This is a genomic window from Microseira wollei NIES-4236, from assembly GCF_020521235.1.
In the GTDB taxonomy this organism is placed as follows: domain Bacteria; phylum Cyanobacteriota; class Cyanobacteriia; order Cyanobacteriales; family Aerosakkonemataceae; genus Microseira; species Microseira wollei.
In genome coordinates, this window is the sequence record NZ_BLAY01000022.1 from 1 (window position 1) to 57,671 (window position 57,671).

The window sequence follows — 57,671 nt, forward strand, 5'->3', positions numbered from 1 at the left end:
ACCGAGATATTTAGGTTGCCCTGCCCCTACAGATCCGATCCCCCCTAACCCCCCTTGCTAAGGGGGGAACCGGAGAAGTTAAAGTCCCCCGCTGTGTTGGGGGATTTAGGGGTATCTGTGACAGATTGAAAGGAAAACCGTATAACTAGGAATCAGAAACAATTCTCAGACCCACAGTGCGATCGCCGATATCATCGAGTAGTAGCACAGCATGATTAACGTTATGAGAATAACCGAGATATCCCAGTTGCCGTGCCCCTACAGATCGCTGTGACATGCTCGAGGCGCTGACCAGTTGTAGTAGCACAGCACGATTAACGTTATCAGAATAACCGAGATATTTAGGTTGCCCTGCCCCTACAGATCCGATCCCCCCTAACCCCCCTTGCTAAGGGGGGAACCGGAGAAGTTAAAGTCCCCCGCTGTGTTGGGGGATTTAGGGGTATCTGTGACAGATTCAAAGGAAAACGGTATAACTATGAATCAGAAAGAATTCGCAAACGAATCGTGCGATCGCCCATATCATCGAGGGGTACTTCTATTACCTCACCAGAGAGGCGTTCGATGCAAGTAATCAGCGATCGCAAGCTAGGCGTACTCGCCCCCGTATCCACGTATAACCGATCTGCCAAACTGCCCAAACGCTTCCAAGTTGTATAAAGTTTGGCGATACTTTGTTCCAACTGTGCGGCTTGTTTTACTAAGTCGGAAGCCGTATTTAAACAGCCCAAACGCATCGCTTCAGATAGCGCCATTTCCACATCGACGGAAGATTGATTAATCGCTTGCACTTGCGCCGCAGCATCGAGATATTTAGCTAGATTGCGCGCATCTGTAGTTGCTTGTTTAAGAGTATCTACAGTGGGATTTGTTGCCACATCCACTTGCAAGGCGCTGACGTGAGAGTCGGGTAATTTTTCTAACTCTTTTACCAGGGGGGCGAGGTAGCGAGAGGGAATAGAACGATCTGCGGCTTTTTCTTTAACTTCATCGGGGAGTAACTCGGAAGACATCGCCGTCCATTCATCGGTCAATTGCTTTACTTCTCGCCTCGTAATGCGATCGCCTTTTTGCGCCGCATCCGCTACCAGTTGTTGAATTTCCGGAGAAGATTTAGCCGTTTCGACAAATGCGCGCTTGCTGAAATTTTTGATTGCCGTCGGATCTAAATGTCCCTCTTTCAACAAAGTATCGGCACTATTGGCGAGTTCGATTAAAGAATAAGCCTGACTTTTGCCAATTTCGCGGTTTTTCAGCCAATTAAGAAAGCCCGTGCCTCTACCGTCGCCGGTTTTTTTCTCGCGATCGCGCACCGCCCGTAATATTTTCCCGCGCCAGATATCCGTTTGCAAGTCGAAGCGATCGCACACCAGCCAAGCATTTTCCACCTGCTGCTGAAACAGATCGTCCGAAATTTGATCGTCTTCCGGATCGGGTAGTTGAAACGTAATATCGCCTAGCCCTTCGAGGGCAGATGCAAAACCGTTGCCAGACTTGGGAGATTGAACCATAGCCGCAGGGGGAACAGTAACACGCTACCCGTAGTATAGGGTATGGGATGTCCGCCCTATTTATAGAGTTTGTTTAGATTGTGATTATCGCATGTTTTGGGAATGGGGGGAAGACTTCGCGAACTCTCTGGGAAGGCGAATCGTTGTCTCAAGCCTCGATCTTTAGGTAAATTAGGCAGGAAACGACAGTTTCTATGACTTCTGTGGTGAAAAAGAGAAGAGGAAAAATGCTGCAATATAAACTCATACCCCCAGCAGGCAGATACGTACAAGTTTCTATTTGTTTGAACCGCGTTCACCTAGATGGACTGACTCCCGATGCGGCGATCGCTAAACTAATTGAGATGGGATATACCCCGGAAATTCGCTACCAGTTAAATCCCCAGCGTCAGGAATTCGATTTGTATGCAGTTATCCACGAAAAACACATCACTGAGTCCGAAATGACTGTAGAAGCGTGCCAGCGTCTTTGGAGTGTTTTTAGCAATAATTCATTGCTCTATGTGATCGGATGCGAAGCGGATCGCGATCGGGATTGGATTGCTTTGTGGGATTTGGAAAAAGAAATTTCTCCTCCAGTCAAACCCGTTGCAGTTTAATACCAAGCGATCGCACTTGCCAAAAGCTGAGCGATCGCCAGCAAAGTTAAAATAAACAATCGATTAACAGGAGTTTCTGCGAACTTTAATTAATTTTATTCATTTTTAGGCTCACGTCGCAGTTGTTCCTCAAGCTAATCCCAAAATACCCGTATCCCGCAGAAACTCAAGAATTTCTGCATTCACCGCCTCTGGACTCCCCGCCGCTGCATCGTGACCGCAATTTGAGATAATCTTTAATCTGGAACTGGGTAAGCAGGCGTGCAATTTCTCGCCATTTTTAACGGAAAACCATTTATCTTGTTCTCCCCACAAAATCAGCGTTGGACAATTAATATTCGGTAAGTTAATTTGAATTCTACTAATCATATTTGGTTCATTTTTAAGCAAGCGCTCAATTTCCTTTGCTGATTGTTGTAACTCTTCAGCCAATTTAGTAACTCCATTGGGAAATTCAAGATACGGGTAAGTTATCCAGTAAACTTCTTCAAATGTCATTTCATCCGGATTGGCTAAAACTTCACGACGCTCGATTGCTACTGCTGTCCAAACTAAGGGAGTAAATAATTTTGCCAGTCGTAAGTTATCAACAATCCGTACTAAATCTAGCGATAAATTAGACAACAAACGCATCCAGCGATTCGGTAATCGTTCTGGAAAAATCGGGACGTTGATGACAATTAATCGCTCAAATAATTCTGGATATTCTGCTGCAACTCCCAGGGATACCAATGCCCCCAGAGATTGGGAAACAACGATAGCAGGTTCGTTGCATAAAGATTCAATAATGCGCTTGGTTTCGATAATTTGATGACCAATCTCTTCTGAATATTCGGGTTTATCAGAAAAGCCGTGTCCTTTGGCATCAAAACAAATCACGCGGAAATGTTGCGATAGCGAGTCGATACTGTAACGCCAACCATAACTCCAACTACCGATGCCGTGCATTAAAATCAAGGGCTTTCCCGTTCCTTTTTCGCCGTAAGCAATTTGAACGGGATAGCCGCTAGCGTCGGTAATGGTTAATGTTTGACGACCATTGGGGAATGTGCTTTGCCACCAATCTTTCATCATTGGTAATAGGTAATTGGGTGTTAGGTGCCTGTGACAAGTTTGAACAATTGGGTGAGGATAAAGACGCCGGTAAAGGATATAGCGATCGCCACCAATACTACTCCACCTAAAAGCAGATAGACAAGCCAGATGTCTGTCTTTTGACGATTGTAGGGAGAACGCATATGCGCTTCCAACAAAGCCATATTTTTGCTGTTAGCTTTCCAGGCGACATCGACTAAATCTCCCAACAGGGGTATCGTTCCTACGAGGGAGTCTAACAGAATATTCCAGACCATTCGTACCAAAGTTGGTCGCGGTACGCCTAACTGCGCGGCTTGCAGTACGATGTAAGCTGAAAGAATCGCTCCCAGGGTATCTCCTCCGCCTGGAAGCAATCCCAAAAGCGGATCGATACCAACGCGATAGTTTGTACCCGGAATCGCAACGGCATTATCCAGTAAATCGCTAAACTGGCGCAGGCGTCTTAAAACAATGGCTTTGGATTGATCGCCGGGATTGGACATGTTTTGCTTGTTCTCTAATTTGCCATCAGAAACTCGGTTTCTAGATTAGTTTACCCGTTTGGGTTGGCGCTGTACATCTATCAACAGGCAAAGACTTATTCTATGCCTTTAGGATTGGTGTTGCGTTGACCTAGTCTAACCAACATACTGATATGGAATCCCTTTTTTTAACCGCCAAGACGCCAAGGACGCCAAGAAGAATTGTAGAGAGTGAAACCCACTATGTGAAGGATTACTACTTAGTTCTAACTTTTCTGCCGCATGGATTCGCCGACGGTAACGTTCAACTGACCGCCAAATAACATTACCAACGAACTTAAATTTAGCCACAGCATTAAGACAATAAAGGTTCCTACAGCGCCGTAGGCGGCGTTGTAATTACCGAAATTTGTGACGTAAAGCCGAAACAAACTCGATAAGATCGCCCAAGATATTGCTGCTAAAATCGCTCCTGGTAGAATCGGGGTTCCTTTCTGCCAGCGACTGGGGCCGTAGCGGTAAACAAAGGCGAAGGCAGAAGCGATGATAGCTAAACCCGCAGGCCAAGTCAAGAGTTGCCAAATTTTCAACAGTTGCGATTCTAGATTACCGCTTTGACTCGCTACCGCCTGCACGATTAGGTCGCTGATAAACATTAAAAAGGCAGCTACGATTAATAGTAAAATTGTGCCAATCGTCAGGCCAATCGAAACTAACTTGGCTTTCCAAAAAGGTCGCCGCTGTTGCAGGGGGATTTGATGAATTTCATCAAGGGCAGCCATTGCTGCACTCTGCGCCCCCGATGCCGTCCACAGGGCGACGATAAAGCTGAGAGAAAATAATCCTTGGTTTTGGCTTTTGCTGACGGTTTGGACAAAACCTTGAATTAAGAATAGCGCTTCGTGGGGAGCAACCTGACTGACTTGATAGGCGATGTCTCTTACAGTAAATCGTAACGAGGCAAACAATCCAATTGCGGTCAGGAGCGCCAAAATTGTCGGAAATAACGATAACATGGCGTTGTATGCCATCTCAGCAGCCAGACCTGGTAACCGCTGTTCGCCCGCCCTTTGGAAGGCTAGCTTCAGCGTTGCCCAGTTTAGGTGGCGAAAAAAACGGATAAAACGGGGAAATCCCATAGTTTTGATATAGCGAGTCAACTTAACCACTAACAACTAGAGAGATGAGTTACGACATCCAGCAGTGGATACTTGAAATTAAGTCGCTGCAACAGCAATTGGCAGATATGCAGCGCGATCGCGACGCCGCGCTTGACAGTGCAGCCAACTGGCGTCAACTCTACAATACCGAAGCGCAGCAGCGTCGCGATGAAGCTGTGCGAAGTCAGCAAACTATAGAAGCGCTAAAAGCCGAAATCCAGCAACTGCAAGCGGAAGTCAAAGGAGTCGAGAGGTTATCCGATCCAGGTGCGATTTCCGCCTCTGTGGAACAGATAGAGAATGTTCAAGAATTACAAGCTAAATTAATAGAAGTTTTAATAGAACGCGATCGCACAGCCCAAGCTTTAAAAGACGAACGTCTCGCCCACGATCAAACGCGGGAAAAATTAACCACCGCCTTGGGGGATGCGGTGGATGTCCTCACCAGCGTTCAGCGGCGCGGTCATACCCATACTGAGGAGGAGTCCATCGAGCAGAATCCTCCTGCCTCTACGGCGCTTCCAGGTGCCAGTCAACCCGTTCCTGGGTTAGCCAACACCCCCAAACCCGTTGCCGATTTACCCGCCTTCGTTAAAACCCCATCGCTGAAGCTACCGCCGACAAGACCGGCTCCACCCCGGTTTTAAACTGATTTTGGCAGTGTTTAATCGCCGTATCTGGGTCTTTCAGTCCATTTCCGGTGAGGACGCAAACGACTGTCGCCCCCGTGGGAACTTGGTCTTTGACTTTTAACAACCCCGCGACGGAAGCAGCAGAAGCAGGTTCGCAGAAAATGCCTTCCTGAGATGCTAGCAGGCGATAAGCGTCTAAAATTTCTTCATCGGTAACGGCATTAAACGCGCCCTGACTCGCTTGTTGGGCGGCTACTGCTTTTTCCCAACTCGCCGGGTTACCGATGCGAATTGCCGTTGCCAGGGTTTCCGGGTGCGCGACGGGGGTTCCGGTGACCAAGGGAGACGCCCCCGCTGCTTGAAATCCCATCATTCGGGGCAAGCGATCGCATTTTCCCGCTTGATGGTATTGACAAAACCCCATCCAATATGCTGTGATATTTCCGGCATTACCTACGGGGATGCACAGCCAGTCCGGGGCGTTGCCTAAAGCATCTACCACTTCAAATGCCCCGGTTTTTTGGCCTTCGAGTCGATAGGGATTGACTGAATTGACCAGGGTGATGGGATAACTTTCTGCCATTTCCCGGACGATTTCCAGCGCTTGGTCGAAATTTCCCTTAATTGCCAGGACTTCTGCCCCGTAAAGTAAAGCTTGGGCTAACTTACCCAGCGCTACGTAGCCATCGGGAATTAAGACAAACACCCGCATTCCACCGCGTCGCGCATAGGCAGCTGCGGACGCCGAAGTGTTGCCAGTACTGGCGCAGATGACTGCTTTTGCCCCTGCTTCCTTGGCTTTGGAAATTGCCATCGTCATCCCCCGGTCTTTGAAGCTGCCGGTGGGGTTAAGACCGTCGAATTTGACGAAAACGCGCACGGATCTGCCGATAATAGATGCGATCGCTTCAACCGGAATCAGGGGAGTATTGCCTTCCAGGAGCGTTACAACGGGCGTATTGGGCGTCACCGGCAGATAAGGCCGATACGCCTCAATCAGTCCAGGCCAAGCTTGTAGATTTGAGTCAGCAGGGGACAAACTAACAGTCACAGATAAATCGCTGGGTTAAAAAAATACGTGGGAATACCTTAGATTATCGTCTATACCCAAGTCAAATGGAGCAGGTGGGCTGCTTGTGCGGGTGAGCGGGTGTGCTTCAGGGGCAATTACCAATTAGCAATTAGCATAGGACTTACGCACGACGATCCTAGAAACCGGGTTTATTCGTCGATCTCTGGTTCCCAAACCAGGTGTGCTTCAGGGGCAATTACCAATTAGCAATTAGCAATGAGCCATTAGCAATGAGCCTATATAGCCCCTGGGAAAATTGAGCGAAATAACTTAATCGAGCTTTACATTCAGGGTACAATTACCAGGTGGTGTAACTAGAAAGTAATGACCAGACGAAGATTGCCCTGCAATCGTTGCTCTAAGTCTCTCTAGTGTCTTTGTGTCCAGTTATTGTCCTCCAAAGGAGTGAAACTCTATGTCAGTGGCATCAACTAATCAAACACGCCTAACGGAGTCGATGAAAAACCTTTACCAGGCAGATCAGCAAGTCAAATTCTTACACCTGCAAGCCGAAGTTGAAACCCTCCTAGTCCAGCTACAAGCGCTGAAACAGCAGCGTTTGACCGCCGCTGGAGTGCGAGAAGATAACTAAAACCAAGTTAACTAAAAACGCTTTGAAGTCCCCTACCATGCCTGTACCCATACCCGAAGCCAACCCGAAGGGTAGGGTCAGTGCAGGGTACGGCACCCCCCAAAGAGCTTGACTAAATAGCCAAATACTTTACTCTAGTTACTCATAGTTATTTATGGCGATAGTCTTGACTAGGGTGGAATTTTCTGCTATGTTTCTCAAAATGCCGAAAACCAAGGCTTAAAATTCTTTGGTTTGTAAACCACAGCCGCTGCAAAACTAACCAGCCTGTAAAAAAATCGAACGTTTGACTACGATTCGCTATTTTTTATTGGCAAAAAAAAGGTTGGACAATGGCTCCGGGGCAGGTTTTACCGACAGAAACCGGGTTTGTGTGCAAAATTGTGCAGCCAGGAAAGAGATCGTGGTCGAAACCCGGTTGCTGAAGCAACCGGGTTTCTGTGCAAAAAAATGGTCGAAACCCGGTTTCTGGTATCGTAAAACCCGCCCCTACCGATCTTAAAATAGGGTGTTGCTCACCCGAATCTACGCCTCTTGACTGTTGTCGCCGACTCCCTTGGTGGAAGCTCTAAGCAGACCCAAGAGAAATTACTTCTAATTGAATGGTGAAGCACAAGATAAGTTTAGCCAAGTTTTGTATAGCACATCGTAACAAAAGTTAGCGCGCTTTGGCGGGCGCGACCATTGGGGGTATGCCTACAATCGATAGGTAGATGTGCGATTCGTTTTGTGAGAAATGACTAAGTATTTTATAAAGGTCAAAGTCACAAGCTTGGAAGAAGAGGCGCAAGCCATCTGAACCACGATAACTAAATAGCCATGTGGGTGCAAAACCCACCCTCCAGGTGCAGGAGTGAAAGCATCACCCCCAGGTTCGCGATTAGTCATCAACACCTGAAGCGGGGTGAAAAGGTGGCAACACTAGAAGCCCAATCCGGTGACCATCGAGCAATCTATCCATGAGTAAAAGCTTCGGCTTGAAAACACGTTTGAATCGTCGTTAATCGAAACCAGCCGAATCAGGCTTACAGGCTGGAACCAAAAGGTCAAGGCTAGGGAATTGGCGACTCTCTATTCGACCAATAAGCACTTCCCATAAACCAGGCGAAGAGTGTTGCTCTAAAGATACACAATAACGAAGTAACCTCCCGTTGTTCTCCCGGAGGTCGAATACCGAGAGTAGGTGCTAACCATATACAGCGGCGAGGAGAGATTGGGAAAGAAGCGAAGGCCAGGGGTAATGCCCTGGATATGCAGACATTCCCACGGAGATTTAGAGATAGGGTCACAAGTAAGGGTATATATGTCCAATACGAGTTTAAAGACTACGGTGGAATGGCATTTGATTAACTGGCGCAAGCTAGAGCGTCAAGTGTATAAGCTCCAAAAGCGAATCTATCGAGCCTCTCAACGTGGCAACATAAAGCAACTTCGTAGACTTCAGAAGATGCTGATGAAATCTTGGTCAGCAAGAGCATTAGCGGTTCGCAGAGTTACCCAGGATAATACTGGGAAGAAGACGGCTGGTGTGGATGGCGTTAAATCGCTAACCTCAAAGCAACGTCCTGACCTGGTAAACAAACTGCGCCTGGGTTCCAAGGCAAGCCCGACCCGGAGAGTATGGATTCCAAAACCGGGAACGGAAGAGAAGCGACCCTTGGGTATACCTACAATGAAAGACCGCGCCTTGCAAGCGTTAATCAAACTGGCTTTAGAGCCGGAATGGGAAGCGCGATTTGAACCTAATTCATACGGCTTGGGACCTGGACGCTCATGTCACGACGCGGTTGCAGCTATCTTTGATGCAATCAGGTATAAAGCCAAATATGTGCTAGATGCCGACATAACAAAATGCTTCGACCGCATCGACCAGAGGAAACTGCTTGTAAAACTAAATACATTCCCAACCATGCGACGACAAATCAAGTCCTGGTTAAAATCGGGGGTGATGGATGGCAAAGAGCTGTTTCCCACATCTGAGGGTACACCGCAGGGTGGCGTCATTTCGCCACTACTTGCTAATATTGCCCTCCACGGGATGGAAAATCAGATAAAGCAATACGTTGGTTCTCTGAAATATCTTGACAAAAACAAGAAAAATAGGATGGACAGCGTTAGCCTAATTAGATACGCCGACGACTTTGTGATTCTCCACAAAGACATAACCATCGTCCAAAGATGTCAGACAATTATTTCTGAATGGTTAAAAGACATGGGTTTGGACTTGAAGCCCAGCAAGACCAGATTGGCTCACACTCTTAATCAAGTGGAAAATGAAAAGCCGGGGTTTAATTTTCTCGGCTTTAATATTCGCCAATTCTCTGTAGGAAAATACCACTCCGGTAAAAATACACAGGGACAAAAACTTGGCTTTAAGACCATCATCACCCCAAGTAAAGAAAAGGTCAAGGTACATTACGACAAAATCGACGATGTAATTAGCCGACATAAGGCAGCGCCCCAATCGGCGCTAATTGAACATCTCAATCCAATTATCAGGGGTTGGGCTAATTACTACTCAACTGTGGTAAGCAAGGTAACTTACACAGAATTAGATAACCTCATGTACCAGAAACTTCGAGCTTGGGCAAACCGCCGCCATCACAATAAAAGTAGGGGTTACATCAGTAGAAAATACTGGCAACCCATTGGCGGTAAGAACTGGGTATTCGCAACCAGGAAGGGCAAAAATCCCCTTCGGTTACTGTCACACGCTGACACACCAATAGTGCGACATGTGAAGGTCAAAGGCGAATCGTCTCCATACGACGGCAACCTGGTTTACTGGAGTACAAGAATGGGTAATAACCCGGAAATGCCCACAAGAGTGGCAACACTCCTGAAGAGGCAGAAAGGGAAATGCGCCCATTGCAAATTACACTTCCGCGAGGAAGATGTGTTGGAGATTGACCATATTCTTCCGAAATCGAAAGGTGGAAAGGATAGATACGATAACTGGCAACTCCTTCACAGACATTGCCACGACACAAAGACTGCCAGTGATGGTAGTCCTGGCAACAAATCTGGCTGTAACAGTGCCAAGCCTAAGCCGCGAGTTGAACCAGACTGGGTCTAGGAAAACGACATGCTGGCTACGAGGTGTGTGTGACAAACACTAAATCTACTGAGGAGCCGTGTGAAGCGAAAGTCTCAAGCACGGTTTTGGAGAGCAGCGGCTCTCGTGAGGGAGTCGCTGACTTTAATCCTTTGGTCTAGCAACTTCAGTTTTGAAGTTTTCTCAAAAATAAAGATTGGGATGAAACAGCTATCTAAGCGATCGCTATCGACCGCACCCGAAAGTCAACTCAGCTACTCTGGCACTTACACCTGTCCCGTCTGTCGTCACGGCGAAATCTCGGCAATGACCCTGACAGAAGCGTTTGCGTGTAACTTTTGCCACCATATTTTCACCGCCAACCTGCAAAAGCAGTTGATTCAGGTGGCAGATAGTTCTCAACCCATGACTTGGCGATGGACTGGACGCACCTGGAAGCCAACCCATCAGAGCGATACGGAACTCACGTTTATACTGTGGTTGGTAGCGATCGCTTTAATCGCCCTCCCGCCTTTTTTAGTTTGGCTTTCTGCGCACACCTTCCCACCTGAACCAGGTAGCACCGCCTCTTGGATTCCCCTGGTTTGGATCGGGTTAACTTTCCTATTCCACCTCGTTTTAGTCGGGTGGCTAATTGCAGAAGTTTATCAATTCCCCATTTATGCGGTTGTCAAAGTCAAGCTGCGGCAATGGCTGAGGCGTTAAGTGTAGATAATAATGTAAATTGTGGCAGTGGTAATTGGTAATTGTCAATATGCAGTTGCATTTTAATCCAATTACAAATTAGCCTAGTTTCCACGGAGCTGCCTGGGAATGCCATTACCACCGCCACATAAAAATAACCCAAAAGGCCGCGACAATTGCGTGGGTTCATATGACAATAATTAATTCAGACAAAGAGCCAATTGTTCTTGTCTTGGCTGCTGACAACAATTATGCAATGGCACTGGCGGCAACAGCCCGCTCAGTCATTGCTAATCTAAACCATAATAAAAATATTGAGATAGTCATAATTGATGGAGGGATTAAAGAATATAACAAAAAAAAGATTATTAAATCTATTAAAGAAAACAATGTAGAAATTAAATGGGTGAAGGCAGCTCCGGAAATTTTCAAAAACATGAAAGTTTACAAGCATTTTAGTAAGGCTACATACTATCGACTTTTACTCCCTAAAATCTTGCCGCTGGAGATTACAAAGGCAATCTATTTAGATACAGATATAATAGTAAAAGAAAATTTAGAAAACTTATGGAATATCGATATAGGGAATAACTATGTCTTGGCAGTAGAAGACATGTCAGTGCGTTATGTATCAGCTCCTAATGGATTGAAAAACTATGAAGAATTAGGCATAAAATCAGATGCAAAATATTTTAATGCAGGGGTTTTAGTCATTAATATTGAAAAGTGGCGCACTGACAAGAGCGGCGAAAAGGTTATTGAATATCTAGAAAAGTATCAAGAGCAGTGGCTGTGGTTGGATCAGGATGGATTAAACGCTGCTTTCGCAGGTCAATGGGGAGAACTAGATCCAAAATGGAACCAACAACCTAGAATCTATAAGTATGCGTCGTGGAAAGAGAGTCCCTACCAAGAAGATGTCTATCAAGATTTGAGGGATAATCCTTACATCATTCACTATTCCACATCGGGTAAACCCTGGAGTTTGGGGTGTAAACATCCAAAAAAAGATTTATTCTTCGAATATCTTGACAAGACAGCTTGGTCGGGATGGCGCCTTCATTTCTGGAGGCGTGTATGGCTAAAAGTGAAAATAGAAACATACCCCTACTGGAAGCATTTTTACCAAGCTTAGCGACAGTTTTGCAGCAAAACTTGCTCGTAGCGTTGACCAATTCGTTCCCAGGTGTATTCTGTTTCTACGAGCGATCGCCCATGGCGCGACAACTCGTCGCGCAGTTGGGGATTTTCCCATAACCGACTGATGGCTTCTACATATTCTTCCACGCGATTGGCGCGTAAAGCACGCAAAGGTACCCCATCCCCATCGACTGATAGTCCTTCTAAACCGCGATCGCTCGATACCACTGGCGTCCCAGCTGCCATTGCTTCTAAGGTTTTGTTCTTAATTCCATAACCTACCCGCAGGGGAATCACGCAAACGCTGCTATTATGCAGGTATTCTGCCATGGAGGGAACGCGACCCGTAACCATGACGCCGCGCCGTTCCGCGAGTGCCAATACCTCCGCCGCAGGACGGGTACCGACTATAGTGAAGGTGGCATCGGGGTAGCGCTTTTGCAGTTCGGGCAAAACTTCTAAGCTAAAAAAGCGCACAGCATCGATGTTGTGCGAGGCGTCCATGGCGCCGACAAATACCAAATTGTATCCACCTGGATCTTTGGGACGATAGGGAAACAACTCCAAATCTACCCCGTTGGGAATGACTTCGATCTGGGCATCCGGACGGAATTTGAGGAATTGCTGCCGGTCATCCTCGGTGGTGACGACAATACTGGAGAACTTGGTGCAGTAGCGTTTTTCGTAGCGCTCTAATAGTAAGGTGAGATAGACGCGATCGCGCAGAGCATTTGGCGATGCTCCCATTTCCAAGTGGTTGCGAGTCCAACCATAAACCGAACTATGGACGTTAACCACTGTCGCCACCGATTGGCGAAATTCAGGTCGGATGTAAATTTCATTCACGCTATGCTCGCAGGTGATGGCGTCACACTTTCCCTCCTGGACATAGGCATCCACCCAAGCCTGAATTTCTGGTGAATAACGATACAACACGTTGGGTGGCGTTGCTTTGATCGCTGACTCGGTAAAGCGTCCCACCTTACCCAACAAACTCGCAACGCCGCTTTTGGGTTTGGGTTCTGGCGGTAACGGAAAAATCACCAGGTTGCTGACCCAGTTTTGCAGTTCTTTGACTTCGGCATCTGAGACTCCCCCTTGGTCTTGAGTCACGAGGGTGACTTCATGACCCTGCTGCAAGTATTTCAGCAAATTAAAGGTTCTGATCTCAGTTCCTCCGCGACTCGGCGGATAGGGAAACGTAGAGGAGAGCATCAGAATATTCATATGTTGGGTCGGTGGTAATTTTAACAGCTAACAATTTCCGCGATTTAACTAAGAGCTAACTTTCCTCGCTTCTACCATCATTCGCACGACCTCTTTCATTTTATACTGCGCTTGCCATCCCAACTTTTCTTTTGCTTTAGCAGGGTTTCCCCGACTAATTGCCAGATCCGTAGGTCGCAATAAGCTGGCATCGGTTACTACATGCTCTTGCCAGTTTAAACCGAGACAGGCAAAAGTTTCTGCCACGAAATCTTCTAATTTGCAGCTAAACCCGGTGGCGATCGCATAATCATCCGGTTCGGGATGCTGTAATATTAAATACATCGCTTCCACATATTCTGGTGCCCAGCCCCAATCGCGCTCAATTGAAACATTGCCCAGATATAGCTTTTCTTCACTACCAGAGGCGATGCGACAAGCGGCGGCGACAATTTTTTGGGTGACGAACCTTTCTGGTCTTAACGGAGATTCGTGGTTAAAAAGAATACCAGAACACGCAAACAACCCGTAAGCTTCGCGGTAGTTGGCGACTTCCCAAAACGCCGCTGCTTTAGCGACAGCATAGGGACTTCTGGGGCGAAATGGGGTAGTTTCGTCGGCGGTATTATCGCCGATATCGCCGAAGCATTCGCTCGATCCGGCGTTGTAAAATTTGATTGGTTTGCCAGTAAAGCGAATTGCTTCTAGAAGGTTTAAAGTGCCTACGGTGATACTTTCAAGAGTTTCTACAGGTTGTTCAAAGGAAAGACCTACCGAACTTTGTCCAGCGAGGTTATAAATTTCATCGGGTTCGACTTTTTTGAGGACTTGCAGGACGCTGCGAAAGTCGGTGAGGACAACCGATTCTAATTTTAAGCGCTCGCGGATGCCCAAACGCACTAAATTCCCGAACGAGGACATTTGTGCATCCCGCGAAGTGCCGCAGACATCATAAGCTTGATTCAGGAGTAACTGCGCCAGATAAGCTCCATCTTGTCCTGATACGCCGCAAATTAGTGCTTTTTTCATCAGCTTTGGTAATTGGTAATTGGTAATTGGTAATTGGTAGATGTTTTATTTGTCTGATTTTTCTGGTAGGAGCATCGCTTTAATCGCTGCACTCAAATAACCGATCTGACAATAGCTATAGACTAAATTGTCAAAACGTAACGCTGGATCGCCCATATATTTTAAGGATTTATATAACCCTCGGATTAATCGATCGCCGCCGCTGACTAATTGTTTCACACCTGTTCTACCAGCGATGCGATCGCGGTAACATTCGCTAATACCTTGCCACCAACCTCGATTTAAAAACCAAGAGCGATCCATTCTTTCGGGGGCGACGTTGTGGGCTACAAGTGCATCGGGAAGATAGGCGACTTGCCAACCATTTTGCAGTGCTAATTCTGTCATGTACAATTCTTCATTAGAAAGCAAAGATTTGCCAATCCGTCCCAAGTTTGGATCGAACCCGCCAATTTGTGCTAAAAATTTTCGCCGGATGGAATAATTTAAACCTCTGGGAGTCAAACCGGGTTGGTTGATATAAACAACAGTATCCCCCAGATTGTAGAGTCCCAAATTGCCAGCCAATCCATCGGATAACCAAGGGGGCGGGGTTTTGCCATCGGGCCATAAAAGAGTAACTTTACCACCAGCAATGGCGAGTTTTTCGTTAGTTTCATAAGCTTTATAAAGCGCGCTCAGCCAACCGGGACTAGCAACGGCATCATCGTCAAGATAGGCGAGGATTTCGGCATTGGTAGCCTTAGCGCCGGTATTGCGCGCAGTGGATAGTCCCAAGACGGATTCGTAGATGTATTTAACTTGGGGGCGCGCGGCGACGATTTCGCGCGTGCGATCGCCAGAAGCATTATCCACCACGATTACTTCATAATCCGGAAAATCCTGCACGAGTAAGCTATCAATCGCAGCACCTAGATATTGCTCTCGATTGTGGGTACAGATAATCGCACAAATTCTATGGTTTGACATAAACCGATGTTCTAGTAATCGATCTTCAACGCTAGTCTTTAGACGCGGAAACTGTCAACTGATTTGAGATTTTAGATTTTAGATTTTAGATTTATTTTGCCTAAGAAGCGCTTTGAAAATCTGCAATCTGCAATTCTTTTATCTAAAATTCCCTATTGTAGCCATTCGATTGTCCTTGCTGGTTCGGGAAGTTTGGCTTCTCGCTGTCCCGCCGAGCGATTGATGGCACAATAGAGGTTAATCGGACTGGCGATCGCATCGACCCAGGGAGCTTTTCCGGCGATCGCAGCCGCCCCCGCGACGGGCAGTTCTTTTACCAACCAACGACTCAAGCGATAAACGCTTTCTTTCCAGGTGAAGTCTCGCATCAATTCCACCCCGTAAAGTTCGTGCAGGTAGCGGTTAGAACGCCCGTAGCGTCGCCACTGGCTTTTCAATTCTGCTATGGTAGCGCGGTGACGGTGCTGTACAAGTGCCATTTCGGCAAAATAAAGTTTCCAAGACGTTTCTCGTCCAATTCGCCAGCACATGTCCGCATCGCCGCCTGTCGTCATGTAGGGACGGAATAATCCGATCTCTTCAAACACTTGGCGTCTGATGCCCAAATTAGCAGTTTGACCGTATGGGCAAAAAGGATGGGCTAAAGTATCTTTTTGAGTAAGAATACTCTGGCGTTCGGCGTATTTTTCTAGTAAGGTTTCCCCCGGTAAAGCGGTAATTTCACCCACCACTAAACCGACGGCAGGATCGGCAAAGGGTTGTACGAGTTGGGAGATCCACTGGGGTAGGGGGCGACAGTCGGCGTCGGTGAAGGCGAGAATTTCGCCCGTAGATGCTCTAATACCCTTATTTCTGGCAGCGTAGGAGCTTTGGATTTTATTTTCCGTTAGGTGGCGAATCGTCAGTCCTTGGGACTCGGCTTCCTTTTGGGCAGCTTGGAGGATACTGGGAGTGCGATCGCTGCTGTTATTATCCACCAGCAAATATTCTACCTTGGAAGCTGGGTAAGTTTGCGCCTTGAGGCATTCAATTAATCCCGGCAAGTCTGCCTCGCCGTTATAAATTGGCACGATCGCCGAAACCATAGGTAAAAAAGATGGGGTTTGGGGGCTATCTGCTGCTTGATTTAGAGTCATAATACGCGATTATATGGGGCAGCCTTCTAGAGCCATGTTATTACTCTTCTCAGTGGAGTGGCGAGTCTCGATGTATAAAAGACACTCCCTCCCCTAATCGAACATCGGCGGGCAATTGGTAATTTAGCATGGGGAATAGGGTAATCTACCCTCATTCCTGTTTCCCCAAGGACTGGGCGGATAGGACAGCGGGGCGCAAGGATTAAAATATGTAGGGGCGGGTAATACTTTCGGGGCGGGTAATACCTGCCCATTCTGTGGAACCACGAGATATTTCGTTAAACCCGCGCTGACTGGAACCAAGAAATATTTCGTTAAAGCGGCGCTTACAGGAACCACGAGATATTGCGCTTGCACCAGAGTCGTTCACGCGGGGGATGTAGCGCTTGCCGGGACGTTTAAGTTTAGTCAAGGCGCAACTGTGCTAGAATACTTTTCGTCATTACAAGAAGTTAAAACCTACCGACCGACTGGGGGAAAGTTTACGACCGAGGATCCCGTTGCGAGACTAGGATTTTGCCCGCCTTTGGGTAAAAGTATTGCCCTAAGGGTTCCTGAGTTATCAGGATATTAAGACCGCAATGTCTTAAGAATCCCCGTAGCTTTAGGTCAGGGAGTGTCAAAACCATGAACGACCAACCCATTTTTTTATCGATTGTTACCTAAAGTAGTACGGGAGCATGAAAGCCGCCGCGATTTATCCGGTGGATGAAATGCGACACGGCGAATTTATTCGCCGTCAAGATTTCAGAATATTAACTTTTGTGCTTAGGGAATTGCACCAATAATAAACAATTGTACAATTAACTCAGGTCGATAAAGAGAACGCCATGATTACATATGAATTCAAAATCAGAGGAAAGATTGAGCAATACCGAAGGATAGACGAAGCCATTCGGACATGCCAATTTATCCGCAATAAAGCAATTAGATTTTGGATGGATAATCGTGGCGTTAAACTGTTTGAACTGAGCAAATTAAGTGCAGTCTTAGCGTCGGAGTTTGAATTTGCGAGCAAGCTTAACTCTCAAGCCGAGACTTGCCAGCGACAGAGAGAGCATCCTTCTCAATTAAACGGTTTTATGATAACTGTAAATCGGGAAAGCCAGGTAAAAAAGGCTATCCAAGGTTTCAAAAAAACAACCGTTCTGTTGAATATAAAACTACGGGATGGAAGTTATCCAAAGACCGCAAACACATCGAATTCACCGACAAAAACGCTATCGGCGCTCTCAAGCTCGTTGGCAATCACGATCTACACTATTATCAAATCAACCAGATTAAGCGGGTCAGGATAATTCGGCGCAGCGATGGATACTACGTTCAATTTGCAATTGAAGCCTCGCGTAATATCGACATAAAACCAACTGGCAAAACCATTGGTTTGGACGTTGGATTATCTGCTTTTTACACCGATTCCCAGGGAAAAAAGGTAGAGAATCCTCGTCATCTACGTAGCTCGGAGAAGGCTTTAAAGCGATTACAGCGACGAGTTTCCAGAAAGAAAAAGGGTTCTGGCAATCGTAAAAAGGCGATTAATCGATTAGGACGCAAACATTTAAAAGTTTCCCGCCAGCGTAAAGACTTTGCTGTTAAGACGGCATTGTGCGCGATCAAATCTAACGATTTTGTGGCGTTTGAGAAACTGCAAGTGAAGAACATGGTGAAGAATCATCATTTAGCCAAGTCCATTAGTGATGCTGCTTGGTCGCAATTCACCGAATGGTTGGAATATTTGGGCAAGGTTTATGGTCGGATTGTGGTGGCAGTGCCGCCGCAATATACGAGCCAGGATTGCTCTAATTGTGGTCAAAAAGTGAAAAAGTCGCTGTCTGTTCGTACCCATGTTTGTCGATGTGGATGCGTTTTAGACCGCGACTATAATTTGGCGGCAATCAATATTTTGGATAAGGCATTGAAACAAACTGGTTATCAGTTATCAAATACCGTGGGACACACGGGAATTAACGCTTCGGGAGAGACGATCCTCTACGCAGACTTGGCAACAAGCCTGAGCAAGATCGCTCGGTGAACGAAGAATCCGCCGTCTTTTAAGCGGCGGAGTGTCAAGGCTACCAAAGGCAGTTTTTCCGATTATTGGCTGCAACAGTTATTAAAAGTTAAAGGAAACGTTCAATTTATTTTAGTTTATCCTCCCGACACTCCAATTAAGCCGATAGACGACAAGCGAATAAAAGTTATCGTCAGCCCCTACAAAGGCGAAGTCATGCAAAGGTTTACCGGCTTGCTCAACGTCACTAGCGACTACCTGATGGCTTTAGATGACGATGACTTTGTTCATCCCGACATTTTAGAATGTACAGCCGCTTATTTCCAGCGGTTTCCTGAAAGTTGGGTCTTGCGATTAAAAATAGAAAATATAGATTATAAAAATGAAGATCGCATTCAGCAAGATTGGCAGCCGATTCCCGATATTTCTCAACTAGAAATATGCAAAAAGACTCCCGAAAATCCCTTTCCTTTCCAAAGGGGAAACTACAAAGGGTTACTCGAAGTTCCCATTGCGCCTTTGGATAAAAATTTTGACATCCGTCACGCGATCATTCCCTGGAAGCACAGGACAGATATGGAGGGGATTCATTTTGAAAATTTCACTAATCGAGTTTGGAGAAATGCCATCGTTCAACGAGCATTAGCTGAATTTTCAAAAGCGATGCGAATAGTGGGTGCTTTAACTTGGGTTCCTTTATGGAATTTGGATAGATCTTTAGGCTTATTCGTGCAAGCTACGTCTTTTGAGAAAAACAAAATTATCGGACACGCGATGCCAAAACCCGAACAAGTCAGATACATTACCAGAGACGCCTCGTTAAAAGAAGCCCGAATTCATTTAACCGCAGATTCGCTGTTAGTTAAAACTTATCCCCAGTTTGGCTATCTGTGGAATCTGTTCTTTTGGGAATTGTACGCTATTCCCAAGGTAATCGGTAAATCCGTCAAGCAAAAGCTCGTAAAAAGGGTTTAAAAACTAGGGTTAGATGCCCGATTTCCCTCAAGGGCGGTACAAGAAGCCAGATGCTGCCTTTGATATCTTGTCCGGCATAATCACCCACAATCAAAACTCACAGCGTCAGAGCGTCCTGAGCGTCAGAGCGTCAGTCCTAACTATGGGTACTTAAACTGACATGATATGAGACGGGGGCGCGATATGCCAAGGGCTAGCGAAGCTCTCGCCTCCAGCACCCTGCGCTAATGCACAATTTCAATTATGATTAAAATTCAAGCTTGAGTACAGGGAAATGCAAACAAACGAGCTAAAGTTTTTATTAAAGTTGCTGGGTTGCCCGAATTACCGCTCATCCCTTACCGCCAGCGGTTTTAAAGATTTCAAAGGCAAGGACAAAATTTGTCAAGCATTGAGCGCGAGCGAACTGGTAGACTACTCCCGCGAGATTGCCTCGGTCAAGATTTTACCGCCCGGTAGCGCCCTGCTGCAACTGGATGCCTCCCAACTGCCGATTTCAGCCACAGAACTGAAGGTGTTGCAGAAAATAGGCAAAACAGAGGAAAAAATCAAACCCAGCGAGATCGGAAAATTAGCGAAAACAGCCGCCAATCGCGACAATATCTTAGAAAATCTGGCTCAGCGTGGCTTAATCGAAGTCGAGAATCAGCGCAAAAGGCAGAACGCCGAAGTATGGCTAACTGAGCGCGGACTAGAGTATCTCAGGGATGAATATACCGCCACAGGCAAGAATCCTACGCTCAGCTTGGATCTGCTGACAAATTACCTGGGATTTTTACGCAAATCCTTGCGCGCCCAACCCGATGTTCTCCCAACAGCGCCTACGATCGCTGACTTAAAACCCAGTGATGAAGAAATATTACAGATCGTGCGGAATTTAGACCGAGAAGCTGGTACAGAGAATTACCTACCCATCTACTACCTGCGACAGAAGTTACAACCGCCATTATTGAGGGAAGAATTAGATCAAGCGCTGTATCGCTTGCAACGGAATGACCAGATTGAATTGAGTTCGTTAGTAGATCCGACGCCTTATACAGGGGAACAAATTGACGCCGGGATTCCTCAAGATGTAGGAGGGGCGCTATTTTTTATTGTCGTGAACTAGAAAATTTTTCAGTAGCTCAATCATGACATCCATCGACGATATCATCAAACGCGAGGTTAACCCGTTTGACCCGACAACGTTTAAGCAAGGACACTTTTGGCTGGATAAACAAGACGCAGCGCTTACAGTTGACTCGATTCATGCTGAAGCGATCGCAGAAATTGAATCCGTCCTGGACCTAGTTATTAAAGACCACTCTAGCCGCACCGTGATGCTTGCGGGTGATTCAGGTTCGGGCAAAAGTTATTTATTAGGTCGGATTAAACGCACTCTCAACCCTAAAGCTTTTTTCGCTTATATTAGTCCTTGGCCCGATAGCGATGGGATCTGGCGTCACATTTTACGCTATACCGTCGATAGCTTAATGTACGTGAGTGAGGGTGAAGAAGAATCTCAGTTAATGCTTTGGCTGAAGGGTCTATCTGCTTTCACAAAACGCAGCTTAAAACAGCGAATTTTTGATGATAGTGTCTGGACTTTATTACAAAGCGATCGCCAAAAATTCATCAAGCACCTCAAAGACACTTATAAACAAGCTGGTATCTACAACGCGGATAATTTTTTTGGAGTGCTGCACGACCTCACCAATCCAGAATTATATCCCCTAGCCTGCGAGTGGTTGCGAGGTGAGGATTTAAGCGATGAATCTTTGCAAGCCTTAAAAGTGAGACGATCGATTGAAACTGAAGAAGCGGCTTGCGAGATTTTATCAAATTTTGGCAGAATTTCTACCTCAACCCAACCGATTGTCTTGTGTTTCGATCAATTAGAAGCGATCGCTCGCTTACCAGACGGATCTCTCGACCTACAAGCATTGTTCAGCGTCAACTCCAAAATTCAAAATGAGAAGTGGAAAAACTTTTTGATAATTATTAGTATCACCACCGATAATTGGAAGCAAAATGTCAATCGCATCCACCAGTCTGACAAAGCTGGCATCTACAAAGGTATTGGTTTAAAACGTATCAACTTAGACCAAGCTGAAGCTTTATGGCAGTTTCGTCTCTATCCACTCCACAGCCAAGCCAACCCCAAGCCAGACACAAAAATTTTCCCCTTAACCAGGCAAGCTTTAGAAGAAAAATTTCCCGGTGGTAAAACTGACCCCCGTAACACACTCGCTCTGGGACGCCAGCTATTTCAAGCATACAAAAAAATTGTAGAGCCGATTATCATAATAGATCCAGAAACAGAGTTATTAGCCGCATTAAAATTATTGTGGCAGGATGAATATAAAAAAGTTCAATCCAGCATTACCAAAATTGATCTATATCCTTCGCAATTAATTGGGATGTTGGTAGAAGTTTTAACAGCACAAGTTAAAGAAATTAAAACTAAACTTTTAACAGGTCACTTTGCCGGTTATTCAGTGACTTATCAAAATCCGAAACAACCGGGAACGGTAGGAATAGTTTGGACAGAAGACTCCAACATGAAAAGTTTTTTCAATGCCATGAATGCTTGCCAAAAAGCAATTGATAATAATCTCTGTCAAAATCTACACCTAATTAGGGCTGCAAGTGTAGGAGATAAAAAACTTGCAGGAAACAAAATTTATCGACAAATTTTCACAGGTTCTCCCCATCGTCACATCCAGCCAAATCTTGATTCGGTTCATTATTTGGCTGTGTACCAAAATTTAGTCAATGCGTCTCTCGCCAATGAATTGGTAGTAGCAGGCAAAACTATTAATCGTAAGGAATTAGACTCTTTAATTTGCCAGACAGAGATTTTTAAAGGTTGCAATCTATTGCAAGAATTGGGTATTGTTGAATTCAGCAAGATTAAAGAGCCAGATATGTTGTCTGTTAAGGAGTTCTTGTTGAATTTAATCGTCACCCAGGGAATGATGGGATTACCCAAGTTGATTAAAGAAGCTTGCGAGTTGGAGCAAGTGAATGAAACCCTAGTTGAAAAGCTGGTTCATCAGTTATGCGTAGAACGAAAAATTAGAATTGTTAATCCCAAAGAAAAGCGGGAAGAACAATTAGTATGTTGGATACCATAAATTAATTTATGCAATACTTGACCAAAAATGCTGAAATTAAAGAAGTTATTGCTAAATTAGCAACTGCTAAAACTTTGTGGTTAGATACAGAAACCGCTCATTGGAATACTCCTGAGCCTAAAATATCTTTGATTCAGGCGTTAGCAGAACCGGAGGATTTGACAGGCGATTGCGCCTACATTATAGACGTATTAAATAAACCGGATTTGGTGGAAGAATTTATTAGCCAAGTCATGGAAAATCCTGAAATAGAAAAAGTATTTCATAATGCAAAATACGATTTAAAGTTTCTGGGTAAAGAGCGGGCGAAAAACGTAACCTGTACTTATAAAATAGCTAGAAAAAGAAAGCGCGATCGCTTACAAGTTCCCAACTTACAACTCAAAACTTTAGCCGAACATCTTTGCCACTTCTCTAACGTAGATAAAGCAGAACAAGGAAGCGATTGGGGGCAACGTCCTCTCACTCCCAAACAGCTTCAGTATGCCAAAATGGATGTGGTTTATCTGGCTCAAGTGCATCGCCGTTTATTAGAAATAATTGACATCGATCGAGCTAATAATATTTTTAATATGCCAAAGAATGGAAACAATCATTTTACCCCTACCCCTACTAAAGTCAGAGTTGCTTTTGAATGTCCTCGGCTATTTTATTTGCATCAACACTTTGGCGGCAATACTCTATTCTTACCAAAGGATGCTACGACGGGAATTGGTAAAGCCTTTCATCAGTTAGCAGATAAATTCGTGAATTTAGCTCAAAGATCGCCTGAATTTAAAACTTTGTTTGAGCCAGCAGCAGAACATATAAAGGTAGAAGAAATAGCATGGCAAATGCAACAGCTATTTTACCGAATGGCTTTTTATCCTTATCTAAATCAACAAGATCAAAGTCTTGCTCCAGCACTGTTGCAAATCTGGCAAGGATTAAAAGGAATCATCCGCCGCTGGGCAGAATTACTGGTAGTAAATCGACGCTATTGCAGCGGCGAAACTGTTATTAGTAAAACCTTTGTCACTCAGTCACGTAAACTAGAACATTACTTTAATTTACCTGATGGCACGCAGCAGCGAGTTGCAGGAGAATTTGATTGCTTAATCTATAATTGTGAACTCGAACGCCTTTGTGTCGTGGAATTCAAAACTTATCAACCAGAAGATACAGCCGCACAATTAGCTCAAGTTTCCCTCTACAGCTATATGCTGAAGGAAAAGCAAAATGTGCCAGTTGACTCGGCGGTTTACTGCGTCTTGCCAGAATTTAAAGAATACTACTATTCCTGGGAAGAATTAGAAAACACAGTACACAGTTTAATTCCCCATAAATTGCAACAAATGCGCCAATGGTTAACCTGGGAATCTGGGCAACCAAATCCACCACCAGCAACCATTCAATCCGAGCTTTGTCTAATTTGTCCGCAGCAGGAAAAGTGTCAAACATTTTTTGATGTTGCTGATGGGAACGATCGGGAGGCAGAGCCTCCCATAACTCGTTCCCAGGTTGAACCTGGGAACGAGAATCTAGAGGCAGAGCCTCTAGTCCAAGCCACTACAGATGCAGATAAAATCGGTCAAGAATTAGTTCGGGAGGCAGAGCCTCCCATAACTCGTTCCCAGGTTGAACCTGGGAACGAGAATCTAGAGGCGGAGCCTCTAGTCCAAGCCACTACAGATGCAGATAAAATCGGTCAAGAATTAGTTTCCACCCTTGATTCTTTTAGCATTAAAGTTGATTACCTGGGTGCAGTTGTCGCGCCTGCATTTATCCGGGTGAAGCTCAAACCTCATCCTGGGGTAAAAGTTGTTTCTCTGTTAAATAGATCGGCAGATTTACAGGTGCAACTGGGGTTAGCACAACCGCCGATGATTGCACCTCAAGCTGGTTATGTCAGCGTCGATTTACCCCGCCCAAATCACCAAATTGCTAAAGTTGAAGATTATATTAAACGTCAAAGATTACCCCCAACTGCACCTGTAAAAATTGCCATAGGGGTGAATTTGGATGGGAAATTGGTAGAAGCAGATTTATCCGATGCGAATACCTGTCACTTTTTGGTGGGGGGTACGACGGGTAGCGGCAAGAGTGAATTTTTGCGAAGTCTTCTGCTTTCGCTTTTGTATCGCCACTCCCCTACCCAGCTAAAAATTGCTTTGGTAGATCCCAAGCGGGTGACATTTCCAGAATTTGAGCAGATCCCCTGGTTGTATGCGCCTGTGGTGAAAGATGGGGAAAGCGCGCAAGCACTGATGACCGATCTAGTCGCGGAAATGGAATCGCGATACTATCAGTTTGAGACGGCTGGGTGTGCTGATATCGGCGCTTACAACCAAAAAGCTGCCAAATCCTTACCCCGCATTGTTTGTATCTTTGATGAGTATGCCGATTTTATGGCAGAAAAAGAAATTCGCAATGCGCTAGAATCGAGCATTAAACGGTTGGGTGCGATGGCACGAGCAGCTGGCATTCACCTGATCGTTGCTACCCAACGTCCAGAAGCTAAGGTTGTGACTCCTTTGATCCGTTCCAACTTACCGGGGAGGGTTGCACTCCGGACCGCCAGTGAGGCAGATTCGACTATTGTGTTAGGGGGGAATCAAAAAGCAGCTGCCTACTTGCTGGGTAAAGGCGATTTGCTCTACCAGCTGGGATCTCAGTTGCACAGGTTGCAAAGCTTATTAGCTACAACTATTCAGTTGTCGAAAAGCGAGCGCTAGCTGGTCAAAAAAGCCATCGGCTGTTAATTTTTTCAACTCAACCTCAACCTTAAGCTAAAAATTGCACTCTTTTCCCTTGTTGCTGAAACATATTCTAGATCTACCCCAGACACCCAGCTTTCCCAATACCTTCCCCGGCGTCATTATTGAAAAGGACTCTAACCAATGGGATTCATCATTGCAACTGCCAACATGAAAGGTGGCGTCGGTAAGACCACCCTAACCGTAAACCTCGCCGCTTCTTTAGTCAAGGATTTTGGTAAAAAAGTTTTGGTGGTCGATCTTGACAACCAAATCAGCGCCACTCTCAGCTTAATGTCGCCTCAGGACTTCGCCAAGCGCCGCCGAGATAAGCGGACGTTGCGCCATCTGATCAACAAGGCAATTAAACCGGATATTAAGCTATCCATTCCCGTTCAAGATGTGATTTTTCCCTACGTTTCTAGCTTGAAGGGATTTGATTTATTGCCAGGGGATATTGACCTGTACGATGAATTTTTAGTTTCTGAAATGCTTTATGAAAAAGCGATGCTTTCGGGAACTAATAATTTTGAACAAATTTGGACTAAGTTTGAACTGTTCTTGGTGAAAAACCTTTTGGAGCCTGCCATAAACGACTATGATTTTATTATCCTAGATTGCGCCCCTGGCTATCATCTTTTAACGCGCAGCGGTTTGCTGGCAAGCGATTTTTACGTATTACCCGCCAAACCAGAACCTTTATCTGTGATTGGGATTCAGTTACTCGAAAGACGAATTGCACAATTGAAAGAAACTCACAAAGACGATCCGATCAATCTGCAATTGCTGGGAATTGCCTTTACGATGTCTGGTAATATGATCACCGGCAGGTACTACAATCAAGTGATGCGGCGAGTGAATGAAGATTACAGCGCTGCTAAAATCTTCAAAACTCGCATTCCGGTTGATGTTAATATTTCTAGAGCGGTTGATACTTTTATGCCGGTTGTTTTGTGCAGTCCCCAGTCTCCAGGTGCTAAAGCTTTCTCCCAGTTAGGGCAAGAATTTATGCAGAAAATAACGGTTATTACGACTCAGAAGCAAAACCCCACAAGGATTGATTTTGAGTAATTGTTAAGCAAGCATCCCGGTTTCTTTAAGAAACCGGGATGCTTGCTTTGTGTTTAAAACTGACCTGCTAATGCTGGGATGCAACGTTCGCATAACAGCGGATGTAGCGATGATTCGCCGACGTGAACTGAGTAGTTCCAGCAGCGATCGCATTTTGTCCCATCTGCTTTCACCACGCCAATCAACAGCGTATCCGATTGTCCTTTATACTGCAATTCTTCCAGTGCTGCTGGCGAGTCTACCAGTTCCACCTGGGAGCATATCAACAGATAACGCAGTTCATCCACTCCGTTGGTCATTGGTAATGGGTCATTGGTAATTGGTGTTTGTTGTGACTCAGTATCTGTTTGAGTTGGAACTTTGGTTTCTTGCTCTAGCTCTGGACTCTTCTCCTTTCCACGAATTTCTCTCCCCATGTCAGCTGTATCATCTAATACTTCTGTTTGGATGGATTTTAGTCGAGCGGCTAGGTTTTGGCGATCGCTTGCGAGTAGTAAATTATTTTTGACGAACACCATCGAGTACAACATCCCGACGAGTTCAAATGAGGTTTGTAGCAGCGGCAGACTATTCACCGTCCCTACAATTACCCATACCACGCGCAGAACGATTAGCAGCGTTACAAGCATTCCAACTGTTATCAGCGATTTGCCGTATTTTTGCAGAAATTCATCCAGATAATCTGGTAAATTTCCTATAACCGTCGCCACTTTTTTGAAGCTTAGCTGGGATTTTTGTGGTGCTTTTTCTACCACTAGCGCTAGTTCTTCTGGAGGCGCTACTTCAACTGCAACGTGAATTGCTTCGGTGTCGTCTTCGGGTTGGGAAGTATCTTCGGGTAATTTTATCCCTGGCGGCAGCGAACTGGGGGGATTTAATGCCTGCAATTGCTGGCGCAATTCCTCATCGGCGACGTAGAGTAATACCTTTGCATCTAAAGATGAGCCTATCATCTTTTCGGCGCGGGCTTGCTCCATTACCTTGTTAACTTCGCCGCGAATTTGACGCAGTTTTTGCCACTTGGCGGCGAGTTCTGGATTTTTCCACTGTTCCTCTATTTTGACCCAACCCGATTCAAAGACGGATTTGTAGGGTGTTTTGTAAGGGAGATATTGCCAGATATCTTCTGCCATGTGGCAGAGGACGGGTGCGATCGCCCGTGCTAAATTCTCTAATGCGATCGCCATCACCGTTTGACAGGTGCGGCGGCGGAATGTATTTTCGGCACTGATATACAACCTATCTTTGGCGATATCTAGATAGAAGTTGGATAAATCCACGACGCAGAAATTCTGCAACGCTTGGAAGAAGCGGAAAAATTGATAGCTTTCAAATGCTGCGGTTACTTCTTCAAACACCTCGGTCATCCGGTGCAGCATGTAGCGGTCGATTTCGGGTAGTTCCTCGTAGGGCACCGCATCTTTTGCCGGGTCAAAATCGTGTAAATTCCCCAACAAGAAGCGCGCCGTATTGCGGATTTTCCCGCGAATATCTCCTAACTGCTTGAGGATATTCTCACTCAAGGGAACATCGTTCGTGTAGTCTACCGAAGACACCCACAGACGCAACACATCTGCACCATAAGCGGGGAGTTCGACTTGCTTATCTTTCCCGTTTTGTTTGAGGGTAATTTTGCCGCCCTCGATGATTTCATTGGGGTCGATCCCATTACCCAAGGACTTACTCATTTTGCGTCCTTGTTCGTCTACGGTAAAACCGTGGGTTAAAACGGTTTTATAGGGTGCAATGCTGTTATTTGCTACGCTTGTGAGCAAGCTGGACTGGAACCAACCCCGGTGTTGATCCGATCCTTCCAGATACATATCGACGGGATAGACTAATTCTGGACGCTGCTTTGCTACTGCCGCCCAAGAAGATCCAGAATCGAACCAGACATCCATCGTGTCTGTTCCTTTGCGGTAAGTATGACCGTTATCGCGGTATTTTTCCGGCAATAATTCTGCCGTTGATAATTCCCACCAGGCGTCGGAACCAATTTCTGCGATAATTTTCTGGACGTAGGCGATTGTTTCTTCGTTTAGCAGCGGTTCGCCTGTTGCTTCGTCGTAGAATACTGGAATCGGGACGCCCCAACTGCGCTGACGGGAGATACACCAATCAGAACGTTCTGCCACCATAGGGGTGATGCGATTTTCCCCTTGGGATGGAATCCATTTTACGGATGCGATCGCTTCGAGTGCCTTTTCCCGGAATCCCTCTACGGAAGCGAACCACTGTTCCGTCGCCCGAAAGATGGTAGGTTTCTTAGTCCGCCAATCGTAGGGATATTTGTGTTCGTAACGTTCTTGTTTCAGCAAGCACCCCGCTGCTTTTAGTCCCTCGATCACGGCGGCGTTACCTTCGCTGATATTTTGATCGCCTTTAGTTACGACGGACAACCCAGCAAACTGTCCTGCTTCTGCGGTAAACTTCCCATCTGCATCCACCGGCGACAGGATGGGCAAATTGTACCGCTGACCGACCATATAATCTTCCAGACCGTGACCGGGTGCGGTATGTACTAACCCCGTTCCGGACTCGGTAGTAACGTAATCTCCCCCGATGACAATCTGACTAGAGCGGTCAAATAGAGGATGGCGGTAGGTAGCACCTTCCAAATCCTTTCCCGTCACCATTGCTTTTTTGTGCAGCTTCGATCCCAGGGTAGATGACAACCGATCTACTAAATCTGCTGCTACCAGGAGATACTTAAACTTAATCCCCTGACTTTCCTTTTCCGCTTCTGGTGCAGCAGTTGAAGGTTTTTCTTTCCCCTTGCCTTTAAGAGAAGGTTTCGTTTCTGTTTTCTCTTCTTTTTCTGGGGTAGATGCGGACTGGGGTTCGATTTCCACCACCGCGTAAGTCAATTCTGGATTGACGCTGACGGCTAAATTAGCTGGAATAGTCCAAGGCGTTGTCGTCCAGACTGCTACACCCAAATCGGGTAAATAATCTTCCAAATCCAATTTCAGCGCTGGTGGCAAATCCGTCATCGGGAAAGCGACGTAGATGCTGGGAGAAGTATGACCTTCCGGATACTCTAACTCAGCTTCTGCCAGTGCGGTTTTAGAACTGGGACTCCAGTGAACGGGTTTTAGACCGCGATAGATATATCCTTTTAACACCATCTGACCGAATACGCCGATTTGTGCCGCTTCGTACTCTGGTTTTAAAGTCAGATAAGGATTCTCCCAATCCCCCCAAACGCCGTAGCGCTTAAAGCTTTCCCGCTGTTCGTCAACAGCTTTGAGGGCGAAATCCCGCGCTTTGTGGCGTAATTCCAACGGCTTCAGTTTTTGCCGTTCTTCTTGTTTCAGTTGCTGCAATACTTTCAGTTCAATTGGCAAACCGTGACAATCCCAACCGGGGACGTAGCGCACCTTGCGTCCTCGCAGCAACTGATACTTGTTAATAATATCTTTAAGAATTTTATTCAGCGCGTGACCCAAGTGTAGGGACCCGTTAGCGTAGGGTGGGCCGTCGTGCAAAATAAACAGATCGCCTGGATTATTCTGGGAAAGTTTTTCGTAAATCTGATTTTCTGCCCAAAACTTTTGGATTTCGGGTTCTCGCTTGACTGCGTTGGCACGCATGTCAAAGTCTGTTTTGGGTAGGTTTACAGTGTCTTTGTATGTTTTTGCTTCGGTCATAACATTTAGTAGCCTTGTCCTATAGATTTCTGTTTTGACTTTCTTTGTGTCCTTTGCTGGAAAAACTTTGATAATATCACAGTTCGATGCCAAATAACCGTGATGTATTGCTGCCGTATCACTAGAAAAGCAAAAATCGTAGTTAAACGTAGTCAATCTAGGGATATTGATACCCGTTTTGGGAGAGCAGCTTTACGAATTTATCAAGTGTGCCGCCAATCCTTAGCTTAGAGATTCGCACTTCTAGCCGTTTCTCAGACTGGACAACAACCTTGCCAACATAGCTAACCCCATGCTTGACGAGCGCCGCGATATCGCCGGTCTGCCAAGCAAGGTTAAGCGGTTGGCTTTTAGAATCTAAAACTAGGACAAAATTAGACATTTAAGTCCTCCCTTGCGGGGTAATGTTTGCTGCGACGCGGTTATCTCCCGGTACTTTGCCTGCTGCACTTCCTCTACCCAATCTCAGATGTTTAACAGCAGACTTGCAAAAGCTTGGAACTAGCGAATCTTTGGCGTGCGAACTTTAACGCTTAGAGATAACGGCTGCTGAAATATTGATTCAGCGGTCTGGGGTAGCCGCAGTAACCCATATCGCGAAGGGTTTACTCCGAATTGGTGCTACCCACCCTTATATTGTGACATTTTCTCCCGCCTCAATGACGGGGAGTTTGAAATTGTAGCATCTATAGGTTGGGTTTGCTTAGCTCAACCCAACCTACTGGTTTAAATCGAATCGGTTGGCTTTTCCGGTTCTGTCTTGGGAGGGGGAGGAGTGGGAATATTCTCAGACTGGAGGTTTTGTTGGATTTCGTGGACGAGTGAGGGTACGTCGTCTGGGGTTGATTCGGGGTTAGCGATCGCTTCAAAGGGCGATGGTTTTGTCGTTACCGTTGATGGGGTGGGATATTCTTCTGACTTCAATTCCACCACTTCCGTTACCGTTGATGGGGTTGGATCGTCTTCTGACTTGAATTCAACCACTTCGGTTGGTACAACAGCTGGCGCAGCTTCCCCCGTCGCCGCAGTAGGGACTGTTTCTGACGCCGTTGTTTTAGCAGCAGGCGCTTTTTTGCCCTTGGTTGTCGGCACCCGCGTTCCTGGAATTTTAGCTTTAACCGAGGTCAACAACCCACCGACCTTTGACTGCAACTCGGCAGTTGTTGGTAACTCGGTTTGTTGTTCGGCAGGCACCAGCTGCCGCCGCAATGTCAGGGTTTGCCAACAAAACCACCCCAGCAAGGAAACCGCTGCGATTTGACCGAGCAAAACCCCACCAGTAAGGCGTCCGGCGCACACCCACAACATCAAAGCATAAAACAGCCCGACCCCACTCCAATAAAAGTCAATTTTGCGATGGATTTCTGGCAAAAAGAAGGCAGCCAGGTAAATACCAAGACTACCAAGGCCGACAGCCAACGCCAAGATGTATGCAAGCATAGCCGAACTCCCTGCTACGTCTGTTGGATCTAATCGGTAATTTTACCCCTTTGGCAGAGTCTTAATTTCTTCTTCACAGGACAAGATTGGGGATCGAGATAACCTGAAAGTAAAGCCACCCAACAAACGATTAAGCAGAGTTACAACAAGTTTTATGGCACTACAGAGCTTCGGTGTAATTGGTCTAGCCGTAATGGGAGAAAACCTAGCGCTAAATGTAGAGCGTAATGGTTTCCCGATTTCCGTCTACAATCGCACCGCCGAAAAAACCGACGTCTTCATGGCAAGTCGCGCCAAGGGTAAGAATGTCGTCGCTAGCTATTCCCTCAAGGACTTTGTGGCGTCCCTAGAACGTCCCCGCAAAATCCTGATTATGGTACAAGCGGGTAAACCCGTGGATGCGGTGATCGAGCAACTCAAACCCTTCATCGAAGAAGGCGACATCCTGATCGACGGCGGGAACTCTTGGTATGAAGATACCGAACGTCGCACCCGCGAATTAGAACCCCAAGGATTCCGCTTTATCGGTATGGGGGTTTCGGGGGGTGAAGAAGGCGCGCTGAATGGTCCGAGCTTAATGCCGGGAGGCACGCAAAGTTCCTACGAGTATTTGTCACCCATTTTCACCAAAATTGCCGCTCAAGTCGATGATGGACCTTGCGTCACCTACATTGGCGCTGGGGGTGCGGGTCACTATGTCAAGATGGTACACAACGGCATCGAGTACGGCGATATGCAGCTGATTGCAGAAGCATACGACTTACTCAAGAATGCGGCGGGACTCGATCGCCAACAACTGCACGAAGTTTTTGCCGAATGGAATCTCACCGATGAACTCAATTCTTTCTTAATTGAGATTACGGCAGATATCTTCAAGTACATCGATCCAGAAACGAATCAACCCCTGGTTGAGTTAATCTTAGATGCGGCTGGACAAAAAGGTACCGGACGCTGGACGATACAAACTGCCTTAGATTTGGGTGTGGCAATTCCCACAATGACAGCGGCAGTTAATGCCCGGATTATGTCTTCTGCCAAGCAAGAACGGGTTTATGCTTCCAGACTTTTGACGGGGCCATCTGTTAAGTTCCAAGGAGATGTTAAAACCTTCGTCAATCAGGTTCGCGATGCCCTTTATTGCTCGAAGATTTGCTCTTACGCTCAAGGGATGGCGCTCTTGGGTACGGCGTCCAAGACGTTATCTTTTAACCTGAACCTGGGTGAAATTGCGCGGATTTGGAAAGGCGGCTGTATTATTCGGGCTGGGTTCTTGAATAAGATCAAACATGCGTTTGATGAAAATGCGGAATTACCGAACCTGCTGTTAGCGCCTGAGTTTATGCAGACGATTTTGGATCGGCAAAATTCTTGGCGGGAAGTGCTAGTGCAGTCGGCGAAACTGGGTATTCCGGTACCGGCATTTAGTGCATCTTTAGATTACTTTGATAGCTATCGGCGCGATCGCTTACCGCAAAATCTCACCCAAGCGCAACGCGACTACTTTGGTGCCCACACCTACAAACGGGTTGACAAAGAAGGCGTCTTCCATACCGAATGGACGAAACCAGCACCTACACCTGTTAATGTCTAAACTCTCTGTTTAAAGTGCCGCAGGACTAGAATTGCGGCAATCGATCCCCCCCAACCCCCCAAGGCATTGGGGGGTTGGGGGGATCGAGCGCCAGTCTGGTAGAATTAGTTGACAAAATTCTGGATAAGGCTTGCTGTTCTGGTAACGTCAAAGATTTCAATCGTCTTTTTAAGTAGGTGAGTATAACTAAATTGAACAAGAAGCAGGCGGGACGCCCACCCCACAAGAGTCTGAAATTCTTGTGGGGTGGGCGTCCCGCCCGCCCCACACTTGCATAACTATTTTCACTTTCTCTTAATTTACTTGTACCTACTTAGTACGGGAATTGAGTATTGACTGATACGTCTTTCTTCTTTTGGGAAATCCCACAAAAGTTTATCAATCAATTGGGGTATCTGTTTCAGGGCTAACTCTGTTTTTTTTTGAACTTCGACTTCTGTTCTTTGCTTTAAAATGTCCAAAAATTTACTAACTTCTTCAGCTTCAATCTCTTGTCTCATCAGTGCCAGTCCTGAAATTCCTTGGGCATTAATTGTGAGCAACCGTTCGTATGCCACGGGCACTCTCTGATTTTCTGCTAGTTCAAATAACCGTTATAATCGAATTGCTTGATCGATATAATACAAGTCGATAATATCCTTGATTTCGGCTCTATCTTCAAAGGCACTGATTTTGTTAGCTCCCATGTCTTCAAGGTTATTGATATAAATACCTTGGTCAGTTTTTATCAAATTTCCATAGAGATTATATTCTTTGACAAACTCTATTTTTAATCTGTAGGTATCTTGAACGATAAAGAAGCGGGCGAAATAGGGTTCTATCCGTTCAATTTCTATATTGAATTGGGATTGTCTCAGTCTAGCTGCGAGGTCGGTAGCAATTAATCTTAAATCGTCAGTAGTAGTAAAGAAATCTAAATCCTCAGACAGACGATGCTGGTAATGGAATCTAGATCAAGCTGTACCGCCAGTCAGATAAATCCTATCTTCATAGACAGATGCTATTTCAAAGACTCGCTCTTGTAGCGGATAGAGTTGTGAGTCATAAAACGAAATTTCTTCGGCTGTGGCTTTTCGGCAAAAATTTTGAATATCCATTGATTGCAGTGTCTTTAGCATGTGTATTTCTCGATTGTAACCAACTAATCAGATGAAGTTACCAATATTTTTAAGTAGGTGCATCTGAATCAACTCACTACAATGGCGGGCGATTAGCCCACCCCACAACAGCTTCAATTTCTTGTGGCATGGGCGGTGCATCTGAATCAACTCACTACAATGGCGGGCGATTAGCCCACCCCACAACAGCTTCAATTTCTTGTGGGGTGGGCGTCGGTGCCCGCCATAGGTAGGGATAGCTATTTTCACTTTATTTACCTGCACCTACTTAACAACGCTGTTTAGGGGATAGCTGGCGGAAGCTTAACAATTTCCTGGGGATTCACACGCGCCAATACTCACCCAACTGCTCGAACCATCCTGCCAATGTTCCTTTTTCCAAATTGGTGCGTTATGTTTGAGCGTATCGATCGCATACTTGCACGCCGCAAACGCCTCGCCACGGTGGGGACAACCAACCGCCACCAGCACGCTAATTTCCCCAATTTTTAACCGTCCGACGCGATGGTGAATTACCACCCGATTCGCATCCGACCAAGTTTTGCGGATCTCTTGCGCGATTTTACGGAAAATTTCCAGCGCCATCGGTTCATAAGCTTGATATTCCAGGGCAACCACGGGTTTACCATCAGTTTGGTTGCGTACAGTACCGCTCATCACCACTACCGCACCGTTAGCCGGATCGTCTGCTAGCTGGTAAACTTCTTCCAGAGATAGGGGTGCAAACGTAATCGCAAAGCTGTCTAGATCCCCGCTTTTAACAGGTGATTCTAAGGCTGTTGTCGCTCCAAGGTTCATCGCTTTTTTGGCGTTAATATTGCTACAGATATCTATATATTGTCAAATTCTGTTTCGCCCTGCGCCACTGCTACTGCATCGTGAACTAGAATCTGGAATAGATCAAACGAAAGCATTTTAAAAAAATTTCTCCCTGACGGCAAGCAAATACTGAATTTGACAATTGTAGCAGCAATTGATTGAAAGATTTTTTGTTTTATTTTAATTTAATGAAAGCTACCTTACCCGACAATGAAGCGGAAAGGCGCGCAGCTATCCGCCAGTATCAGATTATCGATACCGACCCAGAACCGGCTTTCGACGATCTCGCCAGTTTAGCCGCCCATATTTGCGGCACACCCATTGCTTTAATCAATCTAATCGATGGGAACCGCCAATGGTTCAAATCCAAGCTGGGGTTGGATGTGACGGAAATGCCCCGCGACTTTGGTTTGTGTCCCCAATGCATTCAGCAAAGGGATATTTTAGTTATCCCCGATACCTTAGCTGACGATCGCTTCGCTACTAACCCCGTCGTCACGACCCCTCCCCACATCCGATTTTACGCAGGCGTCCCCCTGATTACACCAGCAGGACAAATCATCGGCACGCTTTGCGTGGCTGACACCGTACCCCACCAGTTGAGTTTGGCACAGGTAGAGGCACTGCAAGCGCTCAGTCGCCAAATTATCAGCCAGTTGGAGTTGCGGCGTCATATCGCCGATATGGCACGCATTGCCACCGAGTGTCAGCAAGCAGAAGCAGAGATGCGGAACATCACTGCCGAGAATCTCAAACTTGCCCGTGTCGTCGCTGCGGTTTCCGATGGAGTCATTGTTACCGATCCGAATCAACCAGACAATCCCATCATCTACGCCAACCCTGCTTTTTCGCGGATTACCGGGTATTTACCAGAAGAAATTATCGGTCGCAACTGTCGCTTTTTGCAAGGCGTCGGTACAGATAGAAAAGTAGTTTCTCGCATCAAGCGAGCCGTTGCTAAACGGCAAGAACTTCAAGCCACGTTGTTGAATTATCGCAAAGATGGTCAGCCATTTTGGAACGAAGTCAAAATCTCTCCCGTCTTCTCAGAAAAAGGGGATTTACTTTACTTTGTCGGCATTCAAACAGATATTACCGCCCGCAAAATTGCCGAAGAACAAATGCGTAGCACCCAAATCTTCCTCAACTCGATTGTCGAAAATATTCCTCACGCGATTTTTGTCAAAGATGCGAAGAAACTCAAGTACGTCAGCATCAACAAAGCCGGTGCAGAAATGATTGGCTTTGATAAAGAAGAAATTATTGGTCAAAGCGACTATGACTTTTTAACCCCAGAATTAGCCGATTTATTTACGGCAAAAGACCGGGAAGTATTGTCAAATAAAAAAGTTGTAGACATTCCAGAAGAACCAATCCCAACCAAGAAGAAAGAAATCAAATTTTTGCATACTAAAAAAATTCCAATTCTAGAAAAAGCCGGAAAACCCCAATATTTATTGGGCATTGCAGAAGATATTACCGATCGCAAATCGGCTCAAGAGCAAATTCGGGAACAAGCAACCCTGCTGGACAAATCTCAAGATGCTATTCTGGTTTTGGATACACAAGATTGCATCCGCTTTTGCAACGAGAGCGCCCAAGGCTTATATGGTTGTAAGAAGAGCGAAATTGTCGGTTGTTCTTCAGAAGTTTTGTTTAAGCATTCACCTGAAATACAACAAGCTCGCCAAACAGTTTTTGCAACAGGCGAGTGGCATGGTGAATTGCGGCAAGTTACGAAAAATGGCAAAGAAATTGTCGTTGAAAGTCGCTGGACGCTGGTGCGGGATGAAGAGGATAAACCCAAATCAATTCTGATTGTCAATACGGATATAACTGAGAAAAAACAACTAGAAGTGCAGTTTCAGCGCGCCCAGAGGCTTGAAAGTCTCGGCACGTTAGCTGGGGGTATGGCTCACGATTTAAATAATATTCTAACGCCAATTCTGACATCGGTTCAAATCCTGGAAATGGTCGTGACCGATGAGCGGAGTCAGCGGTTGCTAAATTTACTAGAAAACAACGTTAAACGGGGAGCAAATTTAATTAAACAAGTGCTGTCTTTTGCGCGGGGAACCGAAGGAGAAAGGGAGGTTATTCAAATCTTTGACTTAATTGAAGAAGTGGCAAAAATCGTCAAAGAAACTTTCCCCAAATCTATCGATCTGTTCGCCCCTAGACCGATAACAGAACTTTGGCCTATTTGCGGCGATGCCACTCAACTGCATCAAGTTTTAATCAATCTCTGCGTCAACGCTCGCGATGCTATGCCAAATGGCGGGACTCTGAATATTTCGGCGGAAAATATTACGATTGACTCGCATTATACCAAAATGAATATTGACGCCAAAGTAGGGCGCTATGTGGTGATCGATGTCGCGGATACTGGATGCGGAATTCCTCCAGAAATCATCGATAGAATCTTTGAACCATTTTTCACAACTAAGGAAATCGGCAAAGGCAGCGGACTCGGTCTTTCAACCGTAATGGGGATTATTAAAGGTCATGGCGGTTTTATCAACGCCTACAGCGAAGTGGGGAAAGGAACGCGATTTAAGATATATTTGCCTGCCCTAGAAAACCGCGAAATAAAATCATCGAATTCGGCAGGGAAAATCCTAGAAGGGAATGGAGAATTGATTTTGGTTGTGGATGATGAAGTAGCAATTTGCGACGTGACTAAAGCATCTTTAGAAGCTTATAATTACACAGCGATAACGGCGAATGATGGTTTGGATGCGATCGCACTCTACGCCGATCAGAAAGACGACATCAGCGCGGCGATTGTGGATATGATGATGCCGTCTATGGATGGGTTAACCACGATTCGCACGTTACAAAAAATTAACCCGCAAGTCAAGGTTATTGCTAGCAGCGGTCTTTTGTCCAACGTCATGAGTACTGAACTGGCAAATATCGGCGTTAGCAATTTTTTATCAAAACCCTATACGGCAGAGCAATTGTTGAAGACTTTACATCAAGTTATTGCTAATGGCTAATGGCTAATGGCTAATGGCTAATGGCTAATGGCTAATGGCTAATGGCTAATGGCTAATAGTAAAAATGCAATTAGCAATTAGCAATTAGCCATTAGCAATTACCAATTAGCAATTAGCAATTAGCAATTAGCAATTACCAATTAGCAATTAGCAATTAGCCATTAGCAATTCCCTAAGCTTTGCCGCTGCCTATTAGGTAAAGCAATGCCATGCGGACGGCAACGCCGCTGGTGACTTGCTGGGAAATTAAACTAAATTGGGGATCGTCCATCAAATCAGAGCTAATTTCCACGCCTCGGTTGACTGGGCCGGGATGGAGTACTTTAACATTAGGTTGGCAGAGTTTGAGGCGATCGCGCGTAATTCCATACCGCTGGTGGTACTCTCGCAAAGAAGGTAGCAGGTGCTGCGTCATCCGTTCTTTTTGCAAGCGCAACGTCATCACAAAATCGGCATTTTGTAAAGCGGGTTCGATATCCCAATGCAAAAATAACTTGCGTTGGGTAATGGCATTCCCAGGCAGAACCGTGGGAACGATGGTATTCTGTTCTTCTCCCCTTGTAGGGGGGACACCAGGGGATGCTTCATGCCCCATACCCCAGGAAGCAAATAATTTTGGTAACAATGTCGGCGGGCCAGCTAGGTGAACTTCGGCGCCGCTTGCTGTTAAACTCCATATATTGGAGCGTGCTACCCGCGAGTGGAGGATGTCCCCGACTATGGCTATTTTTTTGTCTTTCAACAGTTCTAGGCGCGGTAGATCTGGATCTAATAAAGAACAGATCGTAAATAAATCGAGTAAAGCTTGGGAAGGATGTTCGTGTTGACCGTCACCGGCATTGAGTACGCTCACCTGGGATTGTAACCGATCCATTTCGTTGGCGATCGCTAACGGTACCCCCGCCTCCCGATGGCGAATCACCATAATATTCGTTCCCATCGCTAGGTAAGTCAGCGCCGTATCCAAAATCGTCTCGCCTTTCGTCAGCGCAGATGTCCCCGGCGTAAAACTAAGCGTATCCGCCGACAAACGCTTCGCCGCTAGTTCAAAACTATTGCGCGTGCGCGTAGATGGTTCAAAAAATAGAGTAGCTACCACAATTCCTTGTAAGGTCGGTACTTTTTTTACCCGCCGCGATAGCACTTCTCGAAAACTTGCGGCAGTTTGCAGCACCGTATTGTAATCATCCGGAACAAAATCAGCCAGGGAAATGATATGGCGGCGCGTCCAAGTAGTCATAAAAACCATGTGTTAATTTTGACAGTTATTGCAACAATATTTTAAGTAATTTGACGTAGGAATTAAACCGGACTCAGCTGTTAATCTGATTGAGAAAACCATTTAGTTGTAAACAACAAATACACGACTGAAGCAAAAACCAAAGTTTCTATGAAAAATCGTTGATTTGTAAACTAGAGATCTAGGTCGAAACTTTGGTGATGGGTTCGACCTGCGTAAGTCCTGAGATAAAAAGCATACAAGATATGTTTGGGAAAATTACACTAATTAAAAAATATTAAGAAATATGACCGGGAGCGAATTTTAATTGAGAAAAGAAACCAAAACCTATAATAAATATGGCATCTCTACAGGCTGACAAGGAAACGGCAAGGTTAGAAGCCCTTTATCGGTACAAAATTGTGGATACGGCTGCTGTTGAAGTTTTTGACAATCTCGTTCGTGTAGCCGCACTCAGCTGCAGGACGCCAATGGCAGCGCTCAACCTGGTTGATGCTAACCGTCAGTTGATCAAGTCAAGCGTTGGTTTGGAACAGGGGGAATTTCCCCGCAATGTGGGATTGTGTTGTTTCTGCATCGAGCAAAGGGACTTGTTAATCGTTAACGATACATTAGCTGACTCGCGGTTCGCCACCAACCCCGCAGTCACTTCATCACCCCACATTCGGTTTTACGCTGGCGTACCCCTGATGACACCAGAAGGATACGCAATCGGGGTACTCAGCGTCGCGGATCGATCCCCGCGATATCTCAGCGGGGAACAAGTGGAAATCCTGCGGCTTTTAAGCCGTCAGGCGATTGACCTACTCGAACTGGGGCAGAATTTACTCGTTTTCCAGCAGGTGCGGTCAAAAGATGGGGAAAACAACGAACAATCTTCCTCGCTAACTAATAAAAGCGATCGCGCAGCGTGTCCTGTGGACGATCCCCCAGCGTGTCCTGTGGATATCCCACTTGCTCTGGCGGTGAAGTATCCCCAGCAAGAACTGCTGCAAACAGTGTTAGATAGCCTCCCAGTCGGCGTTTGGATAACCGATCGACAAGGTTCCTTCTGGCAAGGAAATCCAGCCGCTTACCGAATTTGGGGCATGGCAAGGGATTTTAGAGGTGAGAAAATCGATTTTGGATGGGGGAATGCTCAACCTCCAGATCTAAAATTCAAAACCCAAAATCCAAAATTTTCTGGCTTCAAAGACACAGGTATTCCGATAGAACCTCAAGAATGGGGGTTATGGCGTGCCATTAATCAAGGAGAAACTTGTCTCAACGATCGCATTGACATTCAGTGCTGGGATGGGACGCGCAAAACCATCCTCAATTCAGCCGTTCCCTTGCGGAATCACCAGCAAGAAATTATCGGCGCAATAGTTATCGATCAAGATATTACCGAGCAACAGCTAGTAGAAAAAGCATTCTGGGAAAATCAACGATTAATTCAACAGATAGCCGACGCCACACCCGCGATTTTGTATATCTATGACTTAATCGAGCAACGGAATATTTATGCAAATCGCCAGGTGGGTGAAATTCTGGGATACTCGCCAGAAACCGTGCAAAAAATGGGAAGCGCATTCATGCCGCAAGTGCTGCACCCAAGCGATCGCACCAAGGTTGTCCAACACCACCAACGATTTAAAGCCGCTAAAGATGGGGAAATCCTAGAGATAGAGTACCGGATGCAACACATCAGCGGTGAATGGCGCTGGCTGCACAGTCGCGAGACAGTGTTTACTAGAACTGGTGACGGGTTACCGAAACAGCTGCTCGGTACCGCGACTGACATCACCCAGCGCCAGGAAGCTGAAGAGGAACTGAGGGAAAGTAAAGAGCGGTTTCAGGCAGCATTTGAATCGGCTGCGATCGGCATGGCGCTGGTATCGCCTGGGGGTCGATGGCTGCAAGTGAATCTTTCCTTGTGCGAGATGCTGGGTTATAGCGAAAGCGAATTATTAGCCACCACCTTGGAGGCGATTGCCCATCCAGATGACCTAGAACCCGATCTGTACTATGTCCGCCAAATCTTAGATAGGGAACTGAGATCCTGTCACATGGAGAAGCGATGCTTCCACAAAACCGGACGAATTGTTTGGGTGTTGTTGAGTTTCTCCCTAGTGCAAAATGCAACAGGTGAACCACTATACTTTGTTTTGCAAATTCAAGATATCACCAAGCGCAAGCAAGCCGAGCAGAAAATCAGCGAACAAGCTGCCTTACTTGATGTCACAACCGATGCAATTCTCGTGCGGAGTTTGGACAACCAAATCTTATTTTGGAATAAAGGCGCCGAGCAACTCTACGGTTGGAAGGAAAAAGAAGCATTGGGAAAAAATGCCGAACAGCTTTTGTACAAGCAAATTTGCCCCGAACTAGAAGCAGCAAGAGCCGCTGTTTTATCTAAAGGCGAGTGGCAGGGTGAGTTAAAGAAAGTCACCAAAAAAGGCCAGGAAATCATCGTTCAAAGCCGTTGGACGCTGATGCGCGACGGGGGAGGGGAACCCAAATCAATCCTGTCTGTCGATACGGATATTACAGAGAAGAAAAAACTCGAAGCTCAGTTTCTCCGCACCCAACGCCTGGAAAGCATCGGCACTCTCGCAGGCGGCATTGCCCACGATCTAAATAACGTGCTAGCCCCGATTTTAATGGCAGTTCAACTATTAGAAAAAAAACTCCCCGACTCAGCAAGTAAACGCCTGCTAGATACGCTGGAAAATAACGCCAAGCGCGGCGCAGATTTGGTGAAGCAAATTCTATCATTTGCCAGAGGAATTGAAGCGAAGCGCACCCTAGTTCAGATTAGACATCTAATTTCCGAAATTAAACAAATTGGCAAAGAAACATTTCCTAAATCAATCGAATTTCAAACAGATATACCCAGAGATCTTTGGACGCTATTTGGGGATGCCACACAACTGCATCAGGTGTTTCTCAACCTCTGCGTCAACGCTCGCGATGCCATGCCATCTGGCGGGATATTGAGTATCTCTGCCGAAAATAAATCGATTGATGAAAACTATGCCAGAATGCATCTGGAAGCCAAAGTCGGGGCTTATATTGTTATTACTGTTTCCGATACGGGAACGGGCATGACTCCAGAGGTTTTAGAGAGAATTTTTGAACCGTTTTTCACAACCAAAGAGTTGGGCAAAGGAACGGGAATAGGTCTTTCAACAGTCATGGGCATTGTGAAAAGCCACGGCGGTTTTGTGCAAGTGCATAGCGAAGTCGGTAAAGGTAGCCAATTTCAAGTATTTTTGCCAGCCATAGAAACAACTGAAGCGCCCCAATTGCCAGAAAGTTTCCCAGCATTACCAGGGGGAAAAGGAGAATTAATTTTGGTTGTAGATGACGAAGCTGCTATTCGCGAAATTACAAAAGAATCCTTAGAGACATATGCTTATAAAGTCTTGACGGCGAGCGATGGAATTGAAGCGCTCGCTCTATACGCCCAGCATCGGCAGGAGATTGCTGTCGTGTTAATCGATATGATGATGCCATCGATGGATGGGCAAACCACAATTCGTTTGCTGCAAAAAATGAACCCCCAAGTCAAAATTATTGCCGTGAGCGGAGTGAATTCAAACTATCAATTTGTCCGAATTGAAAGCATGGGCGTCAAGGAATTTTTAGCAAAACCATACACGGCAAAAGAATTATTAAAAACCATTCACTCAGTCATTATATCTCCTGAGGGCTGCTAATAGCTAATGGCTATTAACCCAAGTTGCTAGTTATAACTTGTGACAGCGGTAATTGCGAGCTTGCTAATTGCTAATTGCTAATTGGGTTAACAGGCTTTTGCCTTCTTGACAACTACCCATTATATCGTGTCCGGTTGCATCGGTTGCGTTTGGAGAGCAAAGGGGATGGGGGAGCTGGGGGAGCAAAGGGGAGAAAAAACGCTTTTTCGCACAATCAACTATACACAACTGATCTCTCGCGGACATGATATTAGCCATTAGCCATTAGCCATTACCAGTACCGCTTGATGTAACTAGCAACTTGCGTTATTAGTAATTTCGATGCCAACGGATTTGATATCATATCATGTCCGGTAGCAACGGTTGTGTAACTGCTAATAGCTAATTGCTAATGGCTAAATAAAAAAGAAACAGTCAATAATTACTGAGCAGCTCTGGAAGCAATTGAATTGCGAGCAATTAGCAAGCTGGCAATTAGCTATCCATACACTACCGATACCTAAGGATGGGATATCAGTTCAAGGCGTACGCTCTTTTGACCCCGCATCAACGCCGACCGTGAGCGGGGAAAATTTGTCTACCAATAGGAAATCTGCTGGGTTAATCAATCTCGTCATTAAGCCAATAAACTTCTGAGGGGAGCTGCGCCAATGCTTCCGGGTTCGAGGGCGACTCGGTGGCTTCGTTGGGTTTTTGTCGATATTCGCGGTTATTGTCCCCGACGCGATATGGTGATGAGTTTGATTGCTCGTGTAACTCCAGAGTATTTTTTTGAGGGTGGGGAAGCCGCTCAACTGACCGGCGCGGCGCGGGTGGAGCGGGAGGGCGAGAAAAGGTTTTCCAAGCGGCTTTGACCCCGGCAAAAACGCTGTTGGTCGTAACTTGCACTTTTTTTGCTTGCTGTTTGGCATCGCCAATGGTTTGATCGACCTGTTTCACCACAGAGGAGGCGCTTTGCACTCCAGTGCTGACATCGTCGCTCAACTCGCTAATTTCCATGCCGGTGAGGCGAATGGCTTCTAAAGTCGGGGGTAATTCCCGCGAGAGGGTGTCGGCTAACTTTTCGATGCTGCGCGCTGCCCTAGCGATTTCCTGCACGGCGGGTATAATTGCCACCAAGACAGCCGTCAAACTGACGGCAACGAGTAGAAAAGAAAGTCCTAACCAAAATAGCGGGTCAATCACGAATAATGTTGAGTTTAAAGCAAGGGTTAGCGTTCGGGTTCGCTCATCGTTTCGGTTAGTTCGTCGTCAGCAGTCGCCGCCGCCGTCCCCGAAGCGTATGAGTGAGAGTATAGCTCTTCCTCTGACGCTGCTGCGTCTGTCCGCTTCAGTATTTGGCGTTCGCGTTGAGAAGCTTCTATCCCGGCGGCGATCGCTTCTTTGAGTCGCAGCAAGGTTTCATCCCAGTTGCGCAGCGCCGACTCGGATAAGCGATCTGCTTGGATCTGCACGCTAGTTGACAGATCTTCGGCTAACTCCGGCAGCGCATCGGCAGATTTTTTTAACAATTTTCGCGTTTCTTTACCGGGGCGCGGTGCGACTAAAATGCCGGTAATGGTTCCCGCCGCCGCTCCCAGCAGCAGACCGACAATAAACGATCCTGAACGGTTTTCAGACATTGGGTGGGTTTCTATTGGCTTACAACCATTTTGACACTCTCCGCACTAAAACATCTCCTTACAGAGCAGGACGGGAGCAGCCAAGACTGTCGCCCGGGGTTCTCTAAGTATTTTCTTGAATACTTTTGTCACTTTAACTACTTAATCTCCTTAATTTTTTCACCCGACAGCTAGCCATTCAATTATATTTGACATACTGTACCATCTGTGATATATAGGTTTTTCTGAATCTGCGATCCCTCCCAGATTCACTAATAACGCAAGTTGCTAGTTATAAACAAGGGCGTTGCTAATGGCTAATTGCTAATTGCTAATATAGGATTTTTACCAATCTCGCCATTAGCCTCGTGACCAGGGCAGAGCCTAGTAACGCCATTAGCCGCTCCCAGAGAGATAACTAGCAACTTGAGTTAATACAGATAGCTGTAGTCACCGTAATTTTTTCGAGAAAAGAAACCCGGTTTCGACCGTAGATCTCTGATTCCCAAACCAAAGATTTTTCGGATAAATGGGGAAGCAAGCGCGTAAGTCCTACCATTTTTACCGCTATTAATCTTGACTTGAACATCTAAAATGTGCTTGCCTATTTTCTCTTACTCGTTCATATTTCTGTAAGTGGCGACGGCAGAAGGAGAAATCCGATTCAGATAGCGGAAAATCCAGTACTTAAATATTGTATCTAAAACGACTGGAAATGTGGCGATAAACAAAAAGATAAATTGTCGGTTTTCTGGTAGCCCCCAATGTCGCGATACTCCTTCTAAAATCACTTCCCAACCGTGGGGAGAGTGAAATCCAACAAACATATCTGTAAATAAAATAATGATAAATGCTTTAGCACTGTCGCTCAGTCCATATACAATCTCATCAATGAAGGATTTCAAAATTTCAATTTCCCGCCTACTCGTCAAAATCACAAAACAAAAAGCCGCTAGGGAAAACAAATCGGAAAAGACGTTTTTAATCGCGTCAGCACTGATTTGACCATATTCATTGGCCAGCTCTTTGGCTTTATCTTTAATTCTTTCTTCTATAATTTCCGCGGATAATTCGGGCGATTGACCGATTAAAACATCGAATTTTAGCTTTTCTTCAAATCTTTGTAGCTTTAGTAATGCTTTTTCTTCCTGTTCTTCATTCAGGAAGATTCCGATGGGATTCTGCGGGCTTTTAAAGTTTTGATCGACAATCGGACCGACAACGAATAACTTGGAAATCTGAAAAGTTAGAAGTGGAATGACAATTAGAAGTAAAATAAATCTGAGAGAAATAGCTGTTTTAGCTTGCGAAGTGCGGAATTTTTTAACGACATCTTCTTCAGCTCTGGGATTTAATTCTCTTGTCAACCTGGTGAAAGTCCTTAAAATAGACCTGGGTAAAACTCCGGTTTGATCGGAAATATTCTCAATTTGATTGACTATTATGTCTGATTGTTCGGATGAAACCTGTCCGTTTAAATTGGTTGCTTCTACGTTTTGAGGAACGACGGTTAAAGATAAAGATGAGTCTGGTTTTGTTTGACGGTTTTCTGCCGTATACTTGGAAATTACATCATCGATGAATTTAAGTTTTTCTAAAATGATGGTAGGTTGGTCTCTTGCTCCTAGACGATTGGAATTGGTTGACCTAGTAGCTGGAGCAAATTGATTTGAGGAGACCGGGTTTTGATTGACAAGGGTCAAAACTGAATAGGTGGCGTTAAAGGCGGCTAGTCGCAGCTTGGCAATATTTAAATACTTGTTTAACTCGGCTTGGAAATAAGCCATGACGCTGGCACCATAGTCAGCGGACTCAGGCGATATTTTTTGGCCATTAAAATGTTCGTCTTCAATAGCTTTGATCTGCAAAGCGGCATTATAAGCTTGTTCTAGTGACCTTTCTGGCGTCTCTGAAAACCATTGGTTGGCAGAGCGAACAGAAGCTTTGATTTTTTGTAAAATTGAGTTTGTCATAACAGAAATAGTGTCGAGATGAGCGAATCGTGCTTTTAACCGGAAGCAGATTCGCCAAAGTTTTAAGTTTCGTGTACGTGGTATGATAACAGATTCGCGGCTGGATGAGCGACGGTTTCTCAGTCGATTTGGCTCGCTGGTTCTAGCCCCAGTGGCAAGACAACTCGCTTGATAGAGCATTTTTGCGCCTGGAGGCAAAGCGGTGATGCTCTGCGGCGGGGTTGTTCGAGTCGCCGCCGCTGCCAACGTAGCGTATCGGGATGGTTGAGTCTGCGGCGTAGGCAAGGGCGGATAAATGGTCTTGGCTATCAAAGCCAAATTTTCGACCCGCCCTGGCGTAGGCGCCCTTGTAACTAGCAACTTGAGTTATATCATGTCCAATAGCAACGGTTGTGTAACTGCTAATTGCTAATCGCTAATGGCTGCTCTGGAGGCAATTAGCAATTAGCCATTAGCAATTAGCCATCCATACACTACCGATCTCTCGCGGACATGATATTATTTAGCCAAAATTTTTTTCAGCCATCGAGACGGGCGCGATATGCCAGAGGCACGCTGGCGCGAACGCACAGCTCCATTAAAATCAAACTTCGTCCGGCGCCGTCCCAAAACTCCCAGTCCTAACCGGATCAATGCCAAAATCTGCAATAGCTGTTGCAGTTGTGTTTGTAGTTTTCCATACTGGTTGCGTAATGCTAGGGTGCCTTTTTGACCTTTGGCGATCGCGCGCGGTGCTGGATGCAGCACATTATAGGTATTGCGATCCGCTGCCAGGATTGCTTTGGTTGCCCCTGCCAGCACCCGCCGAATTTTCCACACTCGCCAAGCTATATAAAAGTTGACCAGCGCGAGCAACGTATTAAAAATTACAACCAATGCTATCATTTTATATTTCCGATTAATTAGCTGGGTATAAATAAACATAACACCCAGAACCCCGACTTATCTAAGAAGTCGGGGTTCTAGGACGACTTTTAGTTTATTCTGCATCAATTGCCATCTGCCAAAAATCTTTTTCTAATCTGGCGACATTTAAAAAAGCTGCTTCTGCTTGCTTTTGCATATTTTCTGATGCATTTTGTAGGCTTTCATCGGCTTGTTGTTCCAATAATTTTACATATTCCGTAAAACCTGGATTTCCCCATCGTTCGGCAAATTCCTTGTAAGGTTCTGGCATTGATCCCGGCAATTGCCAACCTTGATTGTAAGCAAATTCAATTGCCCACAGCGCAGTTGCTTGCACTGGATAAGGCATAGCGGCAAGGCTTTCCATGTACTGACAATATTCCCAGCAAGTTGGTTGTTTTTCTGTTTTTAAATTTAGCTGTCGTTCGGCAGCTTTTTCCTTAAACCAGTTTAGTTCATCTTTTAAAGCACTCAGTCCAGCGAGTAAAATATCAAAGTGATGGGCGGGTGCGTTCGCTAACACCCTCGCCACCATTCGCGTAAACTCTACTACGAAGAGATAATCTTGCACCAGCCACGTATTAAATTGCCTTGGCTCAATAGCGAGCAAAGGCAATTGCTCCAGGAAAGGATGCACCGTTGCTTCATGCCATGCTTGAGAATGGTTTTGCAGCAGTTGCTGGCAAGTAATCGTCATTGTTGTTAGGTAATCTCTTCAGTTTCTAATGTACTATGACTTAGGCAAGCGCGTTGCTATCACCAAAGTTTCTTGCTGCGAACGCGAGTGCTAGGGGTGTGCATATCTCTAGTTCCAAACCGCCGATTTTTCCTAGAAACTTTGGTGTTTGCGTAAGTCCTGTGTACGATCTAATAGACATCTTGCCAAAGATGCCGAGCTTTCCAGGATCGATCTCGCTCAATTTCTAACTCCAGATAGAGGAAAAATATGAAAAAAGTAGCTGTTGTTACGGGAGCCAATCGCGGATTGGGGTTTGAAACTTGCCGACAACTAGCCAAACAAGGAATTCAAGTCATTCTCACCAGTCGCGACTCAGCTAAAGGTAAAGCTGCGGCAGAACAATTGCAAGCTGAGGGATTGGATGTGAAATTTCATCTTCTTGATGTTACCAGTCCAGATAGCATCGAGCATCTAGCTCAATTTATTCGCAACGAATTTGGACGGCTAGATATTCTAGTAAACAATGCGGGAATTGCCCTAGATTTTGTATTAGGGCCAGAAGGAAGTATCTTCAACAGCAAGATTGAAACTTTGCCGAAAACAATTGAAACTAATACCTACGCACCTTTGTTACTTTGTCAAGCGTTGATTCCCCTGATGAAAGCAAACAATTACGGACGAGTTGTAAACGTCTCTTCCGGGGCAGGACAGTTAGAAGATATGCAAACTGGATATGCCACTTATCGGATTTCCAAAACAGCTTTAAATGCAGTGACGCGCATTATTGCCAATGAATTAAAAGAAACAAATATTTTGGTAAATGCGGTTTGTCCTGGATGGGTGAGAACGGATATGGGTGGTCCGAATGCACCCCGGTCATTGGAGGAAGGAGTTGATACAATTGTTTGGCTGGCAACTTTGCCCGATGATGGCCCTACCAGTGGATTCTTCCGAGATAGAAAGCCAATTCCTTGGTAGTAACGTAAGTGGGTAATTGGTAATGGGTAATTGGTAATAACGCAAGTTGCTAGTTATAAAATTTGGCGTTGCTAATAGCTAATTGCTAATTGCTAATATAGGATTTTTACCAATCTCGCCATTAGCCATTAGCCATTAGCCGCTCATCGAGAGATAACTAGCAACTTGAGTTAATAGGTAATGGAAATATTACACTTCACCAATCACCAATTAGCAATTAGCAATTAGCAATTAGCAAAGTTAATATGGTTGGGGTTGATGCACTGGAATTTCGATGGCAAATTCTGCGCCTTGTCTTGGGGAGGAACAACAAATTAGTTTTCCTTTATGTTGTTGCACCACAATTTGATAGCTAATCGCTAATCCCAATCCCATACCGCTGCCTGTGGGTTTGGTGGTAACAAAGGGGTCAAATAAACTCGCGCGCACTGATTCTGGAATACCAAAACCATTGTCTGCAATCCGAATCTTAACCGTATTCCCATCCTTCAGTTCCGTAGAAATCCGAATCGTAGGTAGTGCAGAGGGACGAAGCATTCCCTTAGAAATACCTGAGAATGCTTCGTTTGCACTTTCTGGCGAGAGGGAATCTTCCCCAACACCTACTCTCTCATACTTCCCACCCTCTTGGAGCGCGTCAATGGCATTGTTCAACAGATGCAAAAAAACTTGGTTAAGCTGACCTGGATAGCAATTTACTAATGGCAGTTGACCGTATTCTTTAATAACTTTAATGGTAGGACGCGCTGCGGTTTCCCTGAGTCGGTGCTGCAATATCAGCAGCGTGCTGTCGATTCCTTCATGAATATCCACCTGTTTGATTTCAGATTGGTCAAGCCTAGAAAAGTTGCGTAGTGAAAGGACAATCTGGCGGATGCGATCTGCTCCTCTCCCCATAGAACCCATAAGATCTAGCAAGTCTTCTTTGAGGAAATTTAAATCTATATCGTTAATAATTTTTTCAATTCTGGGTGGTGGTTTGGGAAAATCCTGCTGATAAGCATCGATCAGATTTAGCAAGTCGTGTATGTATTGAATAGCTGGCGAGAGATTGCCATAAATAAAATTAATTGGGTTGTTGATTTCATGAGCAATTCCTGCTACTAATTGTCCCAAAGCCACCATTTTTTCATTCTGAATCATTTGAGTCTGGGCTTGCTTGAGATCCGAGAGAGCCTGTTGCAGCAAAGTATTTTGCTCTTGCAGTTTAATTTGGAGCGATCGCAAGTTCAGTTGATGCTCAATTCGCGCTAAAACTTCGGCTTCTTGAAAAGGTTTGGCAATATAATCGGCTGCACCTACTTCAAAGGCTTTTACCTTATCCATTGCATCATCGATAGCGCTGATAAAAATTACCGGAATTTCGCAAGTTGTGGCATCGGCTTTTAAGCGGCGACACACTTCATAACCATCGATTCCCGGCATGATAATATCGAGTAAAATTAGGTCAGGTGCAGCAATATGACATGCATTCAGAGCTATCTGCCCATTCAAGGCTTTACGAACTTTATATCCTTGGCTTTTTAAAATTGCATCTAAAACCCGCAGGTTGTCTGGCGTATCGTCAACGATCAGAATATCTTTTAGAGAGGGGGAAATCATGGGGCTAATTCGATTATTTGCTCAAACTGAAACTAACGCGCCAAATCTGTTATAGCGTCACTCGTACCAAGTTGCATTTATGGGTAGGGGCAAGCTTTAACGAGATATAGCATCAGATCGAGATATTCTGGTTAAAGCTTGCCCCTAACAGCACTTACGCACGACGAGACGATCACCTTTGTTTGTTAGTCTATTTTTAGTTTCCTTTTCCACGATTTTTCCTAGAAATCCGGTTTCTTTACGTAAGTCCTGCCTAATTTGTCCCCTCTCCCGCTTCTACCCTTGACAATTAAACTCATAACGAGTACGCTTCAGATCGCTCGATCAAGGAACCAAATACATGTTGACAAGCCGTGAAGGGCAAAGAGTGCCTTATGTTACTTTCCGCACTCGTAGGAACAACCAATGGGTCAATCTGACCACGGACGATCTATTTGCGGGTAAAACGGTCGTTGTTTTCTCATTACCAGGAGCGTTTACTCCCACTTGCTCATCCACTCACGTACCTGGTTATAACCAATTGGCGAAAGTTTTCCAAGAGAATGGGGTGGATGACATTATTTGTATATCGGTTAACGATGCCTTTGTGATGGAAGAATGGGCAAAGGCGCAAGAAGCAACCAATATTACCATGATTCCCGATGGGAACGGGGAATTTTCCGAAGGCATGGGAATGCTGGTGGATAAAACAGATTTGGGATTCGGCAAGCGGTCTTGGCGCTATTCGATGCTGGTAAAAAATGGCACGATTGAAAAGATGTTTATCGAGCCAGAAGAACCGGGCGATCCTTTTAAAGTGTCCGATGCGGAGACAATGCTTAACTATATCAATCCCCAGGCCGTGAAGCCGAAAAAGGTTTTCATGTTTGCCAAAGAAGGTTGTCCTTTCTGTGCGCGTGCTAAGGCAATGTTAGACGAACGCGGCATGGATTATGAAGCGGTTTATGTGGGCAAAAATGTGTCAACGCGATCGCTTTTTGCTGCCACAGGTGCTACTACCGTTCCCCAGGTATTTATTGATGGAAAACTTATAGGTGGTTCGGAAGCACTAGCAAGTTACTTTGGCGTTGGCTAATCAAACCTCCCCATTTCCCCTTCCAACTTAAACAATTCTTCCTCTTCACCCCCTCCTATAAGGAGGGGGTGCTATTATTAATGCCAATTTGGCAACTGGTATAGCAGAGACTATGTTAGGGTTACAAGTTGATTGTTTTAGTAATTTAACGCAAGTTGCTAGTTATAAACAAGCGCGTTGCTAATGGCTAATTGCTAATTGCTAATATAGGATTTTTACTGATTGAGCCTCGTTCCCAGGCTCATGCCTGGGAACGAGGCGACTGCCTGGGAACGCCATTAGCCATTAGCCGCTCCCAGAGAGATAACTAGCAACTTGAGTTAATTTAGTTGAAGTATGCTGGTCGCTGATTTGCCCTATTTCGAGACGGTTCCAAGCAACAAGTTAATTTCATTCGGCTGGAACAATTGTTACGACTGATGCATTAGCTGTGGGAGATGCGACCTACACTTTAACTGCCCTTGCCAAACGGTGGTTCTATATCAATTGGTAGAGGAAGAGCTGTTGCCATCGGTGAGTATACTAGGACTGAAGTTACAGTAGCAGGTGATGGTGATATAGTTGTTGGCTCAACCATGTCTACTCCGAACCTCAGTGCTAAACCTATTGATATTGCACATGGTGTTGTAGTCGCGATTGTTTTGCCTGGTAAGTAGCATAGGACTTACGCAAAGAAACAAAGGTGATATGAAGAAACCGGGTTTCTTTTCTCGGCAGATATCAATCCCGAAGACAGCAAGTACCTTGCCGGATTAACCCACGAAAACCCCGCCTCGTCGCCAAGGCTGTCCAATTTTGTCTACAGAACTTACCCGCGACGATCCTAGAAACAAAGGTGATTTGCCTAATTCCTGGTCGAACTTTGATCCATTCCACCAATCTGTGCTATAACTATAACATACGTTAGATATAAATAAAACCAGCAAGGGCGAGGATATCAACTTGCCCAATCTTGCCGCTAAATATATATCAAACGTTGGATATATATTTTATTGACTCATGCCTAAAATTGTCGATCGCGATCTGTACCGCAAAGAACTGCTTGGCAAGTGCTTCGATCTGTTTGCATCTAAGGGTTACGCATCGATTACCATGCGGGAGATTGCTCAAAAACTGGGTGTTTCAACCGGAACTTTATATCACTATTTTCCTAGTAAAGAAGCAATGTTTGTGCAATTGTTTGAGGAGAGATATCGACAGACTATTGCGAGTATTGCGCCCGAGCTAGAAAAGGCTAAAACCCTGGCAGAGCGGATTGAAATTGTATTTGATTTCGTTGCTAGAAATGAGGAATACTTCCTCAAGCAGCTTTTGCTGGATATTGAGTTCTACCAGCAGCAAGGGCGCGAAAAAATGCAAAAGAACAAAGCACTACAACAACTGACAGAACGAGCGCTGGCAGAGTTTGCCAAGCTTTTAGGCATTCAAGATCCTAAGTTTGTCATCTATATTTCGTCTCTAATTGATGGTTTGGTTCTGGCACGATTATACACCGATGAAATAATCTCTTGGTCAGAGCAGGGGGCGCTGTTAGGAAAAATGATAACTGCTTATTTGGAGCAACAGAAAGACTATGCAGATAAAACCACTATCTCGCGAAAGGCTCAATCACTCAATTCAGGTGAATAAAGCTTTTCCCTATCAAAGCTTGGTTGAGAGAATGAGTCTTACAGCAAGTATATTTAAGGAAAAGTTAATTTCCCCAAAAAATTCTGCTGGGGTGAATCAATTATTAGCTATTGATGAAAAGTCACAAAGAATTAGCGGAAATACAGGATTATATTGCTATAATAAAGATGAAGCTGAAGCCTATTGGCTTGCCATGTTCTGTGTAGATACAGCGTTTCGGGGGCAAGGAATTGGGAAAAAATTACTGAATTTCTCCATCGATAAGGCACGATCAGACGGGAAGAAATTCCTGCAACTATACACCTCAAACGATCCTAATGAAGCCGCCGCACAGATTATATTTATGGATTTTCAGTTGCTTTCAAAGCCTTTAAATAAACAGATAATTGGACTGATTGTCGTTGCTACTGCTGTATCGGGAGCGATCGCATACTACGGCATCTCTCAATTTGGGGGAAGGGTGGGAGAAACCACCGCCTCTCGAAGGGTAGAAACCCCTCCTCCAGTAACAAAAGTAACAGCTTTGGGGCGACTGGAACCGGAAGCAGAAATAATTCGCTTGTCGGCACCTTTGGCGCTAGATGGCGATCGCGTGGCGCAACTGCTGGTGAAACAGGGAGATCGGGTGGAGAAAGGACAGGTAGTAGCAATTTTAGACTCGCGCGATCGCTTGCAAGATGCCTTGTTGCAGGCGCAAAAACAGCATCAAGTTGCAGTTGCTAAACTCGCCCAAGTAAAAGCAGGTGCAAAAGCTGGGGAAATTGCGGCTCAAAAGGCAACAATTGAGCGCCTACAAGCACAGTTACAAGGAGATAAAACTGCACAACAAGAAACAATTGCGCGCATCGAAGCACAATGGCAAGGAGATAAAACTGCACAACAAGAAACAATTGCGCGCATCGAGGCACAATGGCAAGGAGATAAAACCGCACAAATTGAAGCGATCGCCCGAATACAAGCACAATGGCAAGGAGATAAAACCGCACAACAGGCAACCATTAAGAAACTGGAGGCGGAATTAAATAATGCATTAGCAGAATATCAACGCTATCAACAGCTACACAAAGAAGGGGCAATTTCTAATTCAACATTTGATAGCAAAAGCTTGAGTGTAGAGACGGCAAAACAGCAACTCAGCGAAGCCAAAGCAATTCTCGATCGCATCAATACAACTGCTAGCAAGCAATTAAGCGAAGCCAAAGCAATTCTCGACCGCATCAATACCACAGGTAGCAAGCAATTAAGCGAAGCCAAAGCAATTCTCGACCGCATTAATACCACTGGCAGCAAACAATTAAGCGAAGCCAAAGTTACACTGAATCGCATCAATGCCACGGGTAGAGAACAAGTCAGAGAAGCTGCTGCTACCCTCGACGGCATAGCAGAAGTGCGTCCCACCGACGTACAGGCAGCGCAAGCGGAAGTCGAGAATGCGATCGCCGCCACCCGTCGCGCTCAAACCGACTTAAATCAAGCTTATATCAAAGCACCAATTGCCGGACAGATTCTCAAAATTAACACAAGGGTGGGAGAAAAGATCGGCGAAAACGGCATTGCCGATTTAGCACAAACCGACCAAATGGTAGCCGTAGCAGAAATTTATCAAACCGATATAGGTAAAATCAAAATGGGACAGCCAGCACTTATTACAGGTCAAGCATTTGCCGGAGAATTGCGCGGAATTGTTTCCGAAATTGGCTTGCAAGTCAACCGCCAAAATGTTTTCAGCAATCAACCAGGAGAAAACTTAGACCGCCGGGTTATAGAAATAAAAATTCGCCTCAATCCCGAAGACAGCAAGCGCGTTGCGGGATTGACCAACTTGCAAGTACAAACAGCGATTGAGTTGTAAATTCTTGATCGCTTTATTTATAACGAATGTCTGATATCAGGAGGAATCATGGTTCAAAGCGCTAATTGCTAATTGCTAATTGCTAATTGCAAGCTTGCTAATTTAACATTTTTTATGGCATTAGCCATTAGCCATTAGCCATTAGCCATTAGCCGCCATGCATGAGAAGCAACTTGAGAATGATGCGTGAAATCTTCTCTTTCTTCTCTTGATCTGCGTCCTGGATCGCCTGGATCGGTTGATTAAAAAACAAGGTTTCACAAATCAGCTATCATTCCTATATGCGCTTAACCAATACTCTCAACAGTTGGAGGTCAGGAAAAGTGATAAATGCTACAAATGACGCGATACGCTTAGAGAGATCGCAAACCGAAAAAGCCACCGAAATTCTCACCAATGCATTCTATAACGATCCGATGTTTCGCTACCTGATTCCTGAAACAGAACCAGCAAAATACAATGCCCTCAAGTGGTTTTGTCGGATGACATTAGACGTAAGCCAACCTTATAACCAGATTTATACAACCGCAGGCGAACTGAAAGGCATCGCCGCCTGGATGCCTCCCGGACATGCCTCTATAAGTATGCTGCAACTATTGCAAGCTGGTTTATATGCCTTGCCTTTCAAATTAGGTTGGCAGAAAACTGGGCGATTTATGTCGCTATTTTCGCTCATCGAAAAACGCCATATCGAGGAAATGCCGAAACCGCATTGGTATCTATTTATGCTAGGCGTCGCACCCGCCTATCAAAATCAAGGAATTGGTAGTACGCTCCTACAACCCGTCCTCAAACAAGCAGATAGCGACGGTTTACCCTGCTACCTTCAAACTTCTACAGAAAGCGCCATCCGTTTCTACAAAAGACATGGGTTTGAAGTTTTGTGGCAGGGTGAATTACCAGGGGATAGCGCCTGCATTTGGACAATGAAGCGAGAACCTGTTTAGTTGCTAATTGCTAATTGCTAATTGCTGGCTAATTGCTGGCTAATTGCTAATTGCTAATGGCTAATTGCAAGCTTGCTAATTAAACATTTTTTATTGCCCGCTCCATGAGCCATTAGCCATGAGCCATTAGCCATTAACCATTAACCATTAGCCATTAGCAATTAGCAGCCATAACGATAACTGAATGCAAAAAAAAGAGTGAAATTATGTTTGGCAAAACTCCGCTAGCATGGCTCCAGTTAATCAAAAGCAAATCCCGCCTCGCCGTAGCATTGGCAGGTATTGGATTTGCCGATATGCTGATGTTCGTACAATTGGGAATGCTCGATGCGCTGTTAACTGGCGCTACTCAAGCTCACCAAAATCTTCAGGCAGATTTAGTATTAACAAATCCCCAATTTCAAACTTTGTTCAATATTAAAAACTTTCCCAGAGAACGATTGCAGCAGACTTTGGCTTATGATGGGGTAAAATCTGTGCGTCCGCTGTACGTCAGCCTCGCCCAGTGGCGCAATCCGGAAACGCTCCTAGAACGGGGTATTTTAGTCTGGGGAATTGACCCGGCTAACTCGCCGTTTAACTTTCCAGAAGTGAATCAAAACCTGGAGGGGATAAAATTACTGGATCGGGCTTTGTTTGACCGAGCTTCTAGACCGGAATACGGCCAGATTCCAGATTTATTTAAACAGCGAGGAACGGTGGAAGCGCAGGTGAATCAGCAAACTATCCAAACGATTGGATTGTTTACCTTGGGCGCTTCTTTTGGTGCGGATGGGAATATTATTACCAGCGATTCTACCTTTCTTAAATTATTTCCAGACCGTCAGGCAAATCAAATTGATGTGGGATTAATTAACCTGAAACCCGGTACTGACGTGCAAAAAATCCAACAGCAACTAAAAGCAGGTTTGCCGAATGATGTAAAAGTTCTCACACCTACAGAGTTTGCCAAAATTGAAATTGATTACTGGCAAAGTCAGGGAGTTGGCTTTATTTTTGGTATGGGTGTTGTGGTAGGATTTATTGTTGGTACGGTGATTGTTTACCAAATTCTTTATACCGATGTAGCGGATCACCTGCCAGAATATGCCACGCTGAAGGCAATGGGTTATACAGATGCCTATTTGCTGGGTGCTTTGATGCAAGAAGCGCTAATTTTAGCCGTATTGGGTTATATTCCTGGTTTCTTGCTGTCTTTGGGATTGTACCAGCTTACCTATGCCGCCACCTTGTTACCCGTGGCGATGAAAATTGACCGCGCCTTATTGGTGATGCTGCTGACAGTTTTTATGTGCGGCGTTTCCGGTGCGATCGCCACGCGCAAACTTCGCTCTGCCGACCCCGCCGACGTGTTTTAATATTTCCGGTCATGGGTCATACCTTGTTCACCTAAATTTTACTTTTTTCTATAAAACTTATTATTCTGAAATAAAAGTTTTTTTGAATTAAAAATTTAGGGGTGGAATTGTAAAAATAACTGGTATTTTTATAAAAAAAGGTTAAAGAGGGGTTAAACTCGGACTAAAGACAAGGTAACGTACCGAGATAAGGCGATCCCCACCAAGTAGGCTCAACGGCAAACAATTTGAGAATCGCTTTTACTCTACGGATTTTGGTAC

The 57,671-nt window shown here is 45.4% G+C and carries 44 protein-coding genes and 4 pseudogenes; 22 read left to right on the top strand and 26 right to left on the bottom strand.

Annotated elements, in window-relative coordinates; all coding sequences use genetic code 11:
• Positions 1–145 precede the first annotated feature (145 nt).
• Both MiSe_RS50830 and MiSe_RS09270 read right to left on the bottom strand, forming a co-directional pair.
• On the bottom strand, positions 146–277 hold the full coding sequence (locus MiSe_RS50830) for a hypothetical protein (RefSeq protein ID WP_264196420.1): 132 nt from the start codon (positions 275–277) through the stop codon (positions 146–148).
• 199 nt (positions 278–476) lie between these two features.
• Positions 477–1,511, bottom strand: a complete 1,035-nt coding sequence (locus tag MiSe_RS09270; RefSeq protein ID WP_226577873.1) for a hypothetical protein — start codon at positions 1,509–1,511, stop codon at positions 477–479.
• Positions 1,512–1,738: 227 nt separating this feature from the next.
• Between MiSe_RS09270 and MiSe_RS09275 the strand changes: the two genes are divergently transcribed.
• The gene (locus tag MiSe_RS09275; RefSeq protein ID WP_226577875.1) at positions 1,739–2,110 is read left to right on the top strand and encodes a hypothetical protein; all 372 of its coding nucleotides are present in this window, start codon (positions 1,739–1,741) and stop codon (positions 2,108–2,110) included.
• 129 nt (positions 2,111–2,239) lie between these two features.
• Here the strand turns inward: MiSe_RS09275 and MiSe_RS09280 are convergent, their stop codons facing one another.
• The 3 genes from MiSe_RS09280 to MiSe_RS09290 form a co-directional block, all read right to left on the bottom strand.
• On the bottom strand, positions 2,240–3,181 hold the full coding sequence (locus MiSe_RS09280) for an alpha/beta fold hydrolase (protein ID WP_444980474.1): 942 nt from the start codon (positions 3,179–3,181) through the stop codon (positions 2,240–2,242).
• Between the two features lie 23 nt (positions 3,182–3,204).
• On the bottom strand, positions 3,205–3,690 hold the full coding sequence (locus tag MiSe_RS09285; protein ID WP_226577881.1) for a DUF4112 domain-containing protein: 486 nt from the start codon (positions 3,688–3,690) through the stop codon (positions 3,205–3,207).
• A 245-nt stretch (positions 3,691–3,935) separates the two neighbouring features.
• A complete protein-coding gene (locus MiSe_RS09290) occupies positions 3,936–4,808 on the bottom strand; it encodes a YihY/virulence factor BrkB family protein (RefSeq protein WP_226577884.1) in 873 nt (290 codons plus the stop codon).
• 44 nt (positions 4,809–4,852) lie between these two features.
• Between MiSe_RS09290 and MiSe_RS09295 the strand changes: the two genes are divergently transcribed.
• Complete coding sequence (locus MiSe_RS09295) at positions 4,853–5,476, top strand: hypothetical protein (protein ID WP_226577887.1); 624 nt, start codon at positions 4,853–4,855, stop codon at positions 5,474–5,476.
• On the opposite strand, the gene thrC is transcribed toward MiSe_RS09295, so the two are convergent.
• Complete coding sequence (thrC, locus tag MiSe_RS09300; RefSeq protein ID WP_226577890.1) at positions 5,421–6,512, bottom strand: threonine synthase; 1,092 nt, start codon at positions 6,510–6,512, stop codon at positions 5,421–5,423. The genes MiSe_RS09295 and thrC overlap by 56 nt on opposite strands.
• Positions 6,513–6,948: 436 nt before the next feature.
• Between thrC and MiSe_RS09305 the strand changes: the two genes are divergently transcribed.
• The 4 genes from MiSe_RS09305 to MiSe_RS09320 all read left to right on the top strand — a co-directional run bounded on the left by MiSe_RS09305 (position 6,949) and on the right by MiSe_RS09320 (position 11,999).
• Positions 6,949–7,125: a hypothetical protein gene (locus MiSe_RS09305; protein WP_226577893.1), complete on the top strand. Its 177-nt coding sequence runs from the start codon at positions 6,949–6,951 to the stop codon at positions 7,123–7,125.
• A 1,303-nt stretch (positions 7,126–8,428) separates the two neighbouring features.
• Positions 8,429–10,201, top strand: a complete 1,773-nt coding sequence (gene ltrA / locus MiSe_RS09310) for a group II intron reverse transcriptase/maturase (protein WP_226577896.1) — start codon at positions 8,429–8,431, stop codon at positions 10,199–10,201.
• Between the two features lie 60 nt (positions 10,202–10,261).
• The gene (locus MiSe_RS09315) at positions 10,262–10,885 is read left to right on the top strand and encodes a DUF2396 family protein (protein WP_226577899.1); all 624 of its coding nucleotides are present in this window, start codon (positions 10,262–10,264) and stop codon (positions 10,883–10,885) included.
• Between the two features lie 169 nt (positions 10,886–11,054).
• Entirely contained in the window at positions 11,055–11,999 is a 945-nt protein-coding gene (locus MiSe_RS09320; protein ID WP_226577902.1) for a glycosyltransferase family 8 protein, read from the top strand.
• Here the strand turns inward: MiSe_RS09320 and MiSe_RS09325 are convergent.
• The 5 genes from MiSe_RS09325 to MiSe_RS09345 all read right to left on the bottom strand — a co-directional run bounded on the left by MiSe_RS09325 (position 11,996) and on the right by MiSe_RS09345 (position 16,756).
• Complete coding sequence (locus MiSe_RS09325) at positions 11,996–13,231, bottom strand: glycosyltransferase family 4 protein (RefSeq protein WP_226577905.1); 1,236 nt, start codon at positions 13,229–13,231, stop codon at positions 11,996–11,998. The two genes, MiSe_RS09320 and MiSe_RS09325, sit on opposite strands and share 4 nt — an antisense overlap.
• 48 nt (positions 13,232–13,279) lie before the next feature.
• Entirely contained in the window at positions 13,280–14,242 is a 963-nt protein-coding gene (locus MiSe_RS09330) for a GDP-mannose 4,6-dehydratase (protein WP_444980475.1), read from the bottom strand.
• Between the two features lie 42 nt (positions 14,243–14,284).
• Positions 14,285–15,208: a glycosyltransferase family 2 protein gene (locus MiSe_RS09335; protein WP_226577911.1), complete on the bottom strand. Its 924-nt coding sequence runs from the start codon at positions 15,206–15,208 to the stop codon at positions 14,285–14,287.
• A gap of 152 nt (positions 15,209–15,360) precedes the next feature.
• On the bottom strand, positions 15,361–16,344 hold the full coding sequence (locus MiSe_RS09340) for a glycosyltransferase family 2 protein (RefSeq protein WP_226577914.1): 984 nt from the start codon (positions 16,342–16,344) through the stop codon (positions 15,361–15,363).
• A gap of 202 nt (positions 16,345–16,546) precedes the next feature.
• The gene (locus MiSe_RS09345) at positions 16,547–16,756 is read right to left on the bottom strand and encodes a hypothetical protein (RefSeq protein ID WP_226577917.1); all 210 of its coding nucleotides are present in this window, start codon (positions 16,754–16,756) and stop codon (positions 16,547–16,549) included.
• A 418-nt stretch (positions 16,757–17,174) separates the two neighbouring features.
• On the opposite strand from MiSe_RS09345, the pseudogene MiSe_RS09350 reads away from it, so the two are divergent.
• The 6 genes and pseudogenes from MiSe_RS09350 to MiSe_RS09375 all read left to right on the top strand — a co-directional run bounded on the left by MiSe_RS09350 (position 17,175) and on the right by MiSe_RS09375 (position 26,252).
• A pseudogene (locus MiSe_RS09350) lies at positions 17,175–18,376 on the top strand (RNA-guided endonuclease InsQ/TnpB family protein).
• Positions 18,377–18,409: 33 nt separating this feature from the next.
• Positions 18,410–19,330 (top strand): annotated as a pseudogene (locus MiSe_RS09355) (glycosyltransferase family A protein); the annotation flags it as partial.
• 274 nt (positions 19,331–19,604) lie between these two features.
• Entirely contained in the window at positions 19,605–20,438 is an 834-nt protein-coding gene (locus MiSe_RS09360) for a transcription factor RcaD (RefSeq protein WP_226577920.1), read from the top strand.
• A 22-nt stretch (positions 20,439–20,460) separates the two neighbouring features.
• Positions 20,461–22,446 carry a P-loop NTPase family protein gene (locus tag MiSe_RS09365; protein ID WP_226577922.1) on the top strand — a complete coding sequence of 662 codons (1,986 nt, stop codon included), beginning with the start codon at positions 20,461–20,463 and terminating at the stop codon, positions 22,444–22,446.
• An 8-nt stretch (positions 22,447–22,454) separates the two neighbouring features.
• Positions 22,455–25,160, top strand: coding sequence for a DNA translocase FtsK (locus MiSe_RS09370; protein WP_226577925.1), 2,706 nt, complete (start codon positions 22,455–22,457; stop codon positions 25,158–25,160).
• A 165-nt stretch (positions 25,161–25,325) separates the two neighbouring features.
• The gene (locus tag MiSe_RS09375) at positions 25,326–26,252 is read left to right on the top strand and encodes a ParA family protein (protein WP_226577928.1); all 927 of its coding nucleotides are present in this window, start codon (positions 25,326–25,328) and stop codon (positions 26,250–26,252) included.
• A gap of 53 nt (positions 26,253–26,305) precedes the next feature.
• On the opposite strand, the gene ileS is transcribed toward MiSe_RS09375, so the two are convergent.
• From ileS to MiSe_RS09390, 3 genes are all read right to left on the bottom strand, one after another.
• On the bottom strand, positions 26,306–29,902 hold the full coding sequence (gene ileS / locus MiSe_RS09380) for an isoleucine--tRNA ligase (protein ID WP_226577931.1): 3,597 nt from the start codon (positions 29,900–29,902) through the stop codon (positions 26,306–26,308).
• A gap of 157 nt (positions 29,903–30,059) precedes the next feature.
• A complete protein-coding gene (locus MiSe_RS09385; RefSeq protein WP_226577934.1) occupies positions 30,060–30,284 on the bottom strand; it encodes a hypothetical protein in 225 nt (74 codons plus the stop codon).
• A gap of 344 nt (positions 30,285–30,628) precedes the next feature.
• Positions 30,629–31,342, bottom strand: a complete 714-nt coding sequence (locus tag MiSe_RS09390) for a Ycf66 family protein (RefSeq protein WP_226577937.1) — start codon at positions 31,340–31,342, stop codon at positions 30,629–30,631.
• A 154-nt stretch (positions 31,343–31,496) separates the two neighbouring features.
• Between MiSe_RS09390 and gnd the strand changes: the two genes are divergently transcribed.
• Entirely contained in the window at positions 31,497–32,933 is a 1,437-nt protein-coding gene (gnd, locus tag MiSe_RS09395; RefSeq protein ID WP_226577940.1) for an NADP-dependent phosphogluconate dehydrogenase, read from the top strand.
• Positions 32,934–33,232: 299 nt separating this feature from the next.
• On the opposite strand, the gene MiSe_RS09400 is transcribed toward gnd, so the two are convergent.
• The 5 genes and pseudogenes from MiSe_RS09400 to MiSe_RS09420 form a co-directional block, all read right to left on the bottom strand.
• Positions 33,233–33,490, bottom strand: coding sequence for a hypothetical protein (locus tag MiSe_RS09400; protein ID WP_226577943.1), 258 nt, complete (start codon positions 33,488–33,490; stop codon positions 33,233–33,235).
• Between the two features lie 36 nt (positions 33,491–33,526).
• Positions 33,527–33,865 (bottom strand): annotated as a pseudogene (locus MiSe_RS09405) (nucleotidyl transferase AbiEii/AbiGii toxin family protein); the annotation flags it as partial.
• A gap of 21 nt (positions 33,866–33,886) precedes the next feature.
• Positions 33,887–34,051 carry a hypothetical protein gene (locus MiSe_RS09410; RefSeq protein WP_226577945.1) on the bottom strand — a complete coding sequence of 55 codons (165 nt, stop codon included), beginning with the start codon at positions 34,049–34,051 and terminating at the stop codon, positions 33,887–33,889.
• 27 nt (positions 34,052–34,078) lie between these two features.
• Positions 34,079–34,300 (bottom strand): hypothetical protein, encoded by a 222-nt coding sequence (locus tag MiSe_RS09415; protein ID WP_226577948.1) that lies wholly within the window; start codon positions 34,298–34,300, stop codon positions 34,079–34,081.
• Positions 34,301–34,354: 54 nt separating this feature from the next.
• A complete protein-coding gene (locus MiSe_RS09420; RefSeq protein WP_226577950.1) occupies positions 34,355–34,849 on the bottom strand; it encodes a molybdenum cofactor biosynthesis protein MoaE in 495 nt (164 codons plus the stop codon).
• A 209-nt stretch (positions 34,850–35,058) separates the two neighbouring features.
• Here MiSe_RS09420 and MiSe_RS09425 point away from each other — a divergent pair, with 209 nt between their 5' ends.
• The gene (locus MiSe_RS09425; protein WP_226577954.1) at positions 35,059–37,869 is read left to right on the top strand and encodes a hybrid sensor histidine kinase/response regulator; all 2,811 of its coding nucleotides are present in this window, start codon (positions 35,059–35,061) and stop codon (positions 37,867–37,869) included.
• A gap of 172 nt (positions 37,870–38,041) precedes the next feature.
• Here the strand turns inward: MiSe_RS09425 and MiSe_RS09430 are convergent, their stop codons facing one another.
• Complete coding sequence (locus tag MiSe_RS09430; protein WP_226577957.1) at positions 38,042–39,109, bottom strand: aspartate carbamoyltransferase catalytic subunit; 1,068 nt, start codon at positions 39,107–39,109, stop codon at positions 38,042–38,044.
• Positions 39,110–39,447: 338 nt separating this feature from the next.
• Here MiSe_RS09430 and MiSe_RS09435 point away from each other — a divergent pair, with 338 nt between their 5' ends.
• Positions 39,448–42,810: a PAS domain S-box protein gene (locus tag MiSe_RS09435; RefSeq protein ID WP_226577960.1), complete on the top strand. Its 3,363-nt coding sequence runs from the start codon at positions 39,448–39,450 to the stop codon at positions 42,808–42,810.
• A gap of 600 nt (positions 42,811–43,410) precedes the next feature.
• On the opposite strand, the gene MiSe_RS09440 is transcribed toward MiSe_RS09435, so the two are convergent.
• The 5 genes from MiSe_RS09440 to MiSe_RS09460 form a co-directional block, all read right to left on the bottom strand.
• Positions 43,411–43,995, bottom strand: a complete 585-nt coding sequence (locus MiSe_RS09440) for a DUF948 domain-containing protein (protein ID WP_226577962.1) — start codon at positions 43,993–43,995, stop codon at positions 43,411–43,413.
• A gap of 26 nt (positions 43,996–44,021) precedes the next feature.
• A complete protein-coding gene (locus MiSe_RS09445) occupies positions 44,022–44,432 on the bottom strand; it encodes a YtxH domain-containing protein (protein ID WP_226577965.1) in 411 nt (136 codons plus the stop codon).
• A gap of 593 nt (positions 44,433–45,025) precedes the next feature.
• On the bottom strand, positions 45,026–46,384 hold the full coding sequence (locus MiSe_RS09450) for a proton extrusion protein PcxA (protein WP_226578028.1): 1,359 nt from the start codon (positions 46,382–46,384) through the stop codon (positions 45,026–45,028).
• A gap of 498 nt (positions 46,385–46,882) precedes the next feature.
• Entirely contained in the window at positions 46,883–47,269 is a 387-nt protein-coding gene (locus MiSe_RS09455; protein ID WP_226577968.1) for a hypothetical protein, read from the bottom strand.
• A gap of 94 nt (positions 47,270–47,363) precedes the next feature.
• Positions 47,364–47,987, bottom strand: a complete 624-nt coding sequence (locus MiSe_RS09460; protein ID WP_226577971.1) for a TenA family protein — start codon at positions 47,985–47,987, stop codon at positions 47,364–47,366.
• Between the two features lie 249 nt (positions 47,988–48,236).
• On the opposite strand from MiSe_RS09460, the gene MiSe_RS09465 reads away from it, so the two are divergent.
• On the top strand, positions 48,237–48,947 hold the full coding sequence (locus MiSe_RS09465; protein WP_226577974.1) for an SDR family oxidoreductase: 711 nt from the start codon (positions 48,237–48,239) through the stop codon (positions 48,945–48,947).
• 240 nt (positions 48,948–49,187) lie between these two features.
• Here MiSe_RS09465 and MiSe_RS09470 read toward each other — a convergent pair whose 3' ends face one another.
• Positions 49,188–50,549 carry a hybrid sensor histidine kinase/response regulator gene (locus MiSe_RS09470; protein ID WP_226577977.1) on the bottom strand — a complete coding sequence of 454 codons (1,362 nt, stop codon included), beginning with the start codon at positions 50,547–50,549 and terminating at the stop codon, positions 49,188–49,190.
• Positions 50,550–50,889: 340 nt separating this feature from the next.
• Here MiSe_RS09470 and MiSe_RS09475 point away from each other — a divergent pair, with 340 nt between their 5' ends.
• The 6 genes and pseudogenes from MiSe_RS09475 to devC all read left to right on the top strand — a co-directional run bounded on the left by MiSe_RS09475 (position 50,890) and on the right by devC (position 57,410).
• Positions 50,890–51,624: a glutathione peroxidase gene (locus MiSe_RS09475; RefSeq protein WP_226577981.1), complete on the top strand. Its 735-nt coding sequence runs from the start codon at positions 50,890–50,892 to the stop codon at positions 51,622–51,624.
• Positions 51,625–52,623: 999 nt separating this feature from the next.
• On the top strand, positions 52,624–53,253 hold the full coding sequence (locus MiSe_RS09480) for a TetR/AcrR family transcriptional regulator (RefSeq protein ID WP_226577984.1): 630 nt from the start codon (positions 52,624–52,626) through the stop codon (positions 53,251–53,253).
• A 31-nt stretch (positions 53,254–53,284) separates the two neighbouring features.
• Positions 53,285–53,572: pseudogene (locus MiSe_RS53725) on the top strand (GNAT family N-acetyltransferase); the annotation flags it as partial.
• Positions 53,573–53,596: 24 nt separating this feature from the next.
• A complete protein-coding gene (locus MiSe_RS09485; protein ID WP_444980476.1) occupies positions 53,597–55,105 on the top strand; it encodes an HlyD family efflux transporter periplasmic adaptor subunit in 1,509 nt (502 codons plus the stop codon).
• A 323-nt stretch (positions 55,106–55,428) separates the two neighbouring features.
• Positions 55,429–56,052: a GNAT family N-acetyltransferase gene (locus MiSe_RS09490; protein WP_226577990.1), complete on the top strand. Its 624-nt coding sequence runs from the start codon at positions 55,429–55,431 to the stop codon at positions 56,050–56,052.
• Between the two features lie 206 nt (positions 56,053–56,258).
• Complete coding sequence (devC, locus tag MiSe_RS09495) at positions 56,259–57,410, top strand: ABC transporter permease DevC (RefSeq protein WP_226577993.1); 1,152 nt, start codon at positions 56,259–56,261, stop codon at positions 57,408–57,410.
• Positions 57,411–57,671 lie beyond the last annotated feature (261 nt).

Excerpts from the sequence above, each read along its gene's own strand:
- MiSe_RS50830 (WP_264196420.1), bottom strand. The coding sequence starts at position 277 with ATGTCACAGCGATCTGTAGGGGCACGGCAACTGGGATATCTCGGTTAT.
- MiSe_RS09270 (WP_226577873.1), bottom strand. The coding sequence starts at position 1,511 with ATGGTTCAATCTCCCAAGTCTGGCAACGGTTTTGCATCTGCCCTCGAA.
- MiSe_RS09275 (WP_226577875.1), top strand. The coding sequence starts at position 1,739 with ATGCTGCAATATAAACTCATACCCCCAGCAGGCAGATACGTACAAGTT.
- MiSe_RS09280 (WP_444980474.1), bottom strand. The coding sequence starts at position 3,181 with ATGAAAGATTGGTGGCAAAGCACATTCCCCAATGGTCGTCAAACATTA.
- MiSe_RS09285 (WP_226577881.1), bottom strand. The coding sequence starts at position 3,690 with ATGTCCAATCCCGGCGATCAATCCAAAGCCATTGTTTTAAGACGCCTG.
- MiSe_RS09290 (WP_226577884.1), bottom strand. The coding sequence starts at position 4,808 with ATGGGATTTCCCCGTTTTATCCGTTTTTTTCGCCACCTAAACTGGGCA.
- MiSe_RS09295 (WP_226577887.1), top strand. The coding sequence starts at position 4,853 with ATGAGTTACGACATCCAGCAGTGGATACTTGAAATTAAGTCGCTGCAA.
- MiSe_RS09305 (WP_226577893.1), top strand. The coding sequence starts at position 6,949 with ATGTCAGTGGCATCAACTAATCAAACACGCCTAACGGAGTCGATGAAA.
- ltrA (WP_226577896.1), top strand. The coding sequence starts at position 8,429 with ATGTCCAATACGAGTTTAAAGACTACGGTGGAATGGCATTTGATTAAC.
- MiSe_RS09320 (WP_226577902.1), top strand. The coding sequence starts at position 11,055 with ATGACAATAATTAATTCAGACAAAGAGCCAATTGTTCTTGTCTTGGCT.
- MiSe_RS09325 (WP_226577905.1), bottom strand. The coding sequence starts at position 13,231 with ATGAATATTCTGATGCTCTCCTCTACGTTTCCCTATCCGCCGAGTCGC.
- MiSe_RS09335 (WP_226577911.1), bottom strand. The coding sequence starts at position 15,208 with ATGTCAAACCATAGAATTTGTGCGATTATCTGTACCCACAATCGAGAG.
- MiSe_RS09340 (WP_226577914.1), bottom strand. The coding sequence starts at position 16,344 with ATGACTCTAAATCAAGCAGCAGATAGCCCCCAAACCCCATCTTTTTTA.
- MiSe_RS09360 (WP_226577920.1), top strand. The coding sequence starts at position 19,605 with ATGCAAACAAACGAGCTAAAGTTTTTATTAAAGTTGCTGGGTTGCCCG.
- MiSe_RS09365 (WP_226577922.1), top strand. The coding sequence starts at position 20,461 with ATGACATCCATCGACGATATCATCAAACGCGAGGTTAACCCGTTTGAC.
- MiSe_RS09370 (WP_226577925.1), top strand. The coding sequence starts at position 22,455 with ATGCAATACTTGACCAAAAATGCTGAAATTAAAGAAGTTATTGCTAAA.
- MiSe_RS09375 (WP_226577928.1), top strand. The coding sequence starts at position 25,326 with ATGGGATTCATCATTGCAACTGCCAACATGAAAGGTGGCGTCGGTAAG.
- ileS (WP_226577931.1), bottom strand. The coding sequence starts at position 29,902 with ATGACCGAAGCAAAAACATACAAAGACACTGTAAACCTACCCAAAACA.
- MiSe_RS09385 (WP_226577934.1), bottom strand. The coding sequence starts at position 30,284 with ATGTCTAATTTTGTCCTAGTTTTAGATTCTAAAAGCCAACCGCTTAAC.
- MiSe_RS09390 (WP_226577937.1), bottom strand. The coding sequence starts at position 31,342 with ATGCTTGCATACATCTTGGCGTTGGCTGTCGGCCTTGGTAGTCTTGGT.
- gnd (WP_226577940.1), top strand. The coding sequence starts at position 31,497 with ATGGCACTACAGAGCTTCGGTGTAATTGGTCTAGCCGTAATGGGAGAA.
- MiSe_RS09410 (WP_226577945.1), bottom strand. The coding sequence starts at position 34,051 with ATGCTAAAGACACTGCAATCAATGGATATTCAAAATTTTTGCCGAAAA.
- MiSe_RS09420 (WP_226577950.1), bottom strand. The coding sequence starts at position 34,849 with ATGAACCTTGGAGCGACAACAGCCTTAGAATCACCTGTTAAAAGCGGG.
- MiSe_RS09425 (WP_226577954.1), top strand. The coding sequence starts at position 35,059 with ATGAAAGCTACCTTACCCGACAATGAAGCGGAAAGGCGCGCAGCTATC.
- MiSe_RS09430 (WP_226577957.1), bottom strand. The coding sequence starts at position 39,109 with ATGACTACTTGGACGCGCCGCCATATCATTTCCCTGGCTGATTTTGTT.
- MiSe_RS09435 (WP_226577960.1), top strand. The coding sequence starts at position 39,448 with ATGGCATCTCTACAGGCTGACAAGGAAACGGCAAGGTTAGAAGCCCTT.
- MiSe_RS09445 (WP_226577965.1), bottom strand. The coding sequence starts at position 44,432 with ATGTCTGAAAACCGTTCAGGATCGTTTATTGTCGGTCTGCTGCTGGGA.
- MiSe_RS09450 (WP_226578028.1), bottom strand. The coding sequence starts at position 46,384 with ATGACAAACTCAATTTTACAAAAAATCAAAGCTTCTGTTCGCTCTGCC.
- MiSe_RS09455 (WP_226577968.1), bottom strand. The coding sequence starts at position 47,269 with ATGATAGCATTGGTTGTAATTTTTAATACGTTGCTCGCGCTGGTCAAC.
- MiSe_RS09460 (WP_226577971.1), bottom strand. The coding sequence starts at position 47,987 with ATGACGATTACTTGCCAGCAACTGCTGCAAAACCATTCTCAAGCATGG.
- MiSe_RS09465 (WP_226577974.1), top strand. The coding sequence starts at position 48,237 with ATGAAAAAAGTAGCTGTTGTTACGGGAGCCAATCGCGGATTGGGGTTT.
- MiSe_RS09470 (WP_226577977.1), bottom strand. The coding sequence starts at position 50,549 with ATGATTTCCCCCTCTCTAAAAGATATTCTGATCGTTGACGATACGCCA.
- MiSe_RS09475 (WP_226577981.1), top strand. The coding sequence starts at position 50,890 with ATGTTGACAAGCCGTGAAGGGCAAAGAGTGCCTTATGTTACTTTCCGC.
- MiSe_RS09480 (WP_226577984.1), top strand. The coding sequence starts at position 52,624 with ATGCCTAAAATTGTCGATCGCGATCTGTACCGCAAAGAACTGCTTGGC.
- MiSe_RS09485 (WP_444980476.1), top strand. The coding sequence starts at position 53,597 with ATGGATTTTCAGTTGCTTTCAAAGCCTTTAAATAAACAGATAATTGGA.
- devC (WP_226577993.1), top strand. The coding sequence starts at position 56,259 with ATGTTTGGCAAAACTCCGCTAGCATGGCTCCAGTTAATCAAAAGCAAA.